49 protein-coding genes (1 of these 49 running past the window's edge) are annotated in these 57671 nt (G+C 58.1%); 21 read left to right on the top strand and 28 right to left on the bottom strand.

Features of this window, described 5'->3' with window-relative positions:
- A protein-coding gene (locus tag AC1EKG_RS02650; RefSeq protein ID WP_004805644.1) for a glycosyltransferase family protein crosses the window boundary here: on the bottom strand, nt 1-650 show its 5' end (the start). It extends 1240 nt beyond the left edge of the window; the window shows 650 of its 1890 coding nt (coding positions 1-650); it begins with the start codon at nt 648-650; its stop codon lies off the left edge, out of view.
- A complete protein-coding gene (locus AC1EKG_RS02645) occupies nt 650-1630 on the bottom strand; it encodes an LCP family protein (protein WP_004805643.1) in 981 nt (326 codons plus the stop codon). The genes AC1EKG_RS02650 and AC1EKG_RS02645 overlap by 1 nt, the downstream gene beginning before the upstream one ends.
- 123 nt (nt 1631-1753) lie before the next feature.
- Between AC1EKG_RS02645 and AC1EKG_RS02640 the strand changes: the two genes are divergently transcribed.
- The gene (locus AC1EKG_RS02640; protein WP_004805640.1) at nt 1754-3034 is read left to right on the top strand and encodes a glycosyltransferase family 4 protein; all 1281 of its coding nucleotides are present in this window, start codon (nt 1754-1756) and stop codon (nt 3032-3034) included.
- On the opposite strand, the gene AC1EKG_RS02635 is transcribed toward AC1EKG_RS02640, so the two are convergent.
- A complete protein-coding gene (locus tag AC1EKG_RS02635) occupies nt 3008-4072 on the bottom strand; it encodes a DUF6270 domain-containing protein (protein WP_004805638.1) in 1065 nt (354 codons plus the stop codon). The genes AC1EKG_RS02640 and AC1EKG_RS02635 overlap by 27 nt on opposite strands.
- Before the next feature lie 58 nt (nt 4073-4130).
- Here AC1EKG_RS02635 and AC1EKG_RS02630 point away from each other — a divergent pair, with 58 nt between their 5' ends.
- Nucleotides 4131-5105, top strand: coding sequence for a polysaccharide biosynthesis protein (locus AC1EKG_RS02630; protein WP_196793448.1), 975 nt, complete (start codon nt 4131-4133; stop codon nt 5103-5105).
- Here AC1EKG_RS02630 and AC1EKG_RS02625 read toward each other — a convergent pair.
- The 4 genes from AC1EKG_RS02625 to AC1EKG_RS02610 all read right to left on the bottom strand — a co-directional run bounded on the left by AC1EKG_RS02625 (nt 5102) and on the right by AC1EKG_RS02610 (nt 9521).
- Nucleotides 5102-6343, bottom strand: coding sequence for an aggregation-promoting factor C-terminal-like domain-containing protein (locus tag AC1EKG_RS02625; protein WP_004805634.1), 1242 nt, complete (start codon nt 6341-6343; stop codon nt 5102-5104). The genes AC1EKG_RS02630 and AC1EKG_RS02625 overlap by 4 nt on opposite strands.
- A gap of 6 nt (nt 6344-6349) precedes the next feature.
- Entirely contained in the window at nt 6350-7513 is a 1164-nt protein-coding gene (locus AC1EKG_RS02620; RefSeq protein WP_481067722.1) for a transglycosylase family protein, read from the bottom strand.
- A gap of 129 nt (nt 7514-7642) precedes the next feature.
- Nucleotides 7643-8635, bottom strand: a complete 993-nt coding sequence (locus AC1EKG_RS02615) for a TatD family hydrolase (protein WP_004805630.1) — start codon at nt 8633-8635, stop codon at nt 7643-7645.
- A 4-nt stretch (nt 8636-8639) separates the two neighbouring features.
- On the bottom strand, nt 8640-9521 hold the full coding sequence (locus AC1EKG_RS02610; protein ID WP_081499156.1) for a LysR family transcriptional regulator: 882 nt from the start codon (nt 9519-9521) through the stop codon (nt 8640-8642).
- Nucleotides 9522-9635: 114 nt separating this feature from the next.
- Here AC1EKG_RS02610 and AC1EKG_RS02605 point away from each other — a divergent pair, with 114 nt between their 5' ends.
- Nucleotides 9636-10802 (top strand): MFS transporter, encoded by a 1167-nt coding sequence (locus tag AC1EKG_RS02605; RefSeq protein WP_004805626.1) that lies wholly within the window; start codon nt 9636-9638, stop codon nt 10800-10802.
- A gap of 50 nt (nt 10803-10852) precedes the next feature.
- Here AC1EKG_RS02605 and guaA read toward each other — a convergent pair whose 3' ends face one another.
- The 3 genes from guaA to AC1EKG_RS02590 are packed head-to-tail and all read right to left on the bottom strand — an operon-like array spanning nt 10853 to nt 14863.
- Nucleotides 10853-12430, bottom strand: coding sequence for a glutamine-hydrolyzing GMP synthase (guaA, locus tag AC1EKG_RS02600; protein ID WP_004805625.1), 1578 nt, complete (start codon nt 12428-12430; stop codon nt 10853-10855).
- Between the two features lie 48 nt (nt 12431-12478).
- Nucleotides 12479-13489 carry a LacI family DNA-binding transcriptional regulator gene (locus AC1EKG_RS02595; RefSeq protein WP_004805623.1) on the bottom strand — a complete coding sequence of 337 codons (1011 nt, stop codon included), beginning with the start codon at nt 13487-13489 and terminating at the stop codon, nt 12479-12481.
- Between the two features lie 18 nt (nt 13490-13507).
- Entirely contained in the window at nt 13508-14863 is a 1356-nt protein-coding gene (locus AC1EKG_RS02590; protein ID WP_481067720.1) for an MFS transporter, read from the bottom strand.
- Between the two features lie 205 nt (nt 14864-15068).
- On the opposite strand from AC1EKG_RS02590, the gene pta reads away from it, so the two are divergent.
- Both pta and AC1EKG_RS02580 read left to right on the top strand, forming a co-directional pair.
- Nucleotides 15069-16586 carry a phosphate acetyltransferase gene (pta, locus tag AC1EKG_RS02585; protein ID WP_051004218.1) on the top strand — a complete coding sequence of 506 codons (1518 nt, stop codon included), beginning with the start codon at nt 15069-15071 and terminating at the stop codon, nt 16584-16586.
- A 29-nt stretch (nt 16587-16615) separates the two neighbouring features.
- Nucleotides 16616-17803 (top strand): acetate/propionate family kinase, encoded by a 1188-nt coding sequence (locus AC1EKG_RS02580; protein ID WP_004805618.1) that lies wholly within the window; start codon nt 16616-16618, stop codon nt 17801-17803.
- Between the two features lie 72 nt (nt 17804-17875).
- On the opposite strand, the gene AC1EKG_RS02575 is transcribed toward AC1EKG_RS02580, so the two are convergent.
- From AC1EKG_RS02575 to AC1EKG_RS02545, 7 genes are all read right to left on the bottom strand, one after another.
- A complete protein-coding gene (locus tag AC1EKG_RS02575; RefSeq protein ID WP_004805615.1) occupies nt 17876-19123 on the bottom strand; it encodes an ABC transporter permease in 1248 nt (415 codons plus the stop codon).
- Nucleotides 19120-20031, bottom strand: a complete 912-nt coding sequence (locus tag AC1EKG_RS02570) for an ABC transporter ATP-binding protein (protein WP_004805614.1) — start codon at nt 20029-20031, stop codon at nt 19120-19122. Before AC1EKG_RS02570 ends, AC1EKG_RS02575 begins: the two co-directional genes overlap by 4 nt.
- Before the next feature lie 66 nt (nt 20032-20097).
- Nucleotides 20098-20370, bottom strand: coding sequence for a hypothetical protein (locus tag AC1EKG_RS02565; RefSeq protein ID WP_004805611.1), 273 nt, complete (start codon nt 20368-20370; stop codon nt 20098-20100).
- Nucleotides 20371-20483: 113 nt separating this feature from the next.
- On the bottom strand, nt 20484-21203 hold the full coding sequence (locus tag AC1EKG_RS02560) for a hypothetical protein (protein WP_004805610.1): 720 nt from the start codon (nt 21201-21203) through the stop codon (nt 20484-20486).
- On the bottom strand, nt 21193-22122 hold the full coding sequence (locus AC1EKG_RS02555) for an ATP-binding cassette domain-containing protein (RefSeq protein WP_004805608.1): 930 nt from the start codon (nt 22120-22122) through the stop codon (nt 21193-21195). Before AC1EKG_RS02555 ends, AC1EKG_RS02560 begins: the two co-directional genes overlap by 11 nt.
- Entirely contained in the window at nt 22119-22490 is a 372-nt protein-coding gene (locus AC1EKG_RS02550) for a GntR family transcriptional regulator (protein WP_004805606.1), read from the bottom strand. The genes AC1EKG_RS02555 and AC1EKG_RS02550 overlap by 4 nt, the downstream gene beginning before the upstream one ends.
- Before the next feature lie 79 nt (nt 22491-22569).
- Nucleotides 22570-26967 (bottom strand): acyl-CoA dehydratase activase-related protein, encoded by a 4398-nt coding sequence (locus tag AC1EKG_RS02545; RefSeq protein WP_004805603.1) that lies wholly within the window; start codon nt 26965-26967, stop codon nt 22570-22572.
- Nucleotides 26968-27163: 196 nt separating this feature from the next.
- On the opposite strand from AC1EKG_RS02545, the gene AC1EKG_RS02540 reads away from it, so the two are divergent.
- Together AC1EKG_RS02540 and AC1EKG_RS02535 are read left to right on the top strand one after the other, a co-directional pair.
- Nucleotides 27164-27733, top strand: coding sequence for a TetR/AcrR family transcriptional regulator (locus AC1EKG_RS02540; protein WP_176744644.1), 570 nt, complete (start codon nt 27164-27166; stop codon nt 27731-27733).
- A 55-nt stretch (nt 27734-27788) separates the two neighbouring features.
- On the top strand, nt 27789-29837 hold the full coding sequence (locus AC1EKG_RS02535; protein ID WP_004805599.1) for an NAD(+) synthase: 2049 nt from the start codon (nt 27789-27791) through the stop codon (nt 29835-29837).
- Here the strand turns inward: AC1EKG_RS02535 and AC1EKG_RS02530 are convergent.
- Together AC1EKG_RS02530 and purH are read right to left on the bottom strand one after the other, a co-directional pair.
- Nucleotides 29830-30147, bottom strand: a complete 318-nt coding sequence (locus AC1EKG_RS02530; protein WP_004805597.1) for a hypothetical protein — start codon at nt 30145-30147, stop codon at nt 29830-29832. The two genes, AC1EKG_RS02535 and AC1EKG_RS02530, sit on opposite strands and share 8 nt — an antisense overlap.
- An 11-nt stretch (nt 30148-30158) precedes the next feature.
- Entirely contained in the window at nt 30159-31964 is a 1806-nt protein-coding gene (gene purH / locus AC1EKG_RS02525; protein ID WP_004805595.1) for a bifunctional phosphoribosylaminoimidazolecarboxamide formyltransferase/IMP cyclohydrolase, read from the bottom strand.
- Between the two features lie 112 nt (nt 31965-32076).
- Between purH and AC1EKG_RS02520 the strand changes: the two genes are divergently transcribed.
- Complete coding sequence (locus AC1EKG_RS02520) at nt 32077-33066, top strand: NAD(P)-dependent oxidoreductase (RefSeq protein WP_004805593.1); 990 nt, start codon at nt 32077-32079, stop codon at nt 33064-33066.
- Here the strand turns inward: AC1EKG_RS02520 and purN are convergent.
- From purN to AC1EKG_RS02485, 7 genes are all read right to left on the bottom strand, one after another.
- On the bottom strand, nt 33050-33595 hold the full coding sequence (gene purN, locus AC1EKG_RS02515; RefSeq protein ID WP_004805592.1) for a phosphoribosylglycinamide formyltransferase: 546 nt from the start codon (nt 33593-33595) through the stop codon (nt 33050-33052). The genes AC1EKG_RS02520 and purN overlap by 17 nt on opposite strands.
- Complete coding sequence (locus tag AC1EKG_RS02510; RefSeq protein ID WP_155855894.1) at nt 33592-35040, bottom strand: cell division protein PerM; 1449 nt, start codon at nt 35038-35040, stop codon at nt 33592-33594. The genes purN and AC1EKG_RS02510 overlap by 4 nt, the downstream gene beginning before the upstream one ends.
- A gap of 122 nt (nt 35041-35162) precedes the next feature.
- Complete coding sequence (gene sucD, locus AC1EKG_RS02505) at nt 35163-36071, bottom strand: succinate--CoA ligase subunit alpha (RefSeq protein WP_004805588.1); 909 nt, start codon at nt 36069-36071, stop codon at nt 35163-35165.
- 2 nt (nt 36072-36073) lie between these two features.
- The gene (sucC, locus tag AC1EKG_RS02500; RefSeq protein ID WP_004805587.1) at nt 36074-37240 is read right to left on the bottom strand and encodes an ADP-forming succinate--CoA ligase subunit beta; all 1167 of its coding nucleotides are present in this window, start codon (nt 37238-37240) and stop codon (nt 36074-36076) included.
- 163 nt (nt 37241-37403) lie between these two features.
- Nucleotides 37404-39815 carry a DNA helicase PcrA gene (gene pcrA / locus AC1EKG_RS02495; RefSeq protein WP_004805585.1) on the bottom strand — a complete coding sequence of 804 codons (2412 nt, stop codon included), beginning with the start codon at nt 39813-39815 and terminating at the stop codon, nt 37404-37406.
- Between the two features lie 40 nt (nt 39816-39855).
- Nucleotides 39856-40497, bottom strand: a complete 642-nt coding sequence (locus tag AC1EKG_RS02490) for a response regulator (protein WP_004805583.1) — start codon at nt 40495-40497, stop codon at nt 39856-39858.
- Nucleotides 40494-41714 (bottom strand): ATP-binding protein, encoded by a 1221-nt coding sequence (locus tag AC1EKG_RS02485; protein ID WP_004805582.1) that lies wholly within the window; start codon nt 41712-41714, stop codon nt 40494-40496. The genes AC1EKG_RS02490 and AC1EKG_RS02485 overlap by 4 nt, the downstream gene beginning before the upstream one ends.
- Nucleotides 41715-41828: 114 nt before the next feature.
- On the opposite strand from AC1EKG_RS02485, the gene AC1EKG_RS02480 reads away from it, so the two are divergent.
- From AC1EKG_RS02480 to AC1EKG_RS02455, 6 genes are all read left to right on the top strand, one after another.
- Nucleotides 41829-43067, top strand: coding sequence for a PspC domain-containing protein (locus AC1EKG_RS02480; protein WP_004805580.1), 1239 nt, complete (start codon nt 41829-41831; stop codon nt 43065-43067).
- On the top strand, nt 43064-43447 hold the full coding sequence (locus AC1EKG_RS02475) for a hypothetical protein (protein WP_004805577.1): 384 nt from the start codon (nt 43064-43066) through the stop codon (nt 43445-43447). The genes AC1EKG_RS02480 and AC1EKG_RS02475 overlap by 4 nt, the downstream gene beginning before the upstream one ends.
- Before the next feature lie 226 nt (nt 43448-43673).
- Entirely contained in the window at nt 43674-44369 is a 696-nt protein-coding gene (locus tag AC1EKG_RS02470) for a hypothetical protein (protein WP_004805576.1), read from the top strand.
- A 14-nt stretch (nt 44370-44383) separates the two neighbouring features.
- Nucleotides 44384-44962: a hypothetical protein gene (locus AC1EKG_RS02465; RefSeq protein WP_004805574.1), complete on the top strand. Its 579-nt coding sequence runs from the start codon at nt 44384-44386 to the stop codon at nt 44960-44962.
- 370 nt (nt 44963-45332) lie between these two features.
- Nucleotides 45333-46025, top strand: coding sequence for a hypothetical protein (locus AC1EKG_RS02460; RefSeq protein WP_004805572.1), 693 nt, complete (start codon nt 45333-45335; stop codon nt 46023-46025).
- A 27-nt stretch (nt 46026-46052) separates the two neighbouring features.
- The gene (locus AC1EKG_RS02455) at nt 46053-46622 is read left to right on the top strand and encodes a hypothetical protein (RefSeq protein WP_004805570.1); all 570 of its coding nucleotides are present in this window, start codon (nt 46053-46055) and stop codon (nt 46620-46622) included.
- Between the two features lie 146 nt (nt 46623-46768).
- Here the strand turns inward: AC1EKG_RS02455 and metG are convergent, their stop codons facing one another.
- Entirely contained in the window at nt 46769-48583 is a 1815-nt protein-coding gene (gene metG / locus AC1EKG_RS02450) for a methionine--tRNA ligase (protein ID WP_004805568.1), read from the bottom strand.
- A gap of 94 nt (nt 48584-48677) precedes the next feature.
- Here metG and AC1EKG_RS02445 point away from each other — a divergent pair, with 94 nt between their 5' ends.
- Nucleotides 48678-49247 (top strand): isochorismatase family protein, encoded by a 570-nt coding sequence (locus tag AC1EKG_RS02445; protein WP_004805566.1) that lies wholly within the window; start codon nt 48678-48680, stop codon nt 49245-49247.
- Here AC1EKG_RS02445 and rsmI read toward each other — a convergent pair.
- Nucleotides 49228-50100 (bottom strand): 16S rRNA (cytidine(1402)-2'-O)-methyltransferase, encoded by an 873-nt coding sequence (rsmI, locus tag AC1EKG_RS02440; RefSeq protein ID WP_040314857.1) that lies wholly within the window; start codon nt 50098-50100, stop codon nt 49228-49230. The genes AC1EKG_RS02445 and rsmI overlap by 20 nt on opposite strands.
- Before the next feature lie 72 nt (nt 50101-50172).
- Between rsmI and AC1EKG_RS02435 the strand changes: the two genes are divergently transcribed.
- From AC1EKG_RS02435 to AC1EKG_RS02410, 6 genes are all read left to right on the top strand, one after another.
- Entirely contained in the window at nt 50173-51612 is a 1440-nt protein-coding gene (locus AC1EKG_RS02435) for a dolichyl-phosphate-mannose--protein mannosyltransferase (protein ID WP_004805562.1), read from the top strand.
- Between the two features lie 171 nt (nt 51613-51783).
- Nucleotides 51784-53070 (top strand): ABC transporter substrate-binding protein, encoded by a 1287-nt coding sequence (locus AC1EKG_RS02430; RefSeq protein ID WP_004805560.1) that lies wholly within the window; start codon nt 51784-51786, stop codon nt 53068-53070.
- Between the two features lie 49 nt (nt 53071-53119).
- Entirely contained in the window at nt 53120-54064 is a 945-nt protein-coding gene (locus AC1EKG_RS02425; protein ID WP_004805558.1) for a carbohydrate ABC transporter permease, read from the top strand.
- Complete coding sequence (locus AC1EKG_RS02420) at nt 54061-54984, top strand: carbohydrate ABC transporter permease (protein WP_004805555.1); 924 nt, start codon at nt 54061-54063, stop codon at nt 54982-54984. The genes AC1EKG_RS02425 and AC1EKG_RS02420 overlap by 4 nt, the downstream gene beginning before the upstream one ends.
- The gene (locus AC1EKG_RS02415) at nt 54981-56426 is read left to right on the top strand and encodes a GH1 family beta-glucosidase (RefSeq protein ID WP_102202033.1); all 1446 of its coding nucleotides are present in this window, start codon (nt 54981-54983) and stop codon (nt 56424-56426) included. The genes AC1EKG_RS02420 and AC1EKG_RS02415 overlap by 4 nt, the downstream gene beginning before the upstream one ends.
- Nucleotides 56427-56457: 31 nt before the next feature.
- Nucleotides 56458-57468: a LacI family DNA-binding transcriptional regulator gene (locus AC1EKG_RS02410; protein ID WP_102202031.1), complete on the top strand. Its 1011-nt coding sequence runs from the start codon at nt 56458-56460 to the stop codon at nt 57466-57468.
- The last annotated feature ends 203 nt before the right edge of the window (nt 57469-57671 follow it).

Genomic DNA, 57671 nt, shown 5'->3' with positions numbered 1-57671 from the left:
GGTACCTTTCCCCCTGAGGACAACCGGATTGGGTTATGCACTGACGGTTGAGCGGCAAAGGGCAGCACTCCAACACGCTCGTGGCCAAGATCGGCCCGGTATTGCTCTAGCAGGGTCTGGTCGGTAGTGAAGACGTAGTCAAAGAGGCGAGCAGTAGCGATGGCCTCGTGGTAGTGGGCCGGGTCCTCTTTATTCCAGAACACTGTTGGAATGGACCGCTCCTTGCAGTAGGAAACCAGTTCCTTCAGCCTGCTAGTGGGGGTCTTGGGGCCCACAACCATGAAGCGCCATTTGTCCGAATTGCCGTGCCAGGCAGATTCGACAAACAGCAAGTCAATCTTCTTCCCTTCCAGCTGCTCGCGGAAGCCGCCGGGGCTGACTGGGATCTGGTTCCATTCAAAACGCAGGGCCAGATCGGAAAACTCGTCTAGGATTACCGCCGCAGTTACCTGGTGGCGCGCTGCCTCAGGGGTAGGGATAGGCCAGGAACCAAAGCTCACTGCTTTCCCACCAGCGCTCTTGTCACTAGGAGCGCTCTTGGGAGCCGGCTTTATGTTGATAGCGCGTTGGCGGAGCCGGTGTTCCTTCAGCTGAGCAATCCCGCCGTGACGCAGGTGCCAAAGTTCTTTTCTAAACTCGCTGAGAGCCATTAGTTCACCCTCTTGGAGAGGGCAGGAATCCCCGCTCCAGCATTTTTCAGATAATCCGGAAGCCGGTCTTGAGCCCACGCCTTGGTCAGCGGCTCCAGCGCCTCCATGTCTAGATTGACTATAGATTGCCCGTCCTCGGACATCCCAGTACCGGTAAATGGAGCCGTAATGAAGGTGACGTTCTTAGGGCGAACGCCCCTGGCATCCTTCGCCAGCGAGAGCAGTTCCGTGGTGCCAAGCCCTTCGTCTACCGTCATATCTTTAGATGCTGTTTGGATTAGTTGCAGCGATTTCGAGGGCGAAGAGAGCACGTCCTCGGAGAAAATGCCAGACATGATCGCCCTCATCCACGCCTGCTGCCGCTTCACCCGGTCAAAGTCACCGCCCGGCAAAGACTTGCGTTCCCGCACAAAAGCAAGCGCCTCTTCGCCATTCATCTGCTGGGGCCCCTGAGTAGTTTCGATAGTTACCGTACCCAGGGCATCGGTCAGGGCCGAGAAGGTTTGAAAGTTCACGATAGCGAAATGGTCGATAGGCACGCCCGTCAGCCGCTGCACCGTATCAATGGCCAGCGACGGCCCCCCGTAGGCAAAGGCCGCATTGATTTTGGCCTTGCCGTGGCCCGGAATATCCACCCAGGAGTCACGCGGTATTGACATCACCGTGACCGTGTTATGCCGGCGCGAGAACTGCACCAGCATCATCGCATCGGTCCGCGCTCCCCCCAGCGCCCAGCTGTCCTGATTCGAAGCGTCCAGGCGCACGTCAGAGCCCAGCACTAAGAAGTTAGTAGCGCCCTCGGCTGCAGACTTCGAAATAGAGGGGGCCTTTACCTTCACATGTTGCATATTCCCGGTAACCGAGTGAGACAGCCAGAAAAATAGGCCCACGCATGCAAGAAGGATGACCAGTGCCACCACCGCCAGCACCCTTAGGATCCGGTGAGGCTTCGAAGTGTTTACCCCATGCGAAGTTGGCATAGTCCCTCCTGTTTCGGCTTGCGCCTAGCAACCGTATACTTGCGTCCAGAATATAGTAATTCGGACTGCATTAGATACACTCGTAAAGGTAGTTATTCCCCCGCCCCATCGATCAGATCGCCAATGCAAATCTTAGTTCTTTCTCAACTCTGGGATCCCGAAGAAGGGATCTCGCAAAGGCGTGCCAACAAACTAACCCAGACCCTTCTAGAGGCGGGTCACGACGTCACAGTGGTGGCTTCCCCGCCCCACTACCCCGGGGGCAAGCTCCTTTCTTCGGCTCCAGCACACCAACCCCACGCTTTTGAACAGGTGAGCGCCCACTACCGCATTTACCGGAGCGCATTTCGCGAACACGACTTCTCGTTGCCCTCACGGATCGCCGACCAGGCAGTATTCCTAGCGTCGGCATTGAAAATAGCGCTCGGCCTCTGCCGCAAAAACCACTATGACCTGCTAATCTCCACCGCCCCTCCCATTCCCAACCTCTTCGTGCAACGCCTCCTGGCCGACCTCTTCAAAATCCCCACACTCATAGACCTGCGCGATGCCTGGCCCGACCTACTGGACTACTTGGGGGAAGGAAACACCCCCACGACTGTGGCGGCAAAACTGCGCGCCAAAGTAATGACCGCGCTCGGCGAAATCACCAAGCTAGCAATGGGATGGTGCATCAAAGGCGCCGGCGCCATTACGGTCACGTCAGCCGAATACGGCAACCGGCTCGCCTCCCGCACCAAAGCCAAAGTACTAGTCGTCTACAACACGCTCGACCTGCCCACACAGGTACTGCAGAACACCAACCTACCCGACGACGAGCTGCACGTACTGTATGCGGGAAACATTGGTCGCGCCCAGGGGCTAGGAACCGCCCTCGACGCGCTGCGAATCCTGCAACGCCAAGGCGAAAACGTCCGCCTGCGTCTTATTGGCGGCGGCGCCCACCTCCCCACTCTGCGACGCAGAGCCAAACAGGCGAACCTGCCCGTAGAATTCGTTCGCAGAATTTCCCGCGAAGAACTGGGAAAGCACTTCGAATGGGCACACACGGCACTAGTAACTCTACGAGACTGGAACCCCCTGCGCACCACCATCCCCTCGAAGCTCTTCGACGGACTTCACCGCGGCATTCACCTAACTGTCAGCGCAGATGGTGAACCAGCAGCGATCGTTACCGCCGCGAGCGCCGGGGCGGCAGCCCCCGCCAACGATCCGCAAGCACTGGCCGCCCTCTGGCGCGATCTATTACACCATCCGCACCGTCTGCAGGTGGATGGGGCTGGTCGCAAGTGGATTGCCGAGCACGCTTCTCCCATGGCGCAAGCACGGAGTTATCTGCGCGCCGTCGACCATGCCGTGAACAACAACACTTACCTTCTAAAGCGTTGGCGGAAGCGCAAGTAGACGCCGTAGCGAGCGGTTGAGCTGCCTATAGAATTCGGGTACATAGTGGTAGGGTCCCCGCCCCCACTTGTGCTCCGGATCAGCCACCAGCATGGAGGCATCGTAGTCAATGAATTGCACCGAGGGCGTCAGCCGTCTTACCCGGGCGTAGGTGCGTCTTAGCACAGAATTTGCCCACCGGATCGTTTTTCCATTCGCAAGGTTTTTCCCGGCAGAGTCCGTGGTAGCCCAATAGGCGCGATTTACAATGACTTTACCGCCTGGGGCAGCCGCGACAAGCCGTTTCCAGGCCGGTTCAAATGCCGCCCAGTACCTCTTGGAATCCCAATTCACTCGGTCGTATTTGGCCGCATCGAGGCCGGCCCGTTGCAGTTCATTCGAATACGTAAAGTATCCGCCCTCGCCTTTGAGCAGGGGAAAGCGTTCGTCTACAAAATCTACAAGCAGGCAGGCAGCATGCGAATTGGCGAGCACCCCCGCCGCGGAACGCGCCAAGTCATCGTGTGCCACGCGCCGCTGAAATTGCGACGGGTTGGCCGCCAGGTCTGTGCCCGCCAGTCCGCTAGGTTCCAGGTCGAAGGCGGACGCGACGGACGAGCGGGCGTAATAGTTACCCAGCGATAGGGCTCCCGAGTATTCAAAGGCGTCCCGACTTACGCACGAACCGAACACATCAACCTTCTGGTTCTGCCCGTCCAGGCGCAGGAACGAGGGCGCCCGCCCTCCCTTGTTCACAAAGGTCACCTGCACGTTGTGGCCGGCCTTGTCTGGGCACGAAAACTTGGCAGTAAACGTGGACTCTGCGGCAGGTAGCAGCGCCATTTCTTTCCCGGCAGGTACTGTCAGGAAGACGCGCTGGCTATCGGGGACCAGTAACTGCCCACTTACTATGCCTTCGCCGGCCTCGTTCACCCGGACGCTGGCTTGCAGCCGCGAGCACAGGTAGCTGAAGGGGCCCAGCCCCGTTTTGGGGGCGTAGACGGTGTTATGCAGGCTGAGGGCACGCGGGTGCGCCCCCAAAAAGTTAGCCAGCTGCAATTCACCCTCCAAGCTTTCCGTGGCTACAGGCAGACACCCATTGGGTATGATCGGTGCTATGCACCAACTGCCGCTGCCCGATGAAGTTAAGACCTGGTTGAATAACCAGCTTACCGAAATGACCGGGCGCGCGGCAGCAAAGAGGGCAGATACCTCTTATTTGTGCGGCAAAAGAGTACTGGTGACCGGGGCCGGCGGATCGATCGGCGCCGAACTAGTTCGCCAGCTAGCGCCGCTGCCCCTGGCCGAATTGGTGATGCTAGACAGGGACGAATCTGCCCTGCATTCACTGCAACTGGCCCTGCACGGGCGAGCCCTCCTTACCAGCGACGAGCTGGCCCTTTGTTCCATCCGCGACAGGGAGGCACTCCACCAGGTATTTGCCGCGCACCGCCCTCAAGTCGTCTTTCACGCCGCCGCCCTCAAACACCTTCCCCTACTGCAAAAATTCCCGGCCGAAGCCTACAAAACGAACACGCTGGGCACCGCCAACGTGCTGGAGGCGGCGCAAGGGGCCGAACGATTCGTAAACATCTCGACTGACAAGGCGGCCCAGCCCACCTCCGCGCTAGGCTGCTCAAAGCAGCTAGCGGAACGACTCACTGCACACTACGGCAAAGGAAAAGCCTACGCGTCGGTGCGTTTTGGCAACCTTCTTGCCTCCCGAGGTTCGGTAGTGCATTCGCTGTACTACCAGATCATGCAAGGTGGCCCGGTTACAATCACCGATCCAAAAGTAGAACGCTTCTTCATGTCCCTGCCACAGGCCTGCAACCTAATGCTTGAAGCCGGAGGGCGAGGCCGCAACGGGCAAGTGCTAGTGATGGATATGGGCAAGCAGGTCCCAGTGTTGACTTTGGCCCAAAAACTTATGGATTACCTGGGCCGTTCGGTGCCGGTTGAGTACACCGGGTTACGCGAGGGCGAAAAACTTTCCGAATCCCTGTTTGGACCCGACGAACACCCCACCGCCGGGCCTACTAAGCAACTGAGCGCACTGGCCGTGCCTGCGCTAGCTCCGGCGGATCTTTAGTACCAGTTCACTGCCTGGGAGTGGCTCCACGCCCCGCACGGGTTACCGTAGCGCCCGGCAATATAACCAAGCCCCCACTTGATCTGGGTTGCCGGGTTAGTCTGCCAGTCTTCGCCAGCAGCAGCCATCTTAGAACCGGGCAGCGACTGCGGAATACCGTATGCGCCCGAGGACGCATTTTCGGCATTGACGTCCCAGTGCGATTCCTTGTTCCAAAGGTTAATGAGGCAGGCGGTCTGATCTGCACCCCAGCCTCGCTCAGCAACCATTGAAGCGGCGATACGCTGCGCGTCTTCGGGGGTAGCCTGCCCCTCTCCCGCGCGCTTCAGCACGTCCTCGTCCACACCTTCAGGTGCTGGCTTGGTGCCTACCTGCACGATTTCCTTCACCGGATCGGCAGTCTTTTCTTCTGCCAGCTTGGCGGAATGAACTTCCTTGCCATTGTGCTTTTCGAAGTAGATCGAAGTGGCAATGTTGCCCTTCTTCCCCTTCTGCACAACTTTCTTCGTGCCCACGTAGGCTTCGGGGTCGGGCTTTTCTTCAGTCTGGAAGTCGATCGCCTTATTTTCGACGCGAGTGCCACGCTCTACCCGCGTGACCGCAATAGTGACCTTGCCGTCTGCGTATTCGGCCTGCACCTGGTCTAGCGGGGACACCTTGACCCCGGCCTGTTCCAAGACCGCGGAAGCATCCGCCCCAGAAGGAGCCTCGACCGCTTTAGTTTGCCCGTCCACGGCAATGGTCACTGCCTGTTCTTCAGATACTAGCGGCATCGCTTTAGCGCTCTCGGAAGAACGCGATACTGCCACCCGCACCTTTTTGTCGGTGGCCGCCAGTGCCTTCGCCGCATCCCCTGTCGAGGGCGCAGCCACCATCGCCTGCTTCGGCGTCGGGTCCGCAGCGCGAGAGTACGAAACCGGGCGGGCCGAGGTTACAGAAACGATCTCGCCCTCGCCCAAAGATGCTCCCCTGGCGGGACTCACCTTGTCGTAGCGGGATGTCTTTACCCCCGCCACGCGCAAAGCATCGGTTACGGATTGGGAATACATCGCCACTGGGCGTTTCACTCCGTCGACAGACACGTAGACGTTGCGGTAGCTGGAGGCTACAGCAGTCCCTGCCGTCGCGATCATAGCGAGGGCGGCAGCAGATGCTACCAGCGCGGGAGTGCGTACCGAGGGGGCTGATTTGCCAAAGAATACCTCGGACCGTGAAGCCTTCGCGGCGTGCTTACCCAATTTTTCCTACCTTAATCCCAAGGATGCGGCGCAGCCGGGCCACTGTCCCCAGCCAGCCTGCTGCTGTAGTTTCTGCGCCCTCATAGTCTGTTCCGCGGCAGAAGCATCGGAGGGAAGTCCGCTTCCACCCATAGCCTGCCACGTCTGTGCGGTGAACTGGTACAGCCCGTAGAAGCCATTTCCGGTGTTAGTAGCCGGGTTACCGCCGGATTCACACTGAGCTAGCTGTGCCCATACTCCAGCGGGAGCGGAACCGGTGCCCCTACCCGGACGAGCAGAAGATTCCTGGTCCTTCGAATCGGAATCGGTGCCCTCATCAGTATCTTCGGTCTTGTCTTTAGCAGGCTTTTCCTTGGTGCCGACGTGCACCACCTCTTCGACCATTTCCTGAGTCTTCTTTTTACCTAGCGGAGTTTCGTGTACAACCTTGCCGTTTTCGGTGATCCGGTAGGTAGTTTTCTGAGTGACCTCGTCCTTGCCTTCCTGGGCCACCTTCGTTTCGCCCTTCGGCAGGTTCGGATCTTCGACCTTCTTGATCGTGTGCTTCTTAGTTACCTTGTCCTCGGCCACGGTACCCCGCTTGACGCGAGTGACGGTAATGGTCGGACCGTCCTCGCCAGCCTTGACCTGAGTCTTATCTAGCGGAGACACCTTCACCTTGGCGGCCGCAAGCACCTGGTCAACAGTCTGGCCGGCCTTGACAGCCACCTGCTTCTTGGCGTGTCCATCCTGGATACTGACGCGAGTGTCCTGGGCAGAAACGGGCAGCGGCTCAGAGGTATTGGAAGGACGCTTGGCGCTGACAGCACCATTGGACTGATCTGCCGACACCTGCGCGATAGAGCTAGCCGCCGACTTTACCTGCTGACGGCCTTGCCCTTTATCTACAGTGAAGTTCTTGGCCCGGCGCACCTGAATCTGAGTGCCGTTTGCAACCTGGCTCGGCCGAGCAGGGCTGACTGCATCGGCACTGCCTACCTGCACTCCCGCGTCTGCCAGCACTTCGTGGACGTTGCTCCCCCAGGTGGACACAGGACGAGTTACCCCGTCTACTGCTACCGATACCTGCTTGTGGCCCACCGCTACTGCCGTAGCAGCAGTACCGACAACGGCCAGAGAAGCTACCGCCGCGCTAGCAGCTGCACGCTTGAAGAGTTTGGAGTCAGTCATAGGTTCCTTAGATCGACGACAAAAGTTTATCGAACGTATACGATCGTAACCATTTCGTGACATTACGTCTACGTGAATCTAATAACTGCTAGCGTGATCCCGCCCTCTACAGGGTTTCCACCTGGGCTTTTAGTCCACAGAAACCGAATAAACTTCGCTGGTTGTACCGGCTAACTTCGCGCAGGTTTGCGCCAAATAGTCCGGCAACACCTCGGCGGACTTCTCCATCGCCTTCCCCAGAGCATCGTCATCATCCGTCGGCGCCACCCCGTCTGCAATTGCCCATAGCGCTGCAATTCGCCGCACGGTGAAGGGCATCAGATAAGACGCGTTGGGCTGGCCGCGGTGGGCCTGGGCAGTGAGGTAGGGCGCGTCCGTCTCGACCAGGACCAGCTCACGCGGCAATGCCAGCAAGGATTCGCGCAGATGCTTATTTGCCGGATAGGTGAGGGTGCCGCTAAAAGAGGCATACCAACCGTTGTCTGCAAGCACTTTCGCCATCTCGGCATCGCCGCTGTAGCAGTGGAATACGGTTTTTTCGGGAGCTCCTTGCGAGAGCAGCGTCGCAATAGTGTCCTCGTGGGCCTCGCGGTCGTGAATCTGCAGCGGCAGGTTCAGTTCCTTGGCGAGGGCGATGTGCTCCCTAAAGGAACGAAGTTGGTATTCCTTACCCGCCTGCGAGGTACGGAAGTAGTCGAGTCCCGTCTCGCCAATCGCCACCACTTTCGGATCCCTAGCCAGGTCGGCCACCTTTGCAATGGCATCTTCTAGGGGCACCTTGTGACGCTCCTCCGTCTCATGGGTAAGCCCATCGGGAGACTTCTCTACAAAGCCGGCATGTAGCGGTGCTTCATTGGGGTGAATCGCAAGGGCAGCCCACTGCCCGTCCTCGAGCAACGCCACGGTTGGTTCCAACTCGGGCAGCTCACATCCGGAGGTAATCATCCCGGCAACCCCAACCTGGTGAGCAAGGCGCACCTGCTCCTCGCGCAGGATGCGCTTCTGCTCTACGCAAGGAATCTCGCCCTCGTGCAGCGGAAGGTGCGTGTGATTGTCAATGACCTTGCCCGGCAGCGGCAGTGGAGCGGCCGCCCAGCCTCGCTTACGCCTAGATTTACCCATGGGCCTATCCTAACCAACGCTTCTTCAAATCTTTGGCGAGGGCGATAAACTCGGCTGCCGCCGGCGAGAGGCCCTCGTCGGCATACGCCACCCCAAATTCGAGCGAGTAGGGCGGGTCTACCGGCACCACTGCCACATTGCCCGTCCACGACCGGGTCATCGGCTCCACATTTAACGAGGCGCCCAGACCGGCCTCGACCATGGCATAGGTAGTAAAAGAATCGGCCGAAGTCAGCTTCACATCAGGAGTCACCTTGTGGGCGTGCAGGTAGCGGTCCGAATCCATCATCGTCTCTAGGTGCGTGCGCACGAACGGAGCCCCGGCAAAGGCCTGCACGGGCACCTTCGCCGCATCCGCATAGGGGTGCTGCGGCGGCAGCCAGGCCACCAGCGCCACTTTTTGCAGCGGCAACCAGTTATAACCGGGGGCCTTGGAAGTAAGGAGGGCACAATCTACTCGCCCCTCTTCCAACAGATTCAGTATCTGCGAGGTGCCGCCCTCTTCAACGCGCATGTCCACATTCGGATGCTTCTTGCGGAACGCCACAGCGATGTGCGGCAGCCAGATCGCGGCCATCGAATGCTTCGTTCCCACTGTGAGCTTGCCCTCGTCAACGCCTTTTAATCGCCCAGCAAGCTGTGCCGCCCGGGCGTGCGCGCTTACAATTTGGCGTGCCAATGGAAGCAGCCGCTGCCCCTCGCTGGTGGGGCGCACTCCCCTGGCAGAACGCTTGAGCAAGGTTAGCCCCAGCTCGCTCTCTAGGGAGTTGACCAGGCGAATCACTCCCGAAGGAGTGTAGCCAAGTTCCTGTCCCGCCGCAGACAGCGAGCCGCCCTCGGCTGCAGCAAGAAACGCTAGATACTTCGTAGAATCCGCTACCACCACGTCTCCAAACCACTTGTTGTGACATTTTGTTATAACCGCTTAGCCAGATTAGCTCTTCCATTATAACTGCCGCGTAAGGCACGATTAGACCGCAAATATCAAGATGGGACCCCAGTGACTGACGCAAAAATATTTAGCAAACATTTTCTAGCTGGCACCTTCGCCAACTTCTTCGTCTACATCCAGTACTACGTACTAATCGTTACAATTACTACCTTCGCCAAAGACTCCTACGGCGCCTCCATCTCGAGCGCAGGCTTCGCAGCCTCCGTATTCATTCTTGGCGCCCTGGTAGCCCGCTTCCTCAGCCCAATAGTTATGAAAGCGCTGGGACGCAGACGCACAATGCTTTCCGGCCTCGCCCTGATCGTGGCACTGTGCCTGGCCTACCTAGTATCCAATTCCTTACCAACTCTGCTGGTCCTGCGCGCCCTGCATGGCTTTGCCTACGGGATCTCGCAGACAGCTATCACCTCGCTAGTTACCTCTAGGATTCCCATTGCCCACCACGGCGAAGGTATCGGCTACTTCATGCTGTCGATCACCGTCGGTTCGGCAATCGGCCCCTTCATCGGCACCGCTTCGATGAACCTCCTCAGCTTCCAGACACTGTTTTTGATTTGCGCCGGCATCTCTGCCGCAGCGCTCCTGTTCGCCTTTGCCATGGGGGCCGAACCGAAGCTGGCAGAACACATAGAAGAACCGAAGAAGAAAATTTCGCTATCCACCTTCATTGAACCGGGCGCACTACCCATCTCGCTGGTCACGGCCCTGATCTACTTCGGCTACGGCACAGTTCTGACTTATCTGAATTCCTACGCCACCGAGCTGGACCTAGTGAAGGCCGCCGGCGCCTTCTTCATCGTTTACGCAGTGGTCATGTTTATCATCAGGCCTTTTACTGGCAGGCTCTTCGACGAACGCGGAGACACGGTAGTCATGGTCCCCGGCTACGCCGCCGTAGCGGTCGCACTGGCAGTACTCGCCTTTGCTTCCAACTCCTTCACCCTGCTCCTTTCTGCTGCCCTACTAGGTGCCGGCATCGGCGCTACCCAGCCAGCCGGGTTGGCATTAGCAATCAAGAACTCGCCCAAGGGACACCTAGACGTAGCAAACTCGACCTACTTCGTGTTCATGGATGCCGCGATCGGCGTGTGCCCCCTAGTACTGGGCTGGATGGTGCCCGCCTTTGGATACCGCGGCCTGTACTGGGCAGTGACCGCCATTGCCGCGTTGGCCCTGCTCGCCTACCTACTGTGCAAGAGGACGAAGAAAATCTAGTTGCATAAAGCGGATACAAAAATGCCCTGCCAGCCGGCAGGGCATTTTGTTTACTCCCACTCGATGGTTCCCGGTGGCTTGGAAGTGCAATCCAAGACCACGCGGTTAACCTCGGGAACAGTATTAGTGATGCGCGTGCTGATGCGTGCCAGCACGTCGTATGGCAACCGAGTCCAATCAGCAGTCATCGCATCCTCGGAAGAGACCGGGCGGAGCACGATCGGATGCCCGTAAGTACGGCCATCACCCTGCACGCCCACCGAATGCACGTCTGCCAACAGCACCACCGGGCACTGCCAAATCTCGCGGTCTAGCCCTGCCTTGGTCAGTTCCTCGCGGGCGATCAGGTCAGCGGCCCGCAGAATTTCCAGACGATCGCGGGTGACCTCGCCAATGATGCGGATACCTAGGCCGGGCCCAGGGAAGGGCTGACGCCACACAATGTTCTCGGGTACCCCAAGGGCCAACCCGATCTGCCGCACCTCGTCTTTGAACAGGGTACGCAGCGGCTCAATCAGTTCGAAGTCCAGGTCCTCGGGTAGCCCCCCGACGTTGTGGTGGGACTTGATATTGGCCGCACCTTCGCCTCCGCCAGATTCAACCACGTCCGGGTACAGGGTGCCCTGTACCAAGAACTTGATCTGGGTGCCCTCGGCACCTGCCTGCCGCACCAGGTCTAGCTGGGCAGCTTCGAAGGAACGAATGAATTCGCGGCCGATGATCTTGCGCTTCGTTTCCGGATCCGACACCCCTTCCAGGGCCGTTAGGAACCGTTCCGACTCGTCAACGGTAACGATCTTGATGCCGGTAGAAGCGGCGTAGTCAGTTTCGACCTGTTCCCGCTCGCCTGCACGCAGCAGCCCGTGGTCAACAAAGATACAGGTCAACTGGTCGCCAATCGCCTTATGGACGAGAGCGGCGGCCACCGAGGAGTCCACCCCACCAGACAGGCCACAAATAACCTGGGCATCGCCCACCTGTTCGCGGATCTTCTGCACCTGGGTATCGATGATGGAATCAGACGTCCAATCCCCCTTCAGGCCAGCACCCTCGTAGAGGAAGTGTTCCAGCGCCTTCTGCCCGAATTCGCTGTGGTGCACTTCGGGGTGCCACTGCACGCCGTACAAGCCGCGTTCCTTGTCCTCAAAAGCGGCTACCGGCGTCTCGGCAGTGGACGCGGTGACGATAAATCCTTCGGGAGCCTGCTGGACCGCATCGCCATGGCTCATCCACACCGCCTGCTTTTCCGGGGTATCTGAAAGTAGCAGACCACCACCGGCCTGCAGGTTTACCTCGGTGTGACCGTATTCGCGGGTGCCGGTCTTGCCAACCTTGCCGCCAAGTTTCGCGGCCATTGTCTGGAAGCCATAGCAAATTCCCAAGACGGGAACTCCGGCGCTGAAAATTTCAGGATCAATACTGGGCGCGCCCTCGGCATAAACCGAGGAGGGGCCACCAGAAAGAATGATCGCTGCAGGATTCTTATCCAGCATCTGCTGGGCAGCCATCGTGTGTGGCACGATTTCGGAATAGACGCGAGCCTCGCGCACGCGCCGAGCGATCAGCTGGGCGTACTGCGCACCAAAATCAACCACCAGGACGGGGCGTTCGGTAATACTTGAAGTCACAGGTACATCGTAGCTTGGCAGGCCCCCAAGTGCACCATTGCTATATCGTTACTTTTTCCATACCCGCCGCCGAGTGGAGCGGCGAGTGACCAGCGTAGGGTCAATCATCTGGGTCCTCCCGGCCTCGTGGTGCCCGTGCTGGCGCGATTCGATCATTGCAACCGCACCGCGCGCCATCCGCGCCAAGCCCTGATCAATAGAGGTCAGCTCCAGAGAATAAAACGAAGCCAACGCCGTGTTGTCGTAGCCCGTGACCCCCACGTCTACCCCCAGGGACATGCCGCGAGACATGATCTCGACAGCCGCCTCGAACGCAATCTGGTCGTTGTGACAGATAAACGCCACATCGGTGGAATTGAAAATGTCGAAGGCCTGCAAGACCGCTTCCGAGACCCGGCCCGTCACGGTGATTGTGACAGCTTCGTCGGCCCGCCCCATGGCCTCCATTGCCGCCAAGAACCCAGTCTGCCTGCGGTGGGCGGAAGTCTGCGGAATGTCGGCATCCTCGTCCTCAAGGAACACAATGTGCTTGTAGCCCGCCTCGACCGCGTGTTCGGTAGCCAGCTGCTGCCCGCGCGCGTCGTCGCACAAGACCGCATCCACTACTCCTTTAGCAGGGGGCCGATTGAGCATGCAGACAGGCACCTGCTCGCCGATCTTGGCGATCGTCTCCGGGGAAAGCAAAGAGCCAGTTAGGATCAGCCCATCTACTCCCATCTCTATAAAACGATCAATTACCGACCGTTCTACTTCAAGTACCGAGGCCGAAGAACCGATCAGGGGCGTCAAGTTCCGTTCAGAGGCTGCCACCCTGATCGCATCGGCAAGATCGCCAAAGAAGGGGTTTGAAAATCCAGGGGTTACTAGCCCAATAGTGCGGGTGCGGCGCTCCACCAATGCCCTTGCCGCCGCATTAGGACGGTATCCCAAGCTAGCCATAGCCTCTTGTACCGCCCGGCGTTTTGTCGGCGAGACATGCTTATCCCCGCGCACTACTAGGGACACTAACTGTCTAGAAACACCTGCCAGGTCGGCAACATCTTGTTGGGTGGGCTGCATAGGTCCAGTCTACCTTTACTAATGTGCCGTCTTAGAAGGAAGCCACGGAGGTAGGGGCACAACCCGCGCCACGAGCAAAGTCGCCCCGCAGTCGACCAAGGCCATAGCCAAGAACGCGCCCGCAGCCCCCAAGCGGTCTGCAACCAGCAAGAACAACGCCATGGACACGCCCGCCACCACCAGCGAAGCGGCGTTAGCGCGAGTGCGCACCGGCCCGGGCGTATGCGCCCTCGTCAACGAATTGGCGGCTGGGAACATAACCATGATCACGGTTAGGGCATGGATCAAGAAGATGGCTGCGACCAGCGTCCACGCTCCGGCCGCGTGCGGCACCACAAGGAAAAAAGTAGCTGCCAGTCCAGCTAGACAAAGCGCCGAGGTGCCACCCCCCACCAGCAGTGAAGACCGGCGGGAGGTCATGAACGAAAATGCCGGGGGCAAGAAACCGTAAACCCTGGCGATCAACCCGAACAGGGCGCAGGCTACCGCCGCCATTCCCACAATGACTGACACGGTCATGGATGCGCCCGTCCAAGAGCAAATCACAATTCCAAAGAGGAAGATGATGCTCACCCCGGTCGAATGTAGCCCGATCGCGGCGGCGATTGCCGACCTCGTCATGATCTTTTGCCTAGGAGAGGAATACTGCGCCTTGCGCCGCCCAATCGTGTCGTCGGTGACGGAAGCCAAGATCTGCATGCGGCCATATTCGCGCGCGATCCTAGCTGCCTGCCCGGTGCGGATACGAACGAGGGCGACCATCGCTTCTTCCTCGCGTCCCTGCCGAAGCAGCAGCACAGGAGATTCGGGGCTTCGCCAGGTCAGCCAGGCAGCCGCGAGCGCGGGAATAGTAGGAAGGAGGAATAGGAGGGCAGGGCCCGACAGATAGCTGGGAAGTGAGATCGTTTCGAGTTCGTACAGCCAAGCCCAGGTTGCAGTTAGTGAGAGTCCTAGCAGGATCCCGGACATAAGTGCCAGGTCTCCTATTACATAGAACCGACCGCGCAACCGGGAAGGCATGAGTTGACGTATATATTTGCCGCCGGAGCTGACAGCGACCCCGCAAGACATTCCCCCTACCACCGCGGCTGCCCCCAGCAGAGGGAAGGCGGAGGTAAAGGCGGCCGCCACTAGTGCCCCGGCTGCGAAAGCCATCGCGACAGTAGTAAGGAGCCGCGAAGATTTACTCATTTCGTCTAGATGCTGGGCAAGGAAGAGTCCGGGGGCGGCCGCTAGAAAGGCAACCGCTACCAAGGCTGCTCGCTCAAATACTGATATACCCGCTATTTTCATGTGTTCCAGTAACGGCAAAGAGGCGCCAAGGGTCGCAATAATCCATCCCACAGTAAGCATGACCAGCACAAACTGTGCCACTACCTTGGGTCTGCCCAGCTTTGGGACGGACTCTTTAAGGTCCTGTATGTGGTGTACCAAACTAACTTTGTCGGGCACTGCCGCTCCTAAAACACTTTGTCAATACAATTAGATTACCTAATCAATCCGCAAAAGCCACATATTTTAAGCAAACATTAGGAAAAATAAGTGACCAAAGGCGCGTCACATATTTTTCCCGGCTCCTATGCAAACAGTTACAGTTACCTTGGAAGCTAATCTCTACGAGGAGAAGTTCATGACTCGGATCCACGTGCTACCAGTTGACACGTCTTACTCCGTCAGCCCCATCGCTGACAAGATCGCTCAGAAACTACAGTCCACCCCCGCCCGCCCCTACGCCGAGGGCGAGTGGTACACGCAGGCAACCGCGCTGCGCGCAAAGGCCACCCCTGCACTGCAGGATGCCCTGGTTGTCGACGGCTCTGTTGCCGCGCCGGTCGCAGGCCTTTCCCTTCTTGGCGTCCAGGCAGGAGTAGCTGCTGACGATTCAGCAACCGTTCTGCTGGTAGTGAACGAGGCCGCTAACGCCGACCAGGCCATCGCAGCCGCCACCAAGGTTGTCGAGGACGCACACGCCGCTGTGTCCGCCGTCCTCGTCATTGGCGGAGAGGCCTCCGTAGAGGGCGTAAAGGTCTTCACCTCCGCTGACGAGCAGATCAGCGACGAGTTGGCAGAAGAACTGGCCGGCCTCACCAAGGCCTCCGGTTCCGGCGTTGTCACCCCCGGTGCTTTCAAAGCCGGGTTCATCAAGCAGGCCAAGAGCGAACTGCGCACCATCGTTCTGCCCGAGCCTGACGACCTGCGAGTGCTGCAGGCCGCCGCTAACGTCCTCGAAATGGGCACCGCTAACCTAGTGCTGCTCGGCGAAGAGGCCGAAATCAAGGCTGCCGCAGAAAAGGAAGGCCTGGACATCTCGGCCGCCCAGATCGTTTCCCCCAAGGACCCGGAGCGCATTGACCGCTACGCCCAGATCCTGTACGAAGCCCGCAAGCACAAGGGCGTCGACCTAGAGAAGGCTAAGTCCATGCTGGCCGACGTTTCCTACTTCGGCACCCTAATGATCGCTGCTGGCGAGGCCGACGGCATGGTTTCCGGCGCCGTCCACACCACTGCCGAGACCATCCGTCCCGCACTGCAGATCATCAAGACCAAGCCCGGCACTTCTACCGTGTCCGGGTCTTTCTTCGTCCTGCTCGAAGATCGCGTCCAGCTGTACGCCGACTGCGCAGTGACCATCGATCCGACCTCGGATCAGCTGGTCGACATTGCTGCCGCCTCTGCTGACACTGCCAAGAGCTTCGGCATGGACCCGAAGGTCGCCCTCATCTCCTACTCCACCGGCGATTCGGGCAAGGGCCCGACCGTCGACAAGGTCAAGGAAGCAATGGCAAAGATCAAGGAAACCCACCCCGAACTAGTAGTGGACGGCCCGCTCCAGTTCGACGCGGCCTTTGATCCCACCGTCGCTGCCAAGAAGCGTCCCGGCTCCCCCGTTGCGGGCCAGGCCAACGTCTTCGTGTTCGTCAACCTCGACCAGGGTAACTGCACCTACAAGGCAGTTCAGCGCACCGCCGGCGCTACCGCTATTGGGCCGGTGCTGCAGGGCATGAAGAAGCCAGTCAACGACCTCTCGCGCGGGGCCACCGTTGACGACATTGTCAACACCATCGTCCTAACCGCCATTCAGGCGCAGGAAAAGTAAGCTAATTTCTAAAAAAGGAGAAGTGCTTAATGGCACGCACTGTTCTAGTAATTAACTCCGGTTCGTCCTCGATCAAATACCAGCTGCTAGATCCGGACACCGGCGAAGTACATGCCAAAGGCCTGTGCGAGCGAATTGGCGAAAAGGAAGGCCACATTGCCCACAAATACCAGGGCAAGACCACCGAGGTAAACGAGCCCATCGCCGACCACGGCGCCGGCCTTTCCGAAATTCTGCGTCTGTTTGACGAGGTTGGCCCCTCCATCGCCGAATCCAACGTGATCGGCGTCGGCCACCGCGTCGTGCAGGGCGGCAAGTACTTCGACGGCCCAGCTCTGATCACTGACGAAGTTCGCCAGAAGATCGAGGAGCTGTGCCCGCTCGCTCCGCTGCACAACCCGGCTCACCTATCCGGCATCGACGTAGCCAAGAAGCTGCTGCCGGACGTACCCCACGTAGCAGTTTTCGACACCGCGTTCTTCCAGACTCTTCCGGCCGAGGCTTCCACTTACGCCATCGACCAGGAAGTCGCCGAGAAGTACGAGGTACGTCGTTACGGTGCCCACGGCACCTCCCACCGCTTCGTCTCGGGCCGCGTCGCCGAGCTGCTTGACCGCTCCGATCTGAAGCAGATTGTCCTTCACCTGGGCAACGGCGCTTCGGCCTCGGCAGTTGTAAATGGTGAGGCCGTTGACACCTCTATGGGCCTCACTCCCCTAGAGGGCCTGGTAATGGGCACCCGTACTGGCGACATCGACCCGGCGGTTGTCTTCCACCTGGCCCGTCAGGCCAACATGAGCATCGACGAGCTGGACACCCTGTTCAACAAGAAGTCCGGCCTGCTCGGCCTGTGCGGCGACAACGACATGCGCACCGTGCGCGATCTGGCTGACGAGGGCAACGAAAAGGCCCGCGCCGCCCTCGACGTGTACCTGCACCGCCTAGTGTCCTACGTCGGCCGTTACTACGCCGTCATGGGTGGCCTGGACGTTATTGCGTTCACCGCCGGTGTTGGCGAGAACGACGTGGATATTCGCCGGGAACTGTGCGAACGCCTGGCATTCATGGGCATCGAACTGGATGAAGAGGTCAACAAGATCCGCGGCGACGAACCGCGCACCATCTCGACCCCGAACTCCAAGATCACCGTCATGGTTGTTCCCACCAACGAGGAACTGTCCATTGCGCAGCAGGTAATGCAGATCGCCCAGAAGTAACCACTTCTAACAAGTCCGGCCTCCTCACTTCCGCATTGGAAGTAGGGAGGCCGGTTCTTTAGTTAATGCCGCTTAGGCCTTTTCCACAGTGCGTCCGAAGGCCTGTCGGAAGGACAATTTGCCGCCGGTGTTCATGACGCCGCGGCGGTATGCTCGGCCGCCTAGCCAGATGAGCAGAGGCAATGCCAGGAGGTTCAGGGCCACAGCCACTAGGATTTCCCAGGTGGGAGCCACTGACCAGGCAATTCGCACGGGCATTGCGTAGCAGCTTGCTCCCGGAATGAAGGAGAGCACGCGCACGATTGACGAGACGGGGTTTCTCATAGCTACGAACAGCGCAACGTAGAGGATCACCATCTGCAAGAACACCAGCGGCATGAGCGCAGTACCCATGTCTTCTGTGCGGGTGACCATTGCTCCCACGCCCGCGTACAGGAAGATGTAGGTGCAAAAGCCCAGTACCATCCACACCAGCACCCAGCCGGAAATACCAGCCGCGTCAACGTGCATGTCCAACGCCTGCACCAGGGCTCGCCCGCCAATGAAGGCGCCGAGGCCCATAATGGCCAGTTGCGCAAGCGCCATGATTGCCACTCCCAGCACCTTTCCAAGAAGGAGTCTGGTTGGGCTGACAGCACCGAGCAACACTTCAACAATTCGCGAAGACTTCTCTTCTACTACGCCGAGGGCGACTACTTGTCCCGCGGTCATGATGATCATGAACATGAGCAGTAGCGCCACTAGCGAGATGATGTAGTTGGCCATGTCATTGAGCTGGAAGTCGTCAGAGCCCTTATCCTTTTCGTCCTTTGGCGACACGTTCACGGCCTTGAACTTAACGTCATTTACCTGCTTGTTCAGTTCCTGAACATTGCCGCCAACATCTTGGATGTATTTCGTGAGGGCGGCCGAGGAGGCTATCTGCCTGACCGTGGTGGATAGAGACATCGGGGCGGGACCATCCGAAAGCAGCTGTGTTTCTTCGCCGGCCTTCACGATGGCGTAGTCGACGTCGCCCTTTTGCACCAACTTTTTGGCTTCCTCGTTGCTGGCTACCCGCTTGGTTACGGCATCGTCAGTCATCGCGCCAACGCCGGCTTCTTGCATCTGCTTGGATACGGCTTTCAGCGCGGTTCCCATCTGCTGGGTGTCCGCAGTAACCGCAATCGTGTCTGGCTCGCTCTCTGAGGAAAGGAGGTTGCCGGCAATAATTCCGCCCACGCCCAGCACTAGCGCCATGATGATGGTCGTTGCCAGTGTTGCCTTATTGAGGCCGCGCTGAATGATCTCGCGTTTGGCGATCTGCCATACCTGGTTCACTTGTCGGCCTCCTGGTTCTTAGAAACAGTGTCGCGGAAAATCTCGGCTAGCGGGGGCACCTCATCGGCGAAGCCGTACACGTCTCCGGCGGCGAGGGCGGCGCGCAACACCCGTTGCTTCTGCGCGGGATCGGTGAACTTGATTGTGCCGCCCCCATCCAGGTCGGTAATTTCCAGCCCGGCGCCGGCTTCCTTGGCTGCCGCCCAAGCCTCGGGGCTTGCCTGCACCTTGGTTGCCGGATCTGCGGTGGCTCGCAGCTCCGCTACGGTTCCCGTGGCCACTAACCTGCCTGAGGAGATGATGCCAATTCGGTCACAGACGCGTTCTACCAGGTCCAATTGGTGCGAGGAGAACAGTACAGGCACGCCACTGGCAGCGTATTCGCGCATCGCTTGGCTCATCGCGTCCACCGCAACGGGGTCTAGGCCCGAGAAAGGCTCGTCCAGGATCAGCGCTCGGGGGTTGAATAGCAGGGCGGAAGCAAGCTGCACCCGCTGCTGGTTACCCAACGAGAGTTTTTCGACCTCGTCGCCGCGACGGGAGCCAACTCCCAGCCTTTCCGTCCACTTCTGCTGTGCTGCGCGAGCGTCGGCGGAATTCATGCCGTGCAAGCGGGCTAGATATTCCAGCTGTGGGGCGACCTTCATCTTCGGGTACAGCCCTCGCTCCTCTGGCATGTAGCCTATCCGCGTTCGCGCCTTCTGAGTGAGCGGTTTCCCGCCTAGGCACACCTGCCCCTGGTCCGGGTCAATGATGCCCATGGCAATCCGCATCGTTGTCGTCTTACCTGCACCGTTCGCGCCGACGAAACCGAATAGTTCACCCTCAGCAACGGTGAAGCTAACGTTCTCTAGGGCTTTGATACGGCCGAAAGTTTTCGACAGATGGGAAAACTCCAGATCGTTCATTTCTTTCCTTAAATAATGATGAGGGAATGTTCGCTCCCGCCCTGCCCTTGCAGCGAGAACGGAAAGCTATAGCAGATAGCCGTCGAAGGACTTTACCACCTTGTCCCCCAGCTTCACTTCCGCTGCGACAGCCCCCATTTGGGCCGGCTCTATCGTGGCTGACAGAACTTGCCCGTCGAGCTTCGTTGTCAGTTGAAGTTCGCCGCTTCCCTCTTTGGTATCTTTTACTTCTTCGTCTACCAGTATGGTCCACGTTGGTTTGGATGACTTATTTTTTCCAATTACTTGCACCCAGTGTTTTCCTACCGCAAACCCATAATTATTGTTCTCAAAACTCATTTCTTTCCTTCTACGCAACTTGACCTAATTCACACATGTATGCGCTTTTATGTTTTCACGCATAAATTGGTCCAGCAACACTTCGCGCTGGCTAGCTGCGCAGAAGGAAGAAACTACACTCGAGGGCGGGCTACTTGCTTTATCCCGAACGCAAGCGCGGCGAGCACTGCAAATGCCGCCGAGACAATGATGCCTCCCCAACCAGCTCCAATCATGGAGCCCGCATCCGAGAAATATAAACCGACGAGCATGGCAAGAAAGTGGCTTATGGCGTACGCAATTAGGACGGCAGCCACTCCGGAGGCAATCTTTGATCTTCTTCCGAAGATCAGGCACATTGCGATCTGCTGGGTGCACATCAGCGTGAATGTGAGCATGATTAGTCCGCACACCGGTATGGGCAAAGGTTCGCTCAGCAGCGGCTGACCATTGAGGGAGAGCCGCAGAGCGCTGATCGCCGCCCCTGGAAGCGCCAGCCTATATAGCACTACAAAAATGGTCCACATTACAGTCATTGCTAGGGTGTCCACGAGGTTTATCCAGAGCGTGGCTCTTCCCGCCTGCGAACCGGATACGCCAGCTATAGACCAAGCCCGCTGCGCGTTTTCGCCAACAGCTACGGCGTCGCTAATCACGATCATGACTCCCGCAAAAGAGGCACCCCCAATAAGAAAGGTTGGGAATCCTTCCAACTTGCCAATGCTGCGGGACAGCAAACCAATTACCAGACACAGAACGATGAAGAACACCGCCCCACCGATTCGCCATGCCAAAAATTTAGCTGACACGCGCCGCTTCATTAGGGCGTTACCTAGCTGAATACTATTTCGCATCGTGTTCCTCCCCCAAGGCCGGCTCAGTTGGTGTTGCAGGCCTGCTCTTGTCCTCGGTTAGCACCCGGAAAGTTTGCGCCAGATCGAGACCTTCCATCTGAATACCTGCCTGCTCGCAGTAGCGCCGCAACGATTCTGGCAACGCTCCGTCTACGGTAGCCTTCAGTAGTGAGCCCTGCTGCTGGCGCTCTAGCAGCCGAATTCCCGCCTCTTGCAGTTTCATCACGGCTTCGCGAGGGCCTAGCAATTCAGTGAAGGAGTCCAGCAAGGCATCGACTTCCCCAGCGAAGCGAACCTGGCCCCGCTCCAGAACAACCACTTGCCCTATCACCTGCTCGATTTCCGATATAAGGTGTGAAGACAGCACGAAGCCGCGTCCAGTTTGGCCGTTCAATCGAACGATTTGCTCGTACATCTTTTCGCGTGTGGGCTGATCCATTCCTAGGTGGATTTCGTCCAGCAGGGTAAGTTCTGCCCCGCTCGCTAGCGCCAGGCAGAGGGCGAACGTGGACTGCATGCCTTTTGAAGCCCGCCCAATAATGCGCGGCACGTCGATCCTGAAGTAATCGAGCAATTCTTCAAATAGGGCGCCAGACCAACTCGGACGCAGGCTGGCGACCTCTACTAGAATGCGCCCCGATGTGCCCTTATCCCAGTTCCCGCCATCTGCTACTAGACAGGTGTTTGCGCACGCCGAGGGCGAATGTGCGGGGTGACCATCTATCTGTACTTTCCCGGAGGACGGGAAAAGTTCGCCCCCGAGCAGTCGCATAAGTGTTGTTTTTCCAGAACCGTTTCGGCCCAGCAAACCGGTTATCTCTCCGGCATGGATCTGCAAGTCGACATCGGTTAGGGCTGGATCGCCCCTTCTATACTTCTTTCCCAGACCCGTGCAGGTCGCGCCTACGCTGTCTGTCATTTCTCGCCTCCCAAGTAGGTGCGGATAAGATCCAGCAATTGCGAATCGGAATATCCCAGCTTGCGTCCTCGCTCAAGGGCAGGAAGCAGCACCTCGTCCTTATAACCGGTGCGAAGGTTGCCCACTAGCTTCTTGTAAGCCCCACTGGCAACAAACATGCCTATGCCCCGCCGCTTTTCGACTAGCCCCTGTCGTGTCAGTTCGGCAAATGCCTTTTGAGCAGTGGCCGGGTTGATGCGGTAGGTGGCAGCATACTCGGTCGTGGACATCAGCTTGTCCCCGTCAGTTAGGGTGCGCGCAACTATCTGATCTTTGATGGAATCCGCAATCTGCCGGTAGATAGGGCCAGGGCCACTAAAGCTCTTCAACCTCACCCCTCCTGCCTATCGGTTCATTACTTAACTAATGAACCATACAACCAGGAGGGTGTCAACACCTGTGTATGTTTTAGCTGCGAACCTTGGGCATTCCTAGGGCGACCGGCCCCCGCCTCGGCGCGCCTCCGGCGCATGCACCGCAGGAAGGCGCTGCCGGTACCTCGTCTTGTGGCACCCCGGAAAAGTCCAGGGAGCCGTCAGCCATATGCGCCGCCGCGATCATCAGCTTGATGCGGTTTAGCTGATTGACCGCAGATGCACCCGGGTCATAATCGATCCCCACCAAGTTTGCCTCCGGGTAGCGTTTGCGCAGCGGCCTAAACATGCCCTTGCCTACGACGTGGTTGGGAAGGCATGCGAAAGGCTGTACACAGATGATGTTCGGGCATCCGTGTTCGATCATGTCGACCATTTCAGAAACTAGGTACCAGCCCTCACCTGCTTGATTCCCCTTGGAAGCAATATCGGTTGAGCGGGCTGCCATCTGCATAATTGGCGTGGGAGCGCTAAATTTTCCACCCGTGCGTGCAAAGGCTTTCCGAACCGGTGCCTGATAGAGCGCAAGCACCTTGAGCGCCAACTGCTTACCCCAGGTACTCTTCAGAGAATCGCCCATCACCTGGCGCTTCCAATCGTAGTCAGCGGCGGCGTACTCAAAGAACTGCAGCAAGCCAGGCAGCACGGCCTCGCACCCTTCGTCCTCGATCACGCGCACCGCATGGTTGTTAGCATCCGGGTGGAACTTCACCAAGATCTCGCCAACAATCCCCACCCTGGGTTTGCGCGGAATGTCGGCCAAAGGCAGATTGTCGAAGGCCCGCACGCACTCGCTCACTAGCTTTCGGAAAGAGCATTTGCCCAACCCATCTGCCCGCGAAGTGGCGAACCATTGGCGGGCTAATTTATCCCAGTGGCGGTACAGTTCCATGGCACTGCCGGGGCGCTTCTCGTAAGGACGCACGCGTAGCAGCATCTTCTGGATGGCATCACCCAAGGTGATCGCCTGAATAACCCGGTGCAGGGTCTTCTTGCCCAGTTCGAAGCCCGGGTGGGTTTCGACCTCTTGCAGCGAGGCGGCGAGCACGGGTACCTGTGCGAATCCTGCATCGCGCAGCCCCTTGCGCAGCAGCGCAGCATAGTTGGTGGCCCTACACATACCCCCTGTCTGCGAGATGGCCACCACGGTCTTGTCCGGATCCACTTTGCCGGAAACAAACTGGTCAATAAGCTGGCCAATGACCACCATTGCCGGATAGCACGAGTCGTTGTTCACGTACTTGAGGCCGGTCTCGATAGTGTCCGTGTCAGTATGTTCCAACAGTTTCACATTCAGCCCTGCGCGCTGCAGTACCGGTTCGGCTAGACGGAACTGGATCGGCGCCATCTGGGGTACCAGAATCTGGTAGCCCGCTTCGCGCATCTCTTTTGTGAACACCGCGTTCTGGTGCACATGCCCGGCCTTCTTGTGGTGGAAAGTCTCTACCGAGGCCGACCTGTCTGCCCGCTCCTTCGAAGCGGCATCTAGCGACCGCAAGCGGATCTTCGCGGCGCCCAGGTTCGAGACCTCATCGATCTTCAGCTGGGTGTATACGTCACCGCGTCCTTCCAGGATCTCTTGGACCTGTTCTGAGGTGATCGCATCCAACCCACACCCAAAGCTGGTTAGCTGCACGAGCTGCAGGTCAGGCTCATCTCCGACGCGCGCACCGGCCTCGTATAGACGAGAGTGATAGGACCATTGGTCGACCACCCGAAGGGGACGTTCTAGCCGAGCGTCAGCAACCGAATCCTCGGTCAGCACAGCCATGCCTAGACCGTTAATAACCTCGGGAATACCGTGGTTAATCTCTGGGTCCAGGTGGTAGGGCCGGCCCGCCAAGACGATGCCGCGCACCGAGTGCTCCCGCATCCACTCCAGGGTCTCTGCCCCCTTGTTGCGCACCTCCTCGCGCACCGCCTCAAGCTCTTCGAAACCAGCGGCCACTGCCGCCTTCGCTTCGGCCAGAGTCACGTTCCAATCCGCGAACGTGTCGACCAGCATCTGCTCCACCTTGGCGGGGTCACGCAAATTTACGAACGGGCTTATGAAGCGCACCCCGTCCTCTTCAAGGGACTCCATATTGCCGCGCAGCACCTCCGGGTAGGTGGCCACCACGGGACAGTTGAAAGAGTTGTCTGCCCTATCGCCCTTCACTGAGGTGTAGTTGACGCAGGGGTAAAAGATCGTCTTGATGCCCTTAGAGAGCAGCTGTTCGATGTGCCCGTGGGTCAATTTGGCCGGGTAGCAAACGTTTTCAGACGGGATGGAATCCATGCCCCGCTCAAACATGTCGTGGCTCGACCGGCCCGAAATCATGACTCTGAACCCCAGCGACGTAAGGATGGTAAACCACAGCGGGTAGTCCTCGTACATGCCTAGTACTCGGGGAATCCCAATATCGCCGCGGTGCGCCTTCTTCTCGGTCAGACGGCGGTAGCCAAATATTCGCTTGTACTTCCACTCATACAGATTCGGCAGATCGGATTTCTTCGGGCGCTTTTCTAAGGACGCACCGCGCTCACACCGGTTACCCGAAACGTGCCTTTCCCCATTCGAGAAAGTAGAGATGGTCATGTTGCAGTGGTTTTGGCAAAGCCGACAGGTCTTGCGGGTAGTAGTGACCTGAAAATCTTCCAGATCGCGCACTTGCGCCAGAGTGGATTCGCCCTGCCCGGTATCGTGTTCTTTAGCAATGAGGGCGGCGCCGTAAGCTCCCATGAGGCCGGCGATGTTTGGGCGAATTACTTCCCGCCCAGTCAGCAGTTCGAAGGCGCGCAGCACGGCATCGTTTAGGAAGGTTCCTCCCTGCACTACCACCTTGGGGCCGAGGTCGTCGGCGTCCTTCAACTTGATGACTTTGTACAGCGCGTTGCGCACTACCGAATAGGACAGCCCGGCTGCAATGGCGCCCACGTCAGCGCCCTCTTTTTGGGCCTGCTTCACCGAGGAATTCATAAACACGGTGCAGCGTGTGCCCAGGTCAACCGGGGCCTTAGAGGCCACTGCGGCAGCGGCAAATTCGCGCACGTCCTTGCCCATCGTGGCTGCAAAGGTCTGCAGGAAAGAGCCACACCCCGATGAGCACGCCTCATTTACCGAGATGGAATCCACTACCCCGTCGCGAATCTTCACGAATTTCATGTCCTGGCCGCCGATGTCCACCACCGAGGTGACTCCCGGGTTGATGTAGTTGGCGGCCTTGAAGTGCGCCATCGTTTCGACCTCGCCCTCTTCCAAAGTGAGCGCGGTCTTCACCAGTCCTTCGCCATACCCCGTGGAGCAGGCCCGCCCAATAACGGTTCCTTCAGGCAGTGCTGCTCGCACGTTGCGCACGATCTGCACTCCAGCTTTGACCGGGTCGCCCTCGTTGGAGGCGTAGTGGGTAAAAACAATGCGATCTAAAGAATCGATCACAACAGCTTTAATCGTGGTTGAACCGGCATCGATCCCCAGCCAGCAGCGTCCCGTAGCCTGCTCAGTCGGGATAGATTCAATCCGTTCACGGCCGTGGCGGTCAACAAATTCCGCCCGCTCTGCCTCGTCTTTGAACAGGGGCCGCATGAGGGCGGACTCGCCGCCCACCGGGGCGCTCTTTAGTCGGTCGATCAGATCAGTGAGCGGCTCTGGCAATGCCACGTTGCGGTTGGCGGGCCCTCCGGCTGCCAGCAGGGCAGAGCCGAGCGCCACGTAAAGCTGCGCGTCCTCGGGAGTAGTGAATTCTTCCACGTCGGGCAAGAGCTTGCGGTAGGCCTCACGCAGGTTAGGCATGAAGTGCAGCGGGCCGCCCAGCATCATGACGCGCCCCCGGATCGGCCGCCCGCAGGCAAGACCAGCAATAGTCTGCGTGGCTACCGCGGTGAACACCGAGGCTGCCAGGTCAGCATGGGCAGCGCCCTGATTGAGCAGTGGCTGCAAATCAGTTTTTGCAAACACCCCGCACCTAGAAGCGATTGGATATTCAGTTTTGGCGGCTCCGGCCAGTTCGTTCAGCCCCGCCGCGTCAGTTCCAAGGAGCGTTGCCATCTGGTCGATGAACGCGCCCGTTCCGCCCGCACACGTGCCATTCATTCGCTGTTCAGGGGTGGGGTGCAAGTAGGTGAGCTTGGCGTCCTCGCCCCCAAGTTCGATGATCACGTCTGTTTCGGGATGGTTTAGGCGCGTTGCCTCAGTTTCGGCAATGACCTCTTGCACGAAGGGAACATTCATGGCTTCGGCAACGCTTAACCCGCCCGAACCCGTAACCGCTAACTGTGCGGAGACTCCCGGCAGATCAGTAGTGATGTCTTCCAGCAACCGCACTAGTTCGTTGCGCACGTCAGCATTGTGCCTGCGGTAGTCGGCAAACAGCCGCTTGCCGTCCTCGTCTAGCACAACTGCCTTCACAGTAGTGGATCCAACGTCGACGCCCACCCGAACCAACTTGCTCATTCGCTCCCCCTTTGGTGCTTCTCGCAGACTAAACTGATTCCGAAGTAATTTCCACCACGTTGAAATTAGTCCGAAGCTAACGCGCCTCACCTGCAATGACAGCAATTTTAGGAGATGGAGCACAATGACGGCAAAGAAATTAAATTACGAACCCTCCCCCTGCGGAAAACGCGGCCCAAAGCATCCTCGGGGGCAAGTGCGCGCCGACATTCTTGCCGCCGCCCACAAGATCTTCGTCCGCTACCACTACCAGGAAGCGACCGTCCGCAAAATTGCTGCCGAGGCGGAAGTCGACCCCGGACTGATCAACTACTACTTCGGCACCAAGCAACGACTTTTTCGCGAAGCCATGGCATTGCCCGCTGACCCCGCCCGCATCATCCACGACATTCTTAGCCAGCAGTCTGCAGACCTGGGCAGGCACCTATCGAAACTGGCACTAGAGGCATGGGAACAAGCGGCCACCGCCGGCACCTTGTCCGCCCTCTTTTCGGCGCTGGTCACCGACGAGGAAACCCAGCGCATCTTCCGCAATTACTTTGCCACCGAGATCGTGCCCGTGATCAAGGAGTTCGCGGGGCGTGACGGTGCGCTAATAGCGCAGGTGGTAGGCGCTTACGGCGCCGGCCTAATCCTGCTGCGCTACGTAGTAAAGATGGAACCCATCGCCTCGATAAAACGCGAGGACCTGATGGAGATTCTACAACCGGTATTACGCGCCCTGGTAGCTGCGGGAGTAGGCACAACTTTGCGCCACCGTGCGTGAAAACGTGCGAGCACCAGCATTCCTTAGGCAAAATGGAGTAGTGAGCAACATTTCCATGCAGTTCAACAACCTTTACAACCACGGATTCGCGCGAGTGTGCGCAGTTACTTCCAGAATCTGGGCGGCCGATCCGGCCCGAAACGCCGAACAGATAGTGCAGATGGCCAAAAAGGCCTGCCAGGGCGGGGCCGCGCTGGTGGTGTTCCCAGAGCTGTGCGTTAGTGGCTACGCGCTCGACGACCTGTTCCACCAGGTAAGCCTTCTAGACGAGGTCGACGCCGCCCTCGAAACCATTGCCACTAAAACCCGCGACCTGGGCGCGCTGCTGCTGGTAGGTGCACCACTGCTTTATGAAGGGCGGGTTTACAACTGCTGCGTGGGCATCCAGCGGGGACGCATTCTTGCCGCCACCCCAAAGATGTATTTGGCCTCCTACGGCGAGTTCTACGAGAAGCGCTACTTTGCCGAAGGAGCCCGCGCGGGCGGGGACGGAATCGTGCAGATCGCGGACGACCTGGTGCCCTTCGGCAGGGTGCATTACGACTGCCTGGACGTCATTGGCTTTACCGTGTCCCCCGAAGTGTGCGAGGACGTGTGGGTACCTCTTCCACCTTCTACTTATGACGCGCTCAGCGGCGCCACCGTGATAGCTAATCTGTCTGGCAGCCCCATCACCGTGGGCCGGGCAAAAGATCGCGAGTTGATGGTAGCCTCCCAATCTGCCCGCGCCCAAGTTGCCTACGTTTACGCCGCCGCTGGCCTAGGCGAATCTTCTACGGACTTAGCCTGGGATGGGCAAACCATGATTTACGAGGCCGGAACGCAACTAGCCAGCGGCCCCCGCTTTAGCCGCGAGGACGTACTCACGTTCGCCGATGTCGATCTAGACCGGTTCGCTGCGGCTCGGATGCGTCAGTCTAGCTACGACGACTGCCGCGCTGCCACCCCCATGCTTGATGCCTTCGAACCAGTCCTAGTCGAATGGACTTTCGGCTTTGACCCCCAGCAGACAATTCCGCTGGAGCGGACTCTAGATAGGTTCCCGTTCGTTCCGGATGATCCGGAGCAGCTCGACCAGGATTGTTTCGAGGCCTATAACATCCAGGTTTCCGCCCTCGTGCGCCGAATGGAATCAATTGGCTCACCAAAGATCGTCATCGGCGTTTCTGGCGGCTTGGATTCTACGCACGCACTGATCGTGGCCGCACGGGCCATGGACCTTGTGGGCCGCCCTCGCACCGATATCCTTGCGTTCACCATGCCCGGCTTTGCCACTTCGGATCACACCAAGTCAAACGCCTACGCGCTAGGGAAGGCGCTGGGAGTTACTTTCGAGGAACTAGACATTAGGCCAACCGCACTGGGAATGTTGAAGGCCATGGGCCACCCCGCCGGGGCCGGCGAAGAGGTCTACGACGTGACCTTCGAAAACGTTCAGGCCGGCCTGCGCACAGATTTCTTATTCCGCATTGCCAACCAGCGGGGCGGCATTGTGCTGGGCACTGGCGACATGTCGGAACTGGCACTGGGATGGTGCACTTATGGCGTAGGCGACCAGATGTCGCACTACGTGATTAACTCGGGACTGCCTAAGACCATGATCCAACACGTCATTAGGTGGGTAATCGCGCAGGATATCTTCGGTGCCGATGCGGCGAAGGTACTTGATTCGATTCTAAATACCGAGATCAGCCCCGAATTAGTCCCTGCCAAAGAGGGCGAACAGATCCAGTCGACCCAGGCAAAGATCGGCCCGTACGAACTGCAGGATTTCAACCTGTACTACCTGACAAAGCGCGGTTACTTGCCCGCGAAGGTGGCTTTCATGAGTTGGAATGCGTGGGCAGACCGCGAGCGCGGCGAGTTTCCTGCCGGTTACCCGAATGAGGAGCGGCGCCAGTACGACTTGCAGACCATCCTGGATTGGGAGGAGCTGTTCATCAAACGCTTCTTTGCGAATCAGTTCAAGCGGTCGTGTGTGCCCAATGGTCCGAAGGTGATGGGAGGTGGTTCGCTGAGCCCGCGCGGGGATTGGCGGATGCCTTCAGATGCTAGCGCACAGGCGTGGCTAGCAGACCTGCAGTGGGTGCGCGAGGCTATATAACTAGTTCAACGTATGGGGCTAGTAGCCACAGCCCCACTGCGAAGACGGTAAGCACCGCTACGTCTACCCAGGCGCGCTTAGCGGCGAACCAGCGGGACCTCCCTGGGAAAATCCCGCGGTAGAACGCACCTATTGCGCACACTCCAGCCAGTATGCGAACTGCCAGCAGCACGTGTCCTAGGAGGGCCATTGCTACCACCGCGATAATGGCGGCAATGACCAGTCCTAGGATCACGAACGAGGACGTGCGGTGGGCCGGTTCGAGCGGGGTTGGATCCGTTCGAACTCGGCTTCGTGCTGCGTGCCTCAAATCTAGTTTCCTCAGTGTGCGAAGTGCCTTGTACCGGTGAAGTACATGGTGATGCCGGCAGCCTTGGCTGCTTCGATTACCTCGCCGTCGCGGATGGAGCCGCCCGGCTGGACGACGGCTTTGACGCCGGCGTCGATTAGCACCTGCAGTCCGTCGGCAAACGGGAAGAAGGCGTCAGAGGCGGCTACCGATCCGCGAGCGCGTTCTTCTGGTTTTTCTGCCAGTACTTCGTCTGCGCGGGCGCCGCCCGCACTGTCTACCTTGGCGGCGTCGCCGGTGGAGCGGGCGCCCAAAGTGTTGGCTCGTTCAATGGCGAGCTTTGCGGAGTCGACGCGGTTTACCTGCCCCATGCCAACGCCGACGGTGGCACCGTCCTTGGCTAGCAGCACCGCATTCGAGCGGACCGCCCGGATGGTACGCCATGCGAATTCGAGGTCGGCCAGGGTGGCTTCGTCGGCTGCCTCGCCTGCCGCCAGTTCCCAGTCTTCTGCCCGGTCACCCTTTGCATCCACGTCATCGCGGGCCTGAACTAGCAGACCGCCGGTGATCTGCTTGATTTCAGTTGCACCCCGCTCTGGAGGGGTGACCTGCAGGATGCGCAGGTTCTTCTTGGTGCGCAGTAGTTCGAGCGCGTCCTCTTCGAAGGACGGAGCCAGGACGACCTCGGTGAAGATCGGTTTTATCTGCTTGGCCAGTTCTAGGGTGACGGGGCGATTCACGGCGATGACGCCGCCATAAGCGGAAACCGGGTCACATGCGTGGGCCTTCCGGTGTGCCTCTGCCACGTCCTTGCCTACCGCGATGCCACAGGGGTTGGCGTGCTTTACCACCGCGACGCAGGGAGCATCCGGGTGATCGTAGGCGGCACGCAGAGCCGCGTCTGCATCGGAGTAGTTGTTGTAGCTCATCGGCTTGCCGCCCAAGGTGAGCGCATTGGCAATGCCGGGGGCCGGAGTAGATTCCGGGCCGCTCAGTTCTTCTTCGTCTACCAGTTCGTCCTCGTCCGCGCCGAAGATGGCCTCGATGTCTTCAGCTTCGGCCTCGACGTAGAGGGCGGCTTCCTGATGCGGGTTTTCGCCGTAGCGCAGGTCTGCGGCTTTCACGTAGAGCGGTTCCAGCAGCTCGGGTAGTGCCGAGGAGTCGCGGACTCCGGAATCTTCGTAGTCGGATTCGGAGGTGCCCTCGAAATCTTCATCCAGCAGCTGTTCGTCGAACCATTGGGACACTGCCACGTCGTAGGCGGCAGTGTGGGCGAAGGCATCGGCTGCTAGCTCTCGGCGCTGCCTACCGGTAAAACCGCCCTCTTGGACGGCCTGCACTACGTCCTCGTAACGGGACGGATCAGTAATGATGGCAACCGAGGCGTGGTTCTTCGCAGCCGCGCGCACCATTGAGGGACCGCCGATGTCGATCTGCTCGATGCACGCATCAAAATCTGCCCCGGACTGCACTGTCTCAGTGAAGGGGTAGAGGTTGCAAATAACCAGGTCAAACGCTTCCACGCCTAACTGGTCCAGTTCAGCGCAGTGGTCCTCCCGGCGGCGGTCGGCCAGGATGCCCGCATGGATGCGCGGGTGCAAAGTCTTGACCCGCCCGTTCAGACACTCGGGGAATTCGGTAATTTCGCTTACCTCGGTAACTTTTGCTCCGGCAGCGGCAATACGCTTAGCAGTGGAGCCCGTCGAAACGATCTGCACCCCCGCAGCGCTTAGCGCACCAACCAAATCTTCAAGTCCGCTCTTGTCGTAGACACTGATTAGAGCCCTCTTGATCGGAACTTTTGCTTCACCTTTAGTCGGGGTAGGTTGGGTGGCCACGCTGATTCCTTTCCGGATCGCCGCGATTTATTTATGAGCATCTACAGTTTAGCTATAACGAATGTAGTGGGCCATAATCGGATACACCGAGCATGCCCTATAAGGAGGAAAAATGAGTCTTGCCAGCACCGCTTCTTCACCTATTGGCAAGTTTTTACCCGAGCGGATCCTTCTGACCACCCCACTTAGCGAGCCACTAGCGCAGCCGCTACGTGACCATTTCGCCCAGGCCGAGGTTCGCTTCGTCCCGAATGCTGAACTAACTCCGGAAGATTTCCAGTGGGCGGACACCTGGGTAGGTTTCGATCTGCCTACCTGGCTTCCCACCGGAGAGGTGGCAGTAAAGTGGTTCCACTCCCAGTCAGACGGGGTAGATAAGTCTGCGCCGGTGCTAGCCCGTCTCGAGGGCGACTTCTTGCTAACCCACACCATTGGGGACATGCCCCGCCGGATCGGCGAATTCGTCCTAGCCTACCACCTGTGGCTTACCCGTGGCGGCGATCTGTTCCGCGCCAACGAACCTACCGGCACTTGGGACACTGATTTCTTCGATAACTACGTAGATCCCAGAAAGGCACGCGTGGTAGTAATCGGCACCGGACAGGTTGGGCGCGGCGTCGCTCGCATCCTGTCTGATTATGGGATCTCGTGCGAGGGGATTAATACCTCCGGGCGGGCTGTCTCGGAATTTGCTGCCTGCCACAGCATGGCCGACGCTTCCGCCAGCTTGGCGCAAGCCGACCTAGTAGTTTCGGCCCTTCCCCTTACACCTGCCACCGATCGCATGGTCTCAACTCAGATCGTCTCCCAGCTGCAGGGAGCAGTATTTATGAACGTCGGTCGCGGCCCCACAGTCGACGCGCAGGCAATCCGCGCAGGGCTCGAGGGCGGCAACCTAAAGAAGGCGGTTTTGGATGTGCACGAGGTAGAACCGCTCCCCCACTCCGACTGGCGGTGGACAGATCCACGAGTCTTCGTCACCCCGCACATCTCCGGCCCAGTCACCCAGAAGGATGTCTACGAGGCGATGTGTACCAGCGCTAAAGAGCTTGGCAACGGCCTACTACCCAGCTTGCGGGTGGATCCTAAACGCGGCTACTGAGTTCGCCAACTACCCGCACCAGCTGAGCCGTCTCGGCCTCCTTCAGGCGGGCAGTAAGTGTTTCCTCGCTGTCATCATCGCGTACAGGAACCGCAACCTGGGCGATGATCCGGCCCGTATCTACACCGGCGTCTACGTAGAAAATCGTAGCGCCGGTGATTTTTACCCCGTAGTCCAGAGCGTCGCGCACTCCGTGCATGCCGGGGAAGGACGGCAGCAAGGCGGGGTGAGTATTGATAACTTTCCCGGCAAATGCGGCTAAGAAAGTTTGCCCCACCAGTCGCATGAAGCCCGCGCACACGATCAGATCTGGCTCGAATTGCGCAACCGCATCCGTCAGTGCTCTGTCCCATTCTTCCCGGGAAGAATAGTCGGCAGGATTCACCTGGGCGGTGGCAATCCCTTTGGCCCACCGCAGCCCGGGAGCGTCCCTATCCGCCACCACGCCCACTATCTGCTCGCCATAAGCTTGCACGAGCGCTTTCAGATTGGAACCGGTGCCCGAGATCAGCACTACAATTCGCGTCATTTGTTGTCCTTCGGGATAGCTGTTGTAGGCGCATCAGGGTCGCCCTGGCCCTGGGCAATCAGGCGCAGGCGTTTCGGGGTAGGCGCGGCAGTACTGCCAGCTCGCGCCTCGTCGCCATCTTCCTGCCGGTGGCCCTTCGGGCTCTGTTCGGCCTCACCCGGCTCCCCGGCCGGGTCGGGATGGTCTTGTTCTTCGCCCTGCTCCCTACCAGCGGCTCCTTCACTGCGAGCGGGCTGGGCCTGGTCTTCGCCCTCGCCATTTTCTTGGGCCTGATCTTCCACCACTGTCAAGGTGGGCGTCTGCTTATCAGCTACAGGCTGCTTCTTGCTTACCAATCCGCTCACCTGCGAACGTCGAGTTGGGTCGGCAAAGAATGCGCCCAGCAGTAGCGGCATCAAGGCTGCCAGTAGGAACCACAGGGTCCAGCTACCAAGGTTTAGACCTACCTGTTCCATGCGGCCGACCCCCAAGCTACCTCGTGCAAACGCTGCCCACACGAACATCACCAGCGCAAAGATGCCGCCACCGGTTAGCAGATAGTCCACCTGATGCTTACTAGAATCGAACTTCTCGGTCCGAGCTAGTAAGAATCCGAGCAGAGCGAAGAAGAGCGCACTAAGCAACACGATCGCCACTCCAGGCGCCTTGGTCGGTAGCGCCCCGTAGGGAGGCAAGGCAGGAATGGGCAGGTGCGCTACCGAGAAGGGCGAGGAGGTAGCTCCTTGACCAGCCTGAAAACCAGCCCCCAGGCACCAAGACAGCGCCCAGCATGCCAAAGTCGGCACGTAACTTAGCCACAGCAGAGTGATGGTAATGGTCCCAACCACTCCCCCGGACAGGAGCGCATATATTCCCTTGACCCCACCGGCGTGAATCCCCAGTGCTACTGCCAAGAGCAGTACAGAAAGGCCGGCCACAATGGCCAATGTCTTAAAGGCGAACAGGATCCCGGCTCGCACCTGTGCCGGTGGGCGCAGCAGCGGCAGCAGCGCTATAGCGGAGGCAAGTAGTGCAATCAGGAGTGCACCCCCGAAGATCCTCAGGGTGGAGCTGCCCCCTGTCAGTAACGAAAGAACCAGCACGGTGGGGACGTATCCTAGCGCCAAGAAAGCGCGGGCCATGCCCGCTATCTCGCGTCGGGCCGCGAACGCCAACAAGGCAATCATCGCGACTGGGAGTGCAAGAGGGATCAGCGAGATGCTTCCCCCGCCAAATGCGAAAGATCCGCCATGGGCCAGTCGCCAAAAATCGGAGGCCGCCCATACCGCCTGCGTCCACTTCATTCCCTCTAGGTAGGGCGAACTGGACTGGCTGACGTAGTTCACCAACGCGATAGCCACCAGGGCAAGCCACCCCAAGAAGGCGTACTCGACCCCCACAAAGGCGGCTTTGGACCATCCCTCTGGGAGGCGAATAACAATCTCGGAGCGTGCTTTCTTAGTCATCGCTTCCATGTTGCCGCCTTTGGCCCACCTGTGCCGCCTCCCGCGCCGAAGGCGAGGCAAAAGTCCTCCGGCAGAAAGCTTCCCACGGACCAACTGGCCCGTGGGAAGGAGAAGCTACTAGGTTATGCCTGCACCTCGGCAGAACCGGTGAGGATCTGCCTGGCTAGCCGGGCAGTCTCGGACGGGGTCTTCCCTACCTTGACGCCAGCGGCCTCGAGCGCGCTCTTCTTTGCTTGGGCAGTGCCGGAAGATCCCGACACGATAGCGCCCGCGTGCCCCATGGTCTTGCCTTCGGGAGCAGTAAAGCCGGCAACATAACCGACTACCGGTTTGGAAACGTGTTCCTTGATGTACTCAGCGGCGCGTTCTTCAGCATCGCCACCAATCTCGCCGATCATAACAATCAGTTCGGTGTCGGGATCTGCTTCGAAGGCAGCCAGGGCATCAATATGAGTGGTTCCCACTACCGGGTCGCCACCAATACCGATGCAGGTGGTAAAGCCCAAATCGCGCAATTCGTACATCAGCTGGTAGGTCAAAGTGCCAGATTTGGACACCAGCCCTAGCCTTCCAGGACCAGTAATGTCAGCAGGGGTAATGCCCGCATTAGACTTGGCGGGGCTGATAATGCCCGGGCAGTTCGGGCCAATGATGCGGCTGCCCTTTTCGAGGGCGTAGTTCACGAACTCGGTCGAGTCCTGGACCGGGATTCCCTCGGTAATGACGACGATCAGTTCCATGGCCGCATCTACGGCCTCGAGCACGGCCCCCTTGGCGAATGCCGGCGGCACGAAGATTACTGACACGTTTGCCCCGGTGCGTTCCTTCGCCTGCGCAACAGTTCCGAAGACTGGAACTTCGACCTCGCCCTCAGGAGTGTCGAAGGACAGGTTGGTGCCTGCTTTCTTCGGGTTAGTGCCGCCTACGATCTGGGTACCCGCAGCCAACATGCGGGCGGTGTGTTTGCGCCCCTCGGACCCAGTAATGCCCTGCACGATCACCCGGGAGGTCTCATCCAAAAATACTGCCATTTTTATTTCCTTCCCGATGCTAGTTCAGCGGCCGTAGCGGCTCCGCCATCCATCGTTTCAACCATGGTTACGAGCGGGTGGTTAGCTTCTTCCAAGATGGCCCGGCCCTCTTCGACGTTGTTGCCATCCAAGCGCACGACCAGGGGTTTGGAGGCCGCATCGCCAAGCAGACGCAGGGCTTCGACAATGCCCTTTGCCACCTGATCGCAGGCGGTAATTCCCCCGAACACGTTCACGAAGACGCTAGCAACCTGCGGGTCCCCTAAGATGATCTCTAGCCCATTGGCCATGACTTCGGCGGAAGCACCGCCGCCAATATCCAGGAAGTTTGCGGGCTTTACCCCGTATTCCTCGCCGGCGTATGCAACTACGTCCAGCGTGGACATGACCAACCCGGCGCCGTTGCCAATAATGCCTACCTGCCCCTCAAGGTGCACGTAGTTGAGGCCCGTCTCTTTTGCCTTAGCTTCGAGCGGGTCCTGAGCCTGGGCATCAACAAATTGGGCATGTTCCTTGTGACGGAAGCGCGCATTGTTGTCTAGCGTAACTTTGCCATCGAGCGCAATGATCTGCCCGTCGGTGGCGCGCACCAGCGGGTTCACCTCGACCAGCTGCGCGTCCTCTTTTTGGTAAACCTCCCATAGCTTCACCAAGACGGGGATAATTGGCGCTGCCTCTTCGTCCGAGAACCCCGCTTCGGTAAGGATCTGCGCCGCTACCTGTTGGTCGATTCCCTTGGCGTCAAGTGGCATCTTTGCCAGCGCCTCCGGGCGTTCCTTCGCCAGCTGCTCAATTTCCATCCCGCCCTCGCGCGAGCACATTGCCAGGTGGCGCCTATTGGAACGGTCCAGCAGGATCGAAAAGTAGAACTCGGCGTCAATGTCGGCCCCAGCGGCCACCATGACCTTGTGGACTTTATGGCCTTTGATATCTAGCCCCAGGATCGCCTCGGCAGCCTCTGCAGCTTCCTGCGGGGTGCGAGCCAGCTTCACGCCGCCAGCCTTACCGCGCCCGCCGGTTTTTACTTGCGCCTTTACGACAACCAGATCTGCTGCCAATTCCTTGGCGGCAGCAGCTGCTTCCTGCGGCGTAGTAGCAATCTTTCCAGGTAGTACGGGGACTTCGTGTGCCGCGAAAAGTTCGCGGGCTTGGTACTCATAAAGGTCCACGCCTTCGTCCTTCCGGTAGTCAATTCTCGACCTCGAGAAATTGTACCAAGCCTATCGCCTGATTCCGCTGCTCGCACCGCAAAACGGGGCCCACCCAAACAGACAAAAGTAGGTCCGCAGCCAACTATGGGCCCGGACCTTGGCTTTTGCGTAAAAGCGCTAGCTAAAGCTTTTCTAGCGGAGCGAATCGAAGTACGAGACGCTTCACCGTGCCGTCCCCGAAATCTACCTTGGCGGTGGTGTTGGGCCAGTTCCCTTCGAGGGCGAGGACGCGCCCCAACCCATAGGCGTCGTGGTTGACTCGATCCCCCACCTCCAAGTGGATTTCCTTGCCCGCCGGCTTAGCAGCCTTAGGCACCATGCGGTTGGTGCGAACTGTGCCGGCGCGGTGGGATGGGTTCCAGCCCCCCGAACCGAAGGCATCCCCCGAGCGCGCAATGGACTGGGTAGGCGTAAATTCGCGGCGCACGTCTACCAGCTCGGCAGGAATGTCGTCTAAGAATCGCGAAGCTGGCAGTTCCACGGGCGCGCCCCACTGATTGCGCGAGCCAGCCCGCGTCAGATAAAGCCGTTTGCGAGCCCTGGTAATAGCCACGTAAGCGAGCCGCCGTTCCTCTGCCAGTTCGGCCGGATCGCCCATAGACCGCTGGTGTGGGAACGTGCCATCTTCCATGCCGGTCACAAATACGACCGGGAATTCTAGCCCTTTCGCCGTGTGGACGGTCATCAGCGTGACCTGCCCGCGTTCGCTGGGCACCTGGTCGGAATCCGCTACCAACGAGACGCGCTCCAAGAAATCCGCCAAGGTGCCGTCGGGCTCAGACAAATCAAATTCAGAAGCAACCGTGTGCAATTCTGCCAAGTTTTCGATTCTGCCCTCGTCCCGAGGATCCGAAGACTCGCTAAGAACCTGCACGTACCCCGATTCGTCCAGCAGGTAGTCCAGGACCTCAGCTACGCCCTCGCCGTCTTCGAGTCGTGACCGCCCTGCCGCGAGCAATTCGGCAAACTTGCGCGCGGAATTAGCTGCCCGCGTCGAAATGCCCTCTACCTGATCCAATTCCTCTAGCGCTGCCCCAAAACTAATCCCGTTCGCGCTGGCGTGAGCCGCAATAGCGCCCTCAGCTTTAGCTCCGATACCCCGCCTGGGCACATTGAGCACGCGCCGGATGGACACCGTGTCATCCGGATTCGAAACGGCCCGAAGGTAGGCGATCGCATCTTTAATTTCGGCCCGCTCATAGAACTTTGTTCCCCCCACAACGCGGTAAGGAATAGCATCGCGCATCAGCACATCTTCAATGATTCGAGATTGCGCGTTAGTGCGGTAGAAGACCGCTATGTCGCCCCAGTCATAGCCTTCATCAGCCAGCTTATTGATCTGGTCGACAACAAAGATCGCTTCCCCACGATCAGATTCAGCAGCATCGACCACGATCTTGTCGCCAGAACCCAAATCAGTCCACAGCTTCTTTGGACGCCGCCCCGAATTCTGGGCAATAACCGCATTGGCCGCACTCAAAATGTTTTGGGTGGAACGGTAATTCTGTTCCAGCAAAATAGTGCGCGCCTTCGGATAATCCTTCTCAAACTCTTCGATATTGCGGATCGTGGCCCCACGGAAAGCGTAAATAGACTGGTCTGAATCGCCCACAACGGTAAGTTCTGCGGGCGGCGGAGTTGCCCCATCGGGGCCAACTAGCAATTTCACCAGCACGTACTGGGCGTGGTTGGTGTCCTGGTATTCGTCTACCAGAATGTGCCGGAACACGCGCCGGTAGTGGCTGGCTACGCCCTCGTTATCGCCCAATAGCTGCACCGTAAGCATGATCAGGTCGTCAAAATCTACGGCGTTCGCCTCTTGCATACGCTTTTGGTAGAGCGGATAAATCTGCGCCACTATGCGCGAAAGCGGATCTTTACCAGCGCGCTCCTGGTACTGGCTCGGCGTTATTAATTCGTTCTTCAGATCCGAGATGCGTGCCGACAAGGTGCGCGCAGAAAACTTCTTTAGATCTACCGCCTTCTCTTTGGCAATCAGCGTCAGCAACCGTTGCTGATCAGCCGAATCGTAGATCGAGAAAGTAGATTTGAGCCCAACCAGGTCGTGTTCGCGGCGCAAAATGCGCACGCAGGCAGAGTGGAACGTGGACACCCACATGCGCTTTGCGGCGGGTCCCACCAGATCCTGGACGCGTTCGCGCATCTCGGCAGCCGCCTTATTAGTGAAGGTAATGGCCAAGATCTGCCCGGCACGTGCCCGCCCAGTAGCCAGCAAGTAGGCGATTCGCCTAGTGAGCACCCGGGTCTTACCCGATCCTGCCCCTGCCATAACCAGCAGCGGCCCACCCTGGTAAGTAACCGCCTGTTCCTGGGGCCCATTCAGCCCCTGCGTTATCTGCTCTGCCTGCATCGAGGGCGAATATTCGCCCACCTGATCGGCCTCTGGCGCCTGTATTTGCGCCAACGAGTCCATGTAGTCCTGATCAGATTCGACCATTACCTGCGGCAAAGTGGCTGCCGCTGTCGGTTTCAGCGAACTTGCCGGAAGAAGAGCATCAAACAAAGATTCCACTCTTCAACCCTAACGGGCGCCACCGACAAATGGCACTCAGCTAGATGAGACTCCTTGCACTAGCCCACCTGGTCAGCTCGTTACGGTTCGACAGCTGCAGTTTGCGCAGCACTTTCGACACGTGCGTTTCCACAGTCTTGATTGAAATGAACAGCTTTGCCGCCACTTCCTTGTAGGTATAACCGCGAGCGATGAGCCGCATCACTTCCAGCTCCCGGGCGCTAAGCCGGTCCAGTTCTTCGTCGGTGCCAGCCACCTGTTGGGTGCCAAATGCGTCGAGGACGAATCCCGCCAAACGCGGCGAGAAGGCCGCGTCTCCACCGGCCACCCGTTCTATGGCATCGACTAGCTCTGCTGCTTCAATGGATTTGGTTACGTAACCGCGAGCGCCGGCACGAATAACGCTCACCACGTCCGTGGCGGCGTCCGATACGGAAAGCGCTAAGCACTTGGTTACCGTCGAGATTTGGGAGGCCACTTCGGCCCCGCCGCCGCCTCGTCCTCCGGGTAGATGCACGTCGAGCAACACCACATCTGGGCTGGTGAGCGTCACTACCTCGAGGGCGCTCTCGACATCAGCCGCCTCCCCTACTACCTCGACGCGCTCGGGAAAGGCTGACAGTTCCGACCGCACCCCTGCCCGCACGAGCGCATGGTCGTCGACGATTACTACGGTGATCATTCGTCCTCCAAGAACAGGTAGATTTCGGTGCCGGCACTACCGGAAGTGATGGTGGCTTTCCCGCCGAGCCTCTTTGCTCTTCCCAGTATAGAATCGCGAACCCCGTGCCGGTCCTGCGGGATCTTTTCCACATCGAAACCGGCACCGCGATCTTTGACCCAAACCTCTACCTGGGAACCAGAGCATTCCATGTACACGGAGATGGGTGGCTTTCCGTGAACGGCGGCGTTTTGGCACGCTTCCTGGACTATTGCTCCGGCGTTGTGCGTCATCACTCCCGGGGCCATATCCGCCACGTGCACGTATTCAATGGGCACGCCGTAGCGGTCTTCTACCTGCGCTATCTTTGCGCCCACCAAGGCCACCAGAGAATCATATTGGGAGCCCTCGCCCTCGTATAGCCACGTGCGCAGCTCGCGTTCTTGGCGGCGCGCAAGTGTTCGCACCGAGGCCGGTTCCTCCGCCCTCGCCCGAATTAGAGCCAGGGTCTGCAGCACGGAATCGTGCAGATGGGCGGCAATGTCAGCGCGCGTTGCCTCGCGGATCTGTTCGGCGCGGCTCGCCCCTAGCTCGCGAGTTAGGCGCACCCATACGGGGGCGAGGACGGCTCCCACCCCCACCAATACGGCGCAGGAGACCAGAGCGGAGTCGAAGAGGTTGGTGTATGTGCCCCTTCCTACTAGGTGCACCATCCCAATGGCGACCAGTACGATTCCCGCGCCAATGGCCAAGTAGGTCCTTCTAGCGGTCGATTCGCCTAAATCTTTGCGGGTCCAGATAAGCAGTGCTCCAGTCCCTATCAAAAGCACTGACCAGCTCCAAGACGGTAAGGAGCGAACGTGCGTGAGCCCCAGAGCCAGAGCGGCAGCCGCGACCAGCACTAGGATGCCGGCCCCAATCAAGAAACGCCGAGGCGCTGTTTCGTCTGCCTGTTCTACTTGCTTTTCCGCCAGCGTGCGCGCCAACGCGCCACTTTCTTTACGTCGCAGTGATTCACCGGTAGTGTACGGGTTTTCCGAGGGCACGGCGATCCACAGCCAAAGGTAGATCAGCAACCCTAGCCCGGCTAGTGAGACAGCCGCGATAATTACTCGCAGCAACCTCACGTCTATTGCAGTGTGCAAAGACAACCCTGAGCAAATCCCGGCCACCCAGGGTTTGGGAGCCCCGGTCTGGCGGGCTACAGGGGTACTTATCCTTCGCAGTGGCACTCTCATGGCTTAGATGATTGCACGCCCTCTTCAGCTTTTACAGAAATTAGCGGAAATATCAGGGCCAAATCAGGGGAACCCCTAATAGTATTTGCCCCACCGCAGTGATGTGATTTATTCATGGCTACTGAAAAGAAAAAGCTGTCCACCAAATTAGCCGAGGCAGGCTGGATTCGTTCCTCGGGAACCCTAGGAGGAGTGTGCCAGGCAGTCACGACTGTCACCGGATACGACATCAACCTAGTTCGCGTGCTCACCGTTGTCTTTGCGATCCTCTTCCTTCCAGGTACCCTGGCCGCCTACGGTTTCGCGTGGCTACTGATTCCAGACGAGACTTACACTTCCCACCTGGACCGCTTTTCCTCGCCCTCGGCCGGCTTCTTCGGGGCAATACTGTTCATCGTGCTGGCAATTATGGCTGGGGTAGATACCAACTATTCAGTAGCAAGTGCGTGGGGAGCGCTCCTCGGCGCTGCCCTGCTGGCGCTACTCATATATAAAGCCACCCAAACTCCCAAGCAGACCCAGGTGCCAAAGCAGAACAGCACGCCGGCCCCCGCCTCGCCAACACCTGCCTCCCAAATGGCGCAGGTGCCCAGCAAACCTCTACCTCCCAGGAAGAAAAAACCAGCTCTCAATGCCGTAGTACAGCTCCTCTCGGTAGCTGTTGCCCTGTTTGCCGCAGCGCTCTACGTCGCCTTCACGGCTCCACTTACCGCCTCTAAGCTCCTGGCAGCTTTCGGCATTGCTATGGCCATTGCGGCAGCGGTTGCGTTGGTGGCAAATATCTTCGGAAGGAAAAGTGGCCTCCCAGGAGCAGTCGCCACCCTGGCACTAATATTTGGCTCCCCCATGATCATCGGAGTGTGGGCGGCGCCAAAACCGCTGGCAGACACTCCCGTGCAAGATGCCACCAAGATGCTGACTGACACAGCTTTCCAGTTGCGGGCCGAAACGGTCACCGACCTAAATTATGAGGAAAAGGGGAAGATCCAGTCTCACTCCTATGCCTCCGACGCGACCGTCTTACTGCCGCTAAATTGGAAGGGCACAGTACGAATCACAGTCGATCAGGGACGCTCAATTTACACCGCGTTGCCTTCCTCGTGGGAGTCAACTATGCCAAAGCCCACTGTCTCACTGTCATTTGATACCACGCGACTACCCCTAATCAGTTCCGCTCTTGCGGATTCCAATCTGCAATTAGCACCGGGAAAGTACGAAATTCGCTCTTTCCAACCGCAACAGACAAAAACCTTCCTACTGCAACGTGGGAGTGCAGAAGAACGGGCCACAAACACCTACGACCTTAGAGTCAAAGGCGGTCGCCTCACCATAGTAGAAGGGAAAATCAAATGAGCACCCCGATCCCCAACGAGCCAACCCAGGAACTTCCCCAGACTGACTGGCGCCAGCTAGGTGGGCCCACGCCCTCGGAAGAAGTGCCCCCAACGGCACCGCTGCCGCGTCAACCTGCACCAGCGCCGCAGACGGCGATTCCCCGGATTCCCCCAGTACAGCTGGTGCCCAAAGTTTCCGGCGCAGCAATCGCTTGGTACGTATTGGCGCTTTCCGCGGCAGTATTGGCGATCCTGATAGGCGCCGGCGTTCACCTGAGCGCCACTTCCGTGTGGATATTCCTACTAACAACGGTGGGCCTAGGGCTAGTACTCTCAGCTCTAGCGACGCTGCTACGCAAAAACGACAAGGCGGAAAATTTTAAGTCTAAACACAAATAAACATTAAAGTCCAGATTCGAAATTTCTAGGGAAACGCTAATCTGCCTACTTCGATCGCCCTCTTCAATGCCGGTGGGGCCGCCTTTGCGAACATTAAAAGACGAGGTAAAAGGCGGTTGCGTGAGTTTCTTCGAAGCGATTTTGACTAGCCAAGAGCCACTCCTTTCCCTATGGTCGGATTTAGGAGCTAACCGGCTCTGAGTGACACAAGAAATGAGGACCGCTCATGAAGTTGACTAGCAAGATTGCAGCTACTTTCGGTAGCGGCGCACTGCTCGCCACGATGGCAGCAGCCCCGGCGCTAGCGGCTACCGATACCGACACCTACCCAGAGACTCCGGCCAACAACGCCAATCTCCCGATCATTCACACTTCGCACGGCAGCGATCACATCAAGGCGAACATTCTGAATCCTCGCCCGATCTGCAACGCCTGGGAAGATCACCGCACCGTGGTTTACAAGGTGACCGACAACTTCGCCCCGGTGGGAACCATTTCGACCACTAACAAGTCGAAGAACACCATCCCGCTATCGCAGTCGCTGTCCAAGTCGCAGACCATCTCCATTTCGGTCAACGGTTCGCAGAGCGAAACCCTGAGCGTCAACCTGGGCGGCTCCGGCAAGGTCGGCAAGGATGGCAACGCCGAAGCTGGCATCGCCTACACCCTAGCCAAGAAGATCGGCGGAGAAGCCTCCTACTCCCTCACTTGGGAAACCGGCCAGGAAATTGGCCCCTACGACGTACCCGCAGGACACACCGGCGAGGCCACCTACGGCTTCCGCACCATCGCGATGACCGGCACCCAGCAGTACTGCAAGCCGAACGGCACCTGGTCTACCCCGACCGCATGGCGCGCCTTCGTTCCGATCAAGAACGAAGTCCAGATGAAGCTGTACGACAACCCGGCCGATTCCTACTGATACGGAGATAACTAATGCTAAAGAAGCACATCACTCGTGCAGCCGCTGCTGCCTTTGCATTTTCCACCGGCATCGCTGCCTTTGGTGGTTCGGCTCTAGCAGCCGACTCTCCTAAGGCCGAGCTAGACCTCGCCCCCAGCTACACCGTTTCCGGCATGAAGTCCCCGGGCTTCGCCGGCTCGGTAGCCGTCCACGTGAAGAACGTTGGCTCGCAGCGCTACTACGGCGAGTTCCCGGCCATCCGTTTCCACGTCAAGGTGAAGACTGCTCAGGGCCCGCGCGGCGTTGATCGTCTGATCACCACCGGCAATCTCGAGGGCGCTTACACTCGCGACCTTGGCTTCGACGCCAAGACCTCGACCCGCACTTTCGAGATCACCCTGTCCAACCCGGTCAACGTCGGCGAAGACCAGCTAATCGGCTGGTTCTCCTTCGGTGACGGCGACACCCAGGAAGGCCGCCTGAAGAACTACATCACCGTTACCCAGGTTTCCCGCCTAGACGGGGACAACTCCAAGGGGAATGATCAGAACGTTGATTCGCGTTCGCACACCACCCTTGACACTGGCGGAAAGTCCGCCGGAATCTTCTAGTCTTTCTGACCTGGTGTAGATGAAAGAGTTGTGGGGCGCGCATGCGCCCCACAACTTTTTAACCCAAATCTTGGCGTACGTTCGCTCTCCCGACTCCGGAGTGCACGTTCACTCTCCACAAAGTTGCCACGCCCCGACTCAATGTACTTTCCGCCACTTCGATTATATTTTGTTAATCTTATTTTTAACACTTCCCACCCGGTAAGCCTATATTCAGCGGATTCGGACTAGCGAAGATTAATTCAGCATCAAAACGTAAGTTACCTTAAGAATTTCTAATCTAAAACCGCTGGCGACCTGGGCTTTTAAGCCCTAATGTTTGAAACAGAGCAACCGCTCAGCCCATCTAACCAGTTTCAAAGGAATGATTATGAAGCTCACCCGCGTAGCTGGCGCCCTCGGTGGCAGCGCACTACTGCTCTCGGTAGTCGCAGCTCCCGCAATGGCGGACACTATTACCAATACTTACCCAGAGACTCCGAAGACCAACGCGAACCTGCCCATCGTGCACACTTCGCACGGCAGCGATCACATCAAGGCGAACATCCTGAATCCTCACCCGATCTGCAACGCCTGGGAAGATCACCGCACCGTGGTCTACAAGGTGACCGACAACTTCCTGCCGGTTGGCACCATTTCGACCACTAACAAGTCGAAGAACACCATCCCACTAAAGCAGTCGCTGTCCAAGTCGCAGTCCATCTCTATCTCGGTCAACGGCTCGCAGAGCGAAACTCTGAACATCAACCTAGGCGGCTCCGGCAAGGTCGGCAAGGACGGCAACGCCAATGCTGGCATCGCCTACACCCTAGCCAAGGAAATCGGCGGCTCTGCCTCCTACTCCCTGTCCTGGCAGACTGGCCAGGACATTGGCCCCTACGACGTTCCCGCTGGTTACACCGGCGAGGCCACCTACGGGTTCCGTTCCATCTCTATGACTGGCACCCAGCAGTACTGCAAGCCGAACGGCACCTGGTCTACTCCGACCGCATGGCGGGCCTTCGTTCCGATCAAGAACGAAGTTCAGATGAAGCTGTACAACAACCCGGCAGACTCTTACTGAGCCTAGAAAGTAGAAGGAAGTAACAAAATGAAGCGTTTTACTCGTGCTGCTGCAGCAACCTTCGCACTTGCCACTGGCATTGCTGGGTTCGGCATCTCTTCAGCTAACGCTGCCGTCACCCACGAAAAGGATCTGACCGCTTCCATGACCGTGTCCGGCATGAAGGCCGCTGGCTTTGCTGGCTCGGTTGGCATCCACATCAAGAACGTTGGCTCGCAGCGCTACTATGGCGAATTCCCGGCCATTCGTTTCCGCATCGATGTCAAGACCGCTCAGGGCCCGCGCGGCGTTGATCGTCTGATCACCACCGGCAACCTCAACGGCGCCTACATTCGCGACCTTGGCTTCAACACCAAGACCTCGACTCGTTCCTTCGAGCTGACCCTGTCCAACCCGGTCAACGTCGGCGAAGATCAGCTCGTCGGCTGGTTGTCCTTCGGTGACGGCGACACCCAGGAAGGCCGCCTGAAGAACTACATCACCATCACCCAGGTTTCCCGCCTGGACAGTGACAAGTCCAAGGAAAACGACCAGAACATTGATTCTCGTTCGCACACCACTCTTGACACTGGTGGAGCCGCCAAGGGCATCTTCTAAGTCATAGATAAGCTAGTGCCCCGGTCTCAATAGGGCCGGGGCACTACCAGTTCTTCTTGCCTCACCAGAGGCACCCACGCAGAAGAACAGAGGGTATAAGGGTGCCGACGGATTTCTCCGCCGGCACCCTTATTTTTATTCGATTGTTACTTGCCCAAGTTGCTGTAGCGATCCAGCTCTTCCTGGACTACGTCCTCGTCAAGCTTCTGGAATACGGGCTTCGGCTTCGCAATGGGCGTACCCACAGTGACAGCGTGTCGTTCCCACTTCGGGGCCGACGTGTAGTCACCAGTAATGATCGGGTACACACGTGCAGAACCGTCCTCGGCCTTCACATCTAGGTCTTCGACCTCTTCAATGTGCGGCATCGGAGCCACCTTCCCTTCTCCGCCCATAACCTTGTCGATGGCGTTGGCAGAAAATGGCAGGAAGGGCGACAGCAGCAGATTCAGGTCAGAGACAACCTGCGCCAGAGTCCATAAGATCGTGCCCAGTCGCGGCAGTTCCTCTTCGGCCTTCAGCTTGAAAGGCTGCGTTTCTGCCACGTAGCGGTTAGCCTCGCCAACCAGACGCATCGCCTCAGAAAGCGCGGCTTTCTGCCTGTGGGTGCGGATGAGCTTACCAACGGTATCGAAGCCTTCCTGAACCGCGTCGAGCAGTTTCTGGTCGATCTCTTTTAGCTCATCCGGCTGCGGGATCTGCCCGAAGCGCTTGTGAATCATGGAAGCGGTGCGGTTCACCAAGTTGCCCCACCCGGCCACCAGTTCGCCATTAGTGCGACGGACGAATTCCTGCCAGGTGAAGTCTGCGTCGTGAGTCTCGGGGCCAGCTGCGGAAATGAAGTAACGCAACGCGTCCGCCTGATACCTCTCTAGCATGTCACGCACGTAAATGACGATGCCCCTAGAAGAAGCAAATTTCTTCCCTTCCATAGTCAGGAACTCGGAAGAAACCACCTCGGTTGGCAGATTCAGCTGCCCTAGGTCGCCGGGCTCACCGCCCTTGTCTCCCTTGCCGTTGTAGCCCAGCAACTCCGCCGGCCAAATCTGAGAGTGGAAGACAATGTTGTCCTTACCCATGAAGTAGTAGGAAAGGGCCTCTGGATCGTTCCACCACTTGCGCCATGCCTCTGGGTCACCATTGCGGCGAGCCCATTCGATGGAAGCCGACAGGTAGCCGACTACGGCGTCGAACCACACGTACAAACGCTTGTTCGGCTGGTCTTCCCAGCCCGGTACCGGGATACCCCAGTCGATGTCGCGAGTCATTGCGCGCGGCTTGATCTCGCCAAGTAGGTTCTGGCTAAAACGAATCACATTCGGACGCCAGGTATCGGATTCCTCGCGCTCGTCTAGCCACTCGCCCAGCGCCTTCGCTAACGCGGGCAAATCCAGGAAGTAGTGGGTTGTCTCGACAAACTCGGGAGTCTCCCCATTGATCTTGGAACGCGGCTTGATCAGATCGGTAGGATCAAGCTGCTTTCCGCAGTTATCGCACTGGTCGCCGCGAGCGCCCTCGTACCCGCAAAGCGGGCAGGTACCCTCGATGTAGCGGTCAGGCAGGGTACGCCCTGTAGAGGGGCTGATCGCTGCACCCATGGACTGCTCGATCATGTACCCGTTGTCGCGTACAGTTTCGAACATAGACTGAACCACCTTGTAGTGGTTGCCCGTGGTGGTGCGGGTGAACAGGTCGTAAGACAAGCCCAAAGCAGTAAGATCCTGCACGATTAGGCGATTGTTTCGGTCGGCCAGCTCCCTGGCGCTTATGCCCTCGGCATCTGCAGCAACCAGAATCGGAGTGCCATGTTCGTCCGTACCGGAAACCATGAGTACATCGTGGCCTGCCATTCGCATGTAGCGGCTAAAGACGTCCGAGGGGACGCCAAAACCTGCGACGTGTCCAATATGACGGGGCCCGTTAGCGTAGGGCCAGGCAACAGAAGATAGTACTCGACTCATACGTCCAATACTAGTAGGTTTTTCGGATCAGTTTCACCGCACATTTCCTGGTGTATGATATCGGCAATTATTCGCAACGTTCTTAGGGGTAATAATGCCAAAGGCCCTTTTGGTAGTAGACGTCCAGCCCACTTTTTGCGAAGGCGGTGAATTGCCTGTCACCGGCGGTAATAAGGTAGCCGAAGACGTTGCTGACTTTGTGCGCGCCCACCGCCAGGACTACGCCCTCATCTGCACCACCCAGGATTGGCACATCTCACCAGGTGACCATTTTTCGGAAAACCCCGATTTTGTGGATTCTTGGCCACCGCACGGGGTAGCTGGAACGGCCAACGCCGAGCTACATCCCGCGTTAGCCGATTTGCACGCGGACGCTGCCGTCAAGAAGGGCGCTTACGCTGCGGCCTATTCCGGATTCGAGGGCGAAGACGCAGATGGGCGCCTCCTGGGCGACATTTTGCGGGAGGCCGGCATCGACGCAGTTGATGTGGTAGGCCTTGCCGAATCCCACTGCGTCAAGGACACTGCGTTAGATGCGGTAAAAGCCGGCCTGCGCACCACGGTGTTTACGGATCTGACTAAGCCGGTCTCCGCCGAACTTGGCCAGAAGGCTCGCGAGGAACTAAAAGAAGCCGGAGTGGAACTTACTTCTTCTTCTTTTTAGCCTGATTCTTTAGCTCAATGGCTGCTTCATAGAGGTCATTCTTGGACACGTCGTGCTTTTTCGCGACGTGTTTGGCAGCAGCTTTCAGTTTCACGCCCTCTTCGACCAATTCCATGACTTCGCGCGCTAGCGAAGCCGTGTCCGTTTTCCGCTTGGGAGCGCCGGCAACCACCAGGGTAATCTCGCCTAGCATGTCTTTTTCAGTGAAATCGACCAGCTGACTCAAGGTGCCGCGGACGACTTCTTCGTGAGTCTTGGTGAGTTCGCGACAGATGACCCCTTCGCGCTCACCGCCAAAGGCGCTCGCCATTGCTGCCAGGGTGTCGTGCACCCGCCTGGGGGACTCGAAGAAAATCATGGTGCGAGCTTCGTCGGCCAAATCCCCTAGTCGATTCGCTTGAGCGCCAGCCTTGCGCGGCAGGAACCCTTCGAAGCAGAAACGATCCGAGGGAAGCCCAGAAATAGCCAGGGCGGTAAGCACTGCCGAAGGGCCGGGCAGCACCGAGATCGGCACTCCAGCTTTGGCGGCTTCTGCCACCAGACGGTAGCCGGGGTCAGATACGGTTGGCATCCCCGCATCGCTTACCACCACTACTCGTTCCCCATCGGCTGCGGCTTCAAGCAATCTGTTGACCCGATCCCGTTCATTATGTTCATGGAAGGAGATGATGTTGCCATTGATGCGGGTGTTCAGACGAGACGCTAGATTTAGTGCCCGCCTGGTATCCTCGGCCGCGACAATGTCTGCTTGGGCTAGAGCTGAAGCCAGCCTGGGAGGGGCATCTTTCGCATCGCCGATGGGCGTGCCCGCCAACAAAATCGATCCTGGTACTTGAACGGTTTCTTCACTCACGGGTTAAGAGTCTCACGAAATCTGCAATTTTTCGTCCCGTGCCCACAGACCCTTATTAAGTACACTGGTGGGGTGAAGCGCCCACTCTCAAACCAAAAATGGCAGATCATTTGCACCTTACTGTGCACGCTCGTAGCCGCTATTGTGCGCTTTGCCCGGCTCGGAGTTATCAAAATACTCATATTTGACGAGACCTACTACGTGAAGGACGCCTACGCCCTCGCCCATCTTGGCTACGAAGCGAAGTGGACTAAGGACAAGGACGCGCTGTTCAATGCCGGGGATTTCTCGGCTCTTTCTACCGATCCCCAATTTGTGGTGCACCCCCCGTTGGGCAAATACCTCATAGCCTTAGGCCCAAAGCTGTTCGGCTGGGACAGCGCCTTTGGATGGCGGTTCATGGCCGCCCTCTTCGGCACCATCTTGGTGGCGCTAACCTGCGTTATTGCGTCGCGCCTATTTAAGTCTGTGCCCATCACAGCACTAGCCGGAAGCTTCGTCGCCTTTGACGGGATAGCAGTGACTCTTTCCCGCACTTCCCTGCTGGACGTGTTCTTGGCGGTGTTTGTGCTTGCCGCTTTCCTGTTTATAATTCTTGACTACCAACATATTCGAGGGCGGCTGTCCGCAAGTAGTCCTTTTGCGGGAGTCTTCTTCCGCCCCTATCTACTATGCGCCGGAGTGTTGGCCGGGGCGGCTTGCGCAGTCAAATGGTCCGGAGTGTGGGTGCTGGCAGGCCTGGGGCTCACAGTTTTCGGCTACGAACTAGCCGCCAGGTGGCGGAACCGCCGCCGGGTGAGGGCTCTATTTGGCGCTATTTGCTGCGGCGGAATTCCCGCCTTCTTTCAGCTAGTCCCGGTAGCGCTGGGAACCTACCTGCTGACGTGGGGAAACTGGTTTTTTGGGCACAAAGGATGGAGCGCAAAATCACCGGGCAACCACTTTGCCAACTGGCTGTCCTACCAGCGCGAAGTTTATGAATTCCACGTCGGCCTTACCAAAGACCACACTTACCAGGCCAATGCCCTGCAGTGGATTTTCGACTTGCGCCCCACTTCCTTCGCCTATCAAAAACCATACGGCGGCGAGGGCGACTATTTGGTGCGCGCGGTCCTCGCTCTAGGCAATCCGCTGCTGTGGTGGATTGGCATCATTGCTCTTCTTTGGCTCGTCTACGCAAGCTTGCGGTACCGCCAATTCAAGTATGCAATTTTAGCCGTTGGCTACCTGACAACGTGGGTCCCCTGGTTCCTGTATTGGGATCGCACAATATTCATGTTCTACACGGTAGTGCTAGTGCCTTTTATTGCGCTTACGGTGGCCGCTTTCTTGGGCGCACTTTGGAAGAGCTTCCCCGGGCAGGCCACACTGTCGGTTTGCGCTAGGGTAACGGCAGCAATGTTCGTGGCCTACATCAGCTTGTCGGCTCTTTTCTTCCTGCCGCTCGCAACGGGAGCGCTAATTCCGCATTCCCACTGGCAGTGGCGCATGTGGCTGCAGTCCTGGATTTAACAAATTCTAATTTTTCTTTCCCATTTCTCTTCCGCCCGCACACTTTTTGTGCAATGATGCATATATCCCATTTGAGAGCGCTCTCAAGTTTTCTGTAGTTTCGATTGAGAGCGCTCTCATATAGGTGTTTTCCCGCAATGAGGCGGTCTTCAGCACAAAGGAGTAGCTGTTATGAACAGAAGAGTCTTGCAAGTTGGCGCCTTGATAGGACTAGGCGCCTTGTCGTTGGCGGCTTGTTCGTCAGGTTCGGAGGATTCGAAAGAATCCGCGGACGGAAAGATCACCCTAACGGTGGCCACTTTCAACGAGTTTGGTTACAACAACCTGCTATCTGAATACTCGAAGTCTCACCCCAACATCAAGGTCGTAGAGAAGAAGGCAGCAACCTCGAACGAGGCTCATGACAACATGATGACTCGACTAGCTGCCGGCTCTGGATTGTCTGACATCGAAGCAGTTGAGGTCGACTGGTGGCCAGAACTGATGCAGTACCCAGAACAGCTAACCGATCTAAAGTCAGACACCACCAAAGATCGGTGGCTCGATTGGAAGGCTAAGGCAGCCACCACTGCCGATGGCAAGCTACTAGGTGCCGGCACCGATGCGGGCCCAGAGGCTATCTGCTATCGCGCCGATCTATTCAAGAAGGCGGGGCTGCCCACGGACAGAAACGAGGTGGCAAAGCTACTGGAAGGTGGCTGGGATAACTACTTCAAGGTCGGCAAGAAGTTTGTCGACGCCACTAACATTCCGTGGTACGACGGCGCGGTAGGCACCTATCAAGGAATGATCAACCAGGTCGAAGAACCTTTCGAGAAGAAGGACAACACGGTTATTGATCTGCAGAACAACAAGCAGATCAAGGCTATTTACGACAAGCTGGTTACCGAGTCTGTAGACAATAAGCTGTCGGCACACATGGCGCAGTGGTCCGAGGACTGGACTAACTCCTTCCAGAAGGATGGCTTCGCCACGATGCTTTGCCCACCGTGGATGCTAGGCGTTGTCGAGGGCAATGCTGCGGGCGTAAAGGGCTGGGATGTGGCTCCAGTATTCCCCGGCGGTGGCGGCAACTGGGGCGGCTCTTACCTGACCGTACCTACCCAGGGCAAGCATGTGAAGGAAGCAAAGGAACTAGCTGAATGGCTGACTGCTCCCGAACAGCAAATCAAGGCTTTCAAGACTAAGGGCAACTTCCCCTCTCAGGTGAAGGCTCTCGAGTCTCCCGAGCTAACCGGCTACACCAACAAGTTCTTCAACAACGCTCCGGTGGGCAAGATCTACTCGGAGATGTCCAAGAAGATCGATGTTCAGCCTTATAAGGGACCGAACTTCTTCCCCATCACCTCCCTTGTAACCGATGCGCTAAACCGCGTTGACGTAGACAAGACGGACAACCCGGATGGCTCCTGGAAGAAGGCAATTACCGAATACAAGCAGCTCGATCTGCAACAGTAAAAAACCAATCGCCCCTAGGCCTAGCGCCTAGGGGCACTAGGAGCCTTTTATGTCTGCCAATTCCAAACTGCGCAACCGCCTTTCGCGTGCAGACACGAAGCTTTCTCCTTACCTTTACATCAGCCCGTTCTTCCTACTTTTTGCTATTACGGGCTTGTTCCCCCTGCTATACACTGCCTGGGTCTCATTGCATAAGTGGCCTCTTATTGGGGGAAATCAAGGTTTCAACGGGGTAGACAACTACGTGTCGGTGCTGCAGCATCCGGTGTTCTGGACGGCTTTGCGCAACACCTTTTCAATCTTCCTTCTTTCCTCAATCCCGCAGGTAATCCTCGCACTGTTCATTGCATGGGTGCTGGATGCGAATCTTCGGGCCAAAACTTTCTGGCGAATGGGCGTGCTTCTGCCCTACGTAGTAGCTCCGGTCGCTGTATCGCTGATCTTCTCAAAGGTCTTTGCGGACCAGTCGGGCATGATAAATACGCTGCTGGGGTACGTAGGAATCGCCCCGGTTGGGTGGCACGCATCCACGTTTGCCTCTCACATAGCAATCGCAAACATGGTCAACTTCCGCTGGACGGGCTATAACGCCCTCATCCTGCTCGCAGCCATGCAGGCGGTGCCACACGAACTATATGAGGCGGCCACTGTCGACGGGGCAGGGCCGGTGCGGCAGTTCTTCTCAGTAACTGTGCCGCAGCTCCGCTCTACCTTGATCTTCGTGATCATCACGTCCACTATCGGCGGGTTGCAAATCTTCGACGAACCCAGAATGTTCGACACGATGGGCGGCGGAGGTGCCGATAAACAGTGGCTGACTTTAACCATGTACATGTACCAGCTCGGGTGGGGCTCACAGAAGAGCTTCGGCAAGGCCTCCGCAGTAGCGTGGCTACTGTTCCTAATTGTGATTGCGTTTGCCGCTCTCAACTTCTTGCTCACGAAGCGAATTGCTTCCTCCACCCCGCATTCTCCTAAGAAGGTGACAAAGTGAGTAGCGAACCTTCCTTGGCAATGATCGAGCAGCGCTCCGGCAAGAGGGCGGCGAAAGCAGCCCGCAAGCGGCGGGCTAGAAAAGGCCAGTTTGGTCCGAACCAGCGGCCGCGCTGGTATAAGTATGTTCTACTGGTGATCATTCTGCTGGCGTCTGCCTACCCGCTGTATTTCGCTTTTCTACTTGCTTCTTCAACCGCTCCCGATATTGCGCGTTCTCCACTCCCCTCGCTAATTCCGCAGGGACACTTCTTCGAGAATCTAAGGCGCGTAATGGATTCGGGAGTTGATCTGTGGGGAGCTTTCTTGAACTCACTCATTGTTGCAGTGATCACCTCTGCTTCCGTGGTGTTCTTTTCGATGCTTGCTGGCTATTCGTTCTCCAAGCTTCGTTTCCGCGGCCGTGACGGTCTGCTTACCTTCGTGATCGCAACTATGGCGGTACCTGCCCAACTTGGCGTGGTGCCGCTATTCATGGTCATGAACAAGTTGGGATGGTCCGGCGAGCTGATTTCAGTAATCGTGCCGGGCTTGGTCAGTGCCTTCGGCGTGTTCTGGATGACTCAGTACATTCGCGATGCCCTTCCGACAGAGCTAATTGAGGCTGCTCGAGTCGATGGCGCTTCGATGTTCCGGACCTTCCTTACCGTGGCCGTGCCCGCTGCGCTTCCGGCTGCCTCGATGCTGGCCCTGTTCACTTTTGTGGGATCGTGGACGAATTTCTTCTGGCCATTCATTGTGCTGGGCGCTAAGAACCCCACTTTGCCGGTGGCTTTGCAGCTGCTGCAGGCCTCCTATTTCAAAGACTATTCGCTGATTATGACCGGTGTGGTTGTTGCTACCGTGCCGCTTCTGATCCTGTTCGTTTTCGCTGGACGCCGCCTGGTTTCTGGCGTAATGCAAGGAGCCGTAAAAGGATGAAAACCGTATCTTTACCAGAAAACTTTTTCCTTGGAGCAGCCACTGCTGCCGCTCAGATCGAGGGCGCTGCCTTCGAGGACGGAAAAGGCGCGTCTATTTGGGACACGATGTGCCGGGAGCCCGGCAGGATCGCGGACGACTCCAATATCGATGTTGCCTGCGACCATTACCACCGGGTAGACGAGGACGTGGCCCTAATTTCTAAACTGGGCCTATCTACCTACCGTTTTTCCATTTCATGGGTGCGTATCATGCCGGACGGGCGCTCGGTGAATCAGAAGGGGCTAGATTTTTACGCGTCCTTGTTGGACAAGTTAAATGCGGCTGGAATCCGCCCGTGGGTCACTTTGTATCACTGGGATCTACCCCAGCAGCTTCAGGATGCCGGCGGGTGGGCTAATCGGCAAACTGCCTATCTTTTCGCCGAGTATGCCCGCATAGTTTATTCGGCCTTAGGAGATCGAGCTCGGTACTGGACCACTCTGAACGAGCCTTGGTGTGCCTCGTTGTTGTCATATGTCGGCGGCGAGCACGCTCCCGGTCATAATGACCCGGTCGAGGGGGTTGCTGCCGCGCACCACCTACTTCTGGCTCATGGATTGGCTGCTAAGGAGATCCGCCAGATTGCCCAGCAAAAGCAGTGGGATTTACGGTTGGGCATTACCTTGAATTTCGCTTGGGCGCACGCAGCAGATGCTACTTCGGAAGCTGACAAGGATGCCGCCCGCAGAATTAATGGGGTGCAGAACCGGCTTTTTGCTGATCCAATTTTCAAGGGGGAATACCCGGCCGATGTCGTACAGGACATGGCTTTAGAGGCGGACATTCGCGATTGGATCGAAGACGGGGATCTACAGGCAATTAGTACTCCTATTGATGTGCTAGGCGTCAATTTCTATAACGGCTGTGCCGTGGCTGGCCCCCAGGACGGTTACAAGCCGGGCAAGCCGGTTCTCAATGAGCGCGGGATTTTGGGGCGCTCCCCCAACGTGGGATCAGCATCTGTTGTGGGGGTTCCTCGCGATACGCCGCATACTGCAATGGGCTGGGAAGTGGAGGCGCACGACCTCTACGAGCTGCTTATGTGGCTCGATGCGGAATATGCCAAGCAGAGCAACACAGATCTTGTGATTACCGAGAACGGAGCAGCCTACGAAGACGAGCCCGATGCCGATGGTTTCGTGGACGATTCGGCTGATCGACTTATCTACATTCGCGACCATCTTGGCGAGGCATTGCGAGCATGTCAGGACGGCGCCCACCTTGTTGGCTATCTGGTGTGGTCCTTACTGGATAACTTCGAGTGGGCGTGCGGCTACACTAAGCGATTCGGCATTGTCCGTGTCGATTACAAGACGCTGCAGAGGACGCCAAAGGCATCTGCACTTTGGTTTTCTCAGGTGGCTAGGGACAGGCAGCTGCTGATTCCTCAGGCCGACTAGGCCGGATAAGCTTGTTCTGTTAGGAGGGATAATGGCAGCCACCGTAACGCTCGAGGACGTGGCCCGTGCAGCGGGCGTATCTCGCGCTACTGCATCGCGGGTGGTGCGCGGTGGTGCCGGCGTCTCTGGCTCTAAGATTAGGGCGGTAACTGAGGCAATCTCTGCCCTCGGTTACCGTCCTAATCAAGCGGCCCGTTCTCTTGCTACTTCCAAAACGGATATGGTCGCCCTTGTCATTCCGGAACCTGATTCCCGGCTTTTTTCGGACCCGTTTTTCTCTGAGGTATTGGCAGCGGTGAATCGTTTTTTTGCCGATACGGATACTCAGCTGGTCCTTGCTATGGCAGATAGAAAGAATGACACCAGGAAGTTGCGTCCTTTCCTATATGACGGCCACGTTGACGGCGTCATCGTGGCTACTCATCACCAGATTCCTGGACAATTAGATCTTCTGATGGGCGCTCCTTTGCCCGTTGTCTTCATTGGCAGGCCTAGTGCGAACCCAACCTGTAATTCTTGGGTTGACGTAGACAACGTGCAGGCCGGTAAGTTAGCGGCGCGCCATTTGCGCGATTGCGGCGTTCGCCGCCCCGCAATTATCACCGGGCCTTTAGACATGCTTGCGGCAGCGGATCGTTTGAACGGCTTTAGACAGGTCATTGCTTCCGATTTCCCAACTTTCGAGGGCGACTTCACCGCGGCGTCAGGGACTGAAGCTGCTAGGGCCGCTATTCCGATGATTCGGGCCGGCCTTATTGATGGCCTCTACATTTGCTCAGACCTTATGGCTATGGCTGCTATCAGTGCCTTCAAGGAGGCTGGCTTGTGTGTTCCTGGGGATGTGGCTGTCGTCTCTAACGACAACACCCAAGCCGGACAAAACTACCACCCCAAACTAACCACAATCACTAACCCAGTAACCGCCCTCGGACAAACCGCAGCAACAATGCTCGCCCAAATAATCAACACACATCCCCCAACCAGGCCAACCCTACTGCCCTGCACCCTCAAACAAGGACACACAACAACCCCAACCAACTAAACCAACAACCACACCCCACCCAAAAACACAGGACACGCCCTCGGGTTGTTAAACAGGGATGGGGTTTGGCCCCCAAACCCACCACCAACAAACGGGGGGGTTTGGGGGCCAAACCAGAAGAATAATTCGTGGCAGCGTCTTACTCTCCCACACTAAAAAGTGCAGTACCATCAGCGCTGGCAAGCTTAGCTACCGGGATCGGA

The sequence above is a fragment of the Winkia sp. C0117E2 genome, from assembly GCF_056590455.1.
Note: the sequence above shows the minus strand (reverse complement) of the source record. Positions and strands in the feature narration are given on the sequence as shown.

Excerpts from the sequence above, each read along its gene's own strand:
- AC1EKG_RS02520 (WP_004805593.1), top strand. The coding sequence starts at position 32,077 with ATGAGTCTTGCCAGCACCGCTTCTTCACCTATTGGCAAGTTTTTACCC.
- AC1EKG_RS02580 (WP_004805618.1), top strand. The coding sequence starts at position 16,616 with ATGGCACGCACTGTTCTAGTAATTAACTCCGGTTCGTCCTCGATCAAA.
- AC1EKG_RS02640 (WP_004805640.1), top strand. The coding sequence starts at position 1,754 with ATGCAAATCTTAGTTCTTTCTCAACTCTGGGATCCCGAAGAAGGGATC.
- AC1EKG_RS02510 (WP_155855894.1), bottom strand. The coding sequence starts at position 35,040 with ATGACTAAGAAAGCACGCTCCGAGATTGTTATTCGCCTCCCAGAGGGA.
- AC1EKG_RS02410 (WP_102202031.1), top strand. The coding sequence starts at position 56,458 with ATGGCAGCCACCGTAACGCTCGAGGACGTGGCCCGTGCAGCGGGCGTA.
- AC1EKG_RS02615 (WP_004805630.1), bottom strand. The coding sequence starts at position 8,635 with ATGGGTAAATCTAGGCGTAAGCGAGGCTGGGCGGCCGCTCCACTGCCG.
- AC1EKG_RS02555 (WP_004805608.1), bottom strand. The coding sequence starts at position 22,122 with ATGACAGACAGCGTAGGCGCGACCTGCACGGGTCTGGGAAAGAAGTAT.
- AC1EKG_RS02645 (WP_004805643.1), bottom strand. The coding sequence starts at position 1,630 with ATGCCAACTTCGCATGGGGTAAACACTTCGAAGCCTCACCGGATCCTA.
- AC1EKG_RS02480 (WP_004805580.1), top strand. The coding sequence starts at position 41,829 with ATGGCTACTGAAAAGAAAAAGCTGTCCACCAAATTAGCCGAGGCAGGC.
- AC1EKG_RS02415 (WP_102202033.1), top strand. The coding sequence starts at position 54,981 with ATGAAAACCGTATCTTTACCAGAAAACTTTTTCCTTGGAGCAGCCACT.
- AC1EKG_RS02455 (WP_004805570.1), top strand. The coding sequence starts at position 46,053 with ATGAAGCGTTTTACTCGTGCTGCTGCAGCAACCTTCGCACTTGCCACT.
- AC1EKG_RS02475 (WP_004805577.1), top strand. The coding sequence starts at position 43,064 with ATGAGCACCCCGATCCCCAACGAGCCAACCCAGGAACTTCCCCAGACT.
- AC1EKG_RS02620 (WP_481067722.1), bottom strand. The coding sequence starts at position 7,513 with ATGACTGACTCCAAACTCTTCAAGCGTGCAGCTGCTAGCGCGGCGGTA.
- AC1EKG_RS02470 (WP_004805576.1), top strand. The coding sequence starts at position 43,674 with ATGAAGTTGACTAGCAAGATTGCAGCTACTTTCGGTAGCGGCGCACTG.
- AC1EKG_RS02535 (WP_004805599.1), top strand. The coding sequence starts at position 27,789 with ATGCAGTTCAACAACCTTTACAACCACGGATTCGCGCGAGTGTGCGCA.
- AC1EKG_RS02630 (WP_196793448.1), top strand. The coding sequence starts at position 4,131 with ATGCACCAACTGCCGCTGCCCGATGAAGTTAAGACCTGGTTGAATAAC.
- metG (WP_004805568.1), bottom strand. The coding sequence starts at position 48,583 with ATGAGTCGAGTACTATCTTCTGTTGCCTGGCCCTACGCTAACGGGCCC.
- AC1EKG_RS02490 (WP_004805583.1), bottom strand. The coding sequence starts at position 40,497 with ATGATCACCGTAGTAATCGTCGACGACCATGCGCTCGTGCGGGCAGGG.
- AC1EKG_RS02570 (WP_004805614.1), bottom strand. The coding sequence starts at position 20,031 with ATGAACGATCTGGAGTTTTCCCATCTGTCGAAAACTTTCGGCCGTATC.
- sucD (WP_004805588.1), bottom strand. The coding sequence starts at position 36,071 with ATGGCAGTATTTTTGGATGAGACCTCCCGGGTGATCGTGCAGGGCATT.
- pta (WP_051004218.1), top strand. The coding sequence starts at position 15,069 with ATGCAAACAGTTACAGTTACCTTGGAAGCTAATCTCTACGAGGAGAAG.
- AC1EKG_RS02565 (WP_004805611.1), bottom strand. The coding sequence starts at position 20,370 with ATGAGTTTTGAGAACAATAATTATGGGTTTGCGGTAGGAAAACACTGG.
- AC1EKG_RS02465 (WP_004805574.1), top strand. The coding sequence starts at position 44,384 with ATGCTAAAGAAGCACATCACTCGTGCAGCCGCTGCTGCCTTTGCATTT.
- AC1EKG_RS02595 (WP_004805623.1), bottom strand. The coding sequence starts at position 13,489 with ATGCAGCCCACCCAACAAGATGTTGCCGACCTGGCAGGTGTTTCTAGA.
- AC1EKG_RS02425 (WP_004805558.1), top strand. The coding sequence starts at position 53,120 with ATGTCTGCCAATTCCAAACTGCGCAACCGCCTTTCGCGTGCAGACACG.
- AC1EKG_RS02560 (WP_004805610.1), bottom strand. The coding sequence starts at position 21,203 with ATGCGAAATAGTATTCAGCTAGGTAACGCCCTAATGAAGCGGCGCGTG.
- AC1EKG_RS02545 (WP_004805603.1), bottom strand. The coding sequence starts at position 26,967 with ATGAGCAAGTTGGTTCGGGTGGGCGTCGACGTTGGATCCACTACTGTG.
- AC1EKG_RS02430 (WP_004805560.1), top strand. The coding sequence starts at position 51,784 with ATGAACAGAAGAGTCTTGCAAGTTGGCGCCTTGATAGGACTAGGCGCC.
- AC1EKG_RS02445 (WP_004805566.1), top strand. The coding sequence starts at position 48,678 with ATGCCAAAGGCCCTTTTGGTAGTAGACGTCCAGCCCACTTTTTGCGAA.
- AC1EKG_RS02460 (WP_004805572.1), top strand. The coding sequence starts at position 45,333 with ATGAAGCTCACCCGCGTAGCTGGCGCCCTCGGTGGCAGCGCACTACTG.
- purN (WP_004805592.1), bottom strand. The coding sequence starts at position 33,595 with ATGACGCGAATTGTAGTGCTGATCTCGGGCACCGGTTCCAATCTGAAA.
- AC1EKG_RS02485 (WP_004805582.1), bottom strand. The coding sequence starts at position 41,714 with ATGAGAGTGCCACTGCGAAGGATAAGTACCCCTGTAGCCCGCCAGACC.